This is a genomic window from Kitasatospora dryopteridis (genome assembly GCF_050749075.1).
In the GTDB taxonomy this organism is placed as follows: Bacteria; Actinomycetota; Actinomycetes; order Streptomycetales; family Streptomycetaceae; genus Kitasatospora.
In genome coordinates this window covers 7,845,811-7,900,287 of the sequence record NZ_CP192749.1, presented here as the reverse complement: position 1 = coordinate 7,900,287, position 54,477 = coordinate 7,845,811, and the positions used below count along the sequence as shown (strand labels likewise).

The window sequence follows — 54,477 nt, the reverse complement described above, 5'->3', positions numbered from 1 at the left end:
GTGCCGGTGAGCGAGAGGTCCTCGTACAGGTGCTTGACGATCCCGAAGTCGAGGATCTTGACGGTGCCGCCCGGCAGCAGCAGGGTGTTCGCCGGTTTGATGTCGCGGTGGACGAGGCCGGCGCGGTGGGCGGCGGCCAGGCCGGTGCAGACCTGCCGGGTCCAGTCGAGGGCGTCCGGCACCGGCGGCAGCGGTCCCTCGGTGAGGACGTCCTCCAGGGCCCGCCCGTCGAGGTACTCCATGACCAGGAACGGCGCACCGGCGTGCTCGGGCCCGGCCCGGCCGAAGTCGTGCACGGTGACGATGTGCGGGCTGCTGAGGTTGCCCGCGGCCCGGGCCTCGGCGGCGAACCGCTCCACCCCCGAGGAGGCCGTGCCGGCGCCCGTCAGCAGCTTCACCGCGACCGGCCGGCCGACCCGCTCGTCGAAGGCCCGCCACACCTGGCCCATGCCCCCGGAGCCCAGCACCGCCTCCAGCCGGTACCGGCCGTCCAACCGCTCGCTCTGCATGCCCGCCCCCGTCATGTCCCCCGGAAGGGCGCCCCGTCCGGACACGCCCCACCGCCCCCGGGGGCACTCTACCGGCCGGTCACCACGGCCCGTGCGTATCCACCGGCTCCCGCCGACGCCCGGCTGCCGGTCCGTCAACACGCCGGCCGGCGTCCGCCGACACCGCCCGGCCGGGTTCATGCCGAGAGAGAACGCCGACCTCGCCTCGCCCCGGGTCGGCAAGCCGCGCAATCCCGACCTCACGCACATCCCGGTCTCGGTCGTGGAGCCCGGCGCCGACGAGGTGCCGGCGGAGCCGGCTACGGTCGCGCTCGAGGTCGCCTCCCCGTCGAACCCGGAGAACGGCCCGGCGGTCCGGTCCCGCTGTCCCGGTCGGCCGGCGGTCCGTCAGACGGCGGCGGCGCGTTCGATGTGGACGGGGACGCCGTTGAGGACGGCGGTGCCGGAGAGCGGGTCGACGGCTCCGGGGTCGGTGAGCTGGTTGACGTTGACGCCGGGGACGGCGGCGGCGACCTGCATGCGGGTGCCGGGGCGGTCGTGGCCCCAGCCGTGCGGGAGGCTGACGACGCCGGGCATGACGTCCTCGGTGAGCTCGACCGGGGCGGTGACCTCGCCGGTGCGGCTGCGCACCCGGGCGGTGTCGCCGTCGGCGAGACCGAGGGCGGTGGCGTCCTCGGGGTGGAGGTGCAGGGTGCACCGGTTGCTGCCGCGGGTGAGGGCGGGCAGGTTGTGCAGCCAGCTGTTGTTGGAGCGCAGGTGGCGGCGGCCGACCAGGACGAGGCCTTCGCGCCGTTCGGGGAGGGCCGCGCGGAGGCGGTCCAGGTCGGCCGCGAGCGGTTCGGGGCAGAGTTCGATCCGCCCGGAGGGGGTGCGCAGCACCTCGGGCAGGCGGGGCCGGAGCGGGCCGAGGTCGATGCCGTGCGGTGCGTCGAGGAGGCGGGCGAGGGTGAGGCCTTCGGGGTCGGCGCCGAAGCCTTCGCCGTAGGCGCCGAGGCGGAGCATCAGGTCGATCTGTCGTTCGCTGCCGGTGGTGCCGTGCAGGGCGGCGGCGAGTTCGGCGGGGTCGCGGCCGTGGACGGGCGAGGCCGGGTCGGCGACGGCCTTGGCGAGGACGCCGGCGATCACGGTGTTGTCGAGGGCGTCGGGGTCGGCGGCGGCTGCGGCGGCCTGTCCGGCGGCGATGAGGACGAGCCGGGAGAGGATGCGGCACTCGTCGAGTTCGCCGTCCTCGAGCGGGAGCGGCGGCGGGGAGTAGCGGGCGGTGTTGCGGACGGCGAGGTCGCCGAAGGCGAGGTCGAAGTGGGCGGAGCGGCCGGGCGGCGGGGGCGGCAGGACGACGTGGGCGTGCCGGGTGGTCTCGTTGAGGTACGGGTCGACGCTGACCATGAAGTCCAGGCCGGCCAGGGCGGTGTCCAGCCGGTCGCCGCCGGGGACGGAGAGCACGGGGTTCCCGGCGACGGTGATCAGGGCGCGGACCTGTCCCTCGCCGGGGGTGGCGATCTCGTCGGCGAGGGTGACGGCGGGGAGTTCGCCCCTGACCTCGGGCAGCTTGCGCACCCGGCTGTGCCAGCGTCCGGTGGTGAAGCCGCGTCCGGTGCCGGTGCCGCGGCGGCGCCGGGCGGCGAGCGGGAACATGGCGCCGCCGGGCCGGTCGAGGTTGCCGGTGAGGGCGTTGAGGACGTCGACGAGCCAGCTGGCCAGGGTGCCGAACTCGACGGTGCTGGTGCCGATCCGGGCGTAGACGGCGGCGGTCCGGGCGGCGGCCAGCTCCCTGGCGAGCGCCCGGATGTCCTCGGCGGCGATGCCGCAGGCGGCGGCCACGGTCTCGGGCGGGAAGGGCTCGGTCAGCCGCTGCACCGTGTCGATGCCGGTGAGGTGGTCGACGGGGGTGGTGAGCTTCTCCGCGAAGAGGGTGTGGACGATGCCGGCGAGCAGGTAGGCGTCCGAGCCGGGGCGGATCCGCAGGTGGCGGTCGGCGAGGTCGGTGGTGCGGGTGCGGCGCGGGTCGACCACGACCAGCCGGCCGCCGCGGCGGCGCAGCGCCTTCAGCTTGCCGGGGAAGTCGGCGGCGGTGCAGAGGCTGCCGTTGGACTCCAGCGGGTTGGCGCCGAGCATCAGCAGGTAGTCGGTGCGGTCGAGGTCGGGTACGGGGATGGCCAGCGGGTCGCCGAAGAGCAGTCCCGAGGAGACGTGCTTGGGCATCTGGTCGACGGTGCTGGCGGAGTAGACCTGGGTGCTGCCGACGGCCCTGGCGAGGGCGCCGGCGTAGAGGCCGCCGGCGACGGTGTGCACGTTGGGGTTGCCGAGGTAGGTGGCGACGGCCTGCCGGCCGTGCCGGGCGACGACCGCTGCGAGTCCCTGTTCGACGGCGGCGAAGGCCTCCTCCCAGTCGACCTCCCGCCACTGGGTGCCGGTGCGGACGAGGGGGCGGCGCAGCCGGTCGGGGTCGTTGTCGAGCTGGCCGACGGCGGCGCCCTTGGGGCAGACGAAGCCCGCGCTGAACACGTCGGCCCGGTCGCCGCGGGCGGCGGTGATCCTGCCCCCGTCCAGGGTGAGCTCCAGGCCGCAGGTCGCCTCGCACAGCGGGCAGACGCGGTACGCCTTCTCGGTCACGCCGACTCCCATCGCCACGGTCACCGCCGGCTCGCCGCCAGGGTTTAGCGGAACGATAAACCACGACCGGTCCGCTGTCGCCCGTCCTCGCGAAGATCGCCATCCGATCTGCACACCGGAGCAGCCGGCAGTATGGCCGAGGTCACACTGCGCACCCCCTGGTCAGAAGCCGACCGGCGAGTAATTTAGCGTTTCGCTAGAACGGCGGGCCGGCGGTCGGAAGCGATCCCCGCGGGCCCCGAACAGGAAAGAGGGCGCACCGTGCGGCGTTCCGTGTACACCGAGGACCACGAGGCCTTCCGCGAGGTCGTCCGGGATTTCATCGCCCAGGAGGTCGTGCCCGTCTACGAGCAGTGGGAGCAGGACGGCCACGCGCCGCGCGACTTCTACTACCGGCTCGGCGAGCTGGGCGTGTTCGGCATCGAGGTGCCGGAGGAGTACGGCGGCGCGGGCCAGAGCGGGTTCAAGTACCAGGCGGTGGTCACCGAGGAGCTGATGCGGGCAGGCGTGTCCTTCGGCGGCTCCTCGGTGCACACCGGCCTCTGCCTGCCCTACCTGCTGGAGTACGCCGACGAGGAGCAGAAGAAGCGCTGGCTGCCCGGCTTCGTCTCCGGCGAGATCATGACGGCCATCGCGATGACCGAACCCGGCGCGGGCTCCGACCTCGCCGGCATCGCCACCACCGCGAAGCTCTCCGAGGACGGCACCCACTACGTCCTCAACGGCGCCAAGACCTTCATCACCGGCGGCGCGCTGGCCGACCTCGTCCTGGTGGTCTGCCGCACCTCGCCGGCCACCGCGGAGAACCGCCGCCACGGCCTGTCGATCCTCTGCGTGGACACCAAGTCCGAGGGCTACCGGGTGGGCCGCAAGCTGGAGAAGGTCGGCCTGCGCAGCTCCGACACCGCCGAACTCTCCTTCACCGACGTCAAGGTGCCGGTCGAGAACCTGCTCGGCGAGGAGGGCAAGGCCTTCGGCTACCTCACCCACAACCTCGTCCAGGAGCGGCTGGCCATCGCGGTGGGCGCGACCGCGGCGGCCCGCGCGGCGGTCGACTTCGCGGTGCAGTACGTGAAGGACCGCAAGGTCTTCGGGCGGGCCGTCGCCGAGTTCCAGAACACCAAGTTCGTGCTCGCCGAGTGCGAGGCCGAGGCCCAGGCCTGCCAGGCGTTCACCGACCGGGCGCTGGACCTCTTCGAGACCGGCTCCCTCACCGTCGCGGACGCCGCCGCGGCCAAGCTGTTCAGCACCGAGACGGCCGGCCGGGTCATCGACAAGTGCCTCCAACTGCACGGCGGTTACGGCTACATCCTGGAGTACCCGATCGCCCGCCTCTACACCGACAACCGGGTCTTCCGGATCTACGGAGGCACCAGCGAGGTCATGAAGACGGTCGTCGCCAAGTCCCTCGGCCTGTAGCGGCGGTCCGTCGCAGAGCAGCCCCGTCGTAGCACAGAAAGGGAGTCACCCGTGAACGTCTTCCCCTCCCCCGCCGACCTGGCCGGGGCCGTCGGCACCGAGATCGGCACCGGCGACTGGCTGACGATCGAACAGGACCGGATCAACCTGTTCGCCGACGCCACCGGCGACCACCAGTGGATCCACACCGACCCCGAGCGGGCGGCGGCCGGCCCGTTCGGCGCCACCGTCGCGCACGGCTACCTCACCCTCTCGCTGCTGCCCCACCTCGCCCAGCAGGCGTACCGGGTGGAGGGCGTCCGGATGGGCGTCAACTACGGCCTGAACAAGGTCCGTTTCCCCGCCCCCGTCCGGGTGGGCTCCCGGGTCCGCGCCCGGGTCGCGCTCACCGGCGCCGACGAGATCCCCGGCGGCCTGCAGATCACCACCCGGGTCACCGTGGAGATCGAGGGCGGCGAGAAGCCCGCGTGCGTCGCCGAGGCCGTCTCCCGCATCCACCCCTGACCCCCGATCAGCCCCTCTCCCCAGGAGTCACCATGCCCGAGAACAGCCGCAAGGTCGCCGTCGTCACCGGCGCCGCCCGCGGGATCGGCGCGGCCACCGCGCTGCGCCTGGCCCGCGACGGCCACGCCGTCGCCGTCTGCGACCTGGACGAGCCGGCCTGCGCCGGCACCGTCGAGGCGATCGAGAAGGAGGGCGGCCGCGCCCTCGCGGTCGGCGTCGACGTCACCGATGCGGCCCAGGTGGCGGCCGCGGTCGCCCGGACGGCCGAGGAGCTCGGCGCCCCCACGATCCTGGTGAACAACGCCGGCATCACCCGGGACAACCTGCTGTTCAAGCTCACCGAGGACGACTGGGACGCCGTCGTCGCCGTGCACCTGCGCGGCGCCTTCCTGATGTCCCGCGCGGTGCAGTCCCACATGACCGAGGCCCGCTGGGGACGGATCGTCAACCTCTCCTCCACCTCGGCCCTCGGCAACCGCGGCCAGGCCAACTACTCGGCCGCCAAGGCCGGCCTGCAGGGCTTCACCAAGACCCTGGCCATCGAGCTCGGCCCGTTCGGCGTGACGGTCAACGCCGTCGCCCCGGGCTTCATCGCCACCGACATGACGGCCGCCACCGCGGCCCGGATGGGCCTGGACTTCGAGGACCTCAAGGCGGGCGCGGCGCAGCAGATCCCCGTCCGCCGGGTCGGCACCCCGGACGACATCGCCGGTGCGGTCTCCTACCTGGCCGGCGAGGACGCGGGCTTCGTCTCCGGCCAGGTGCTGTACGTCGCGGGCGGCCCCCAGGGCTGACCCCGCACCCGGCCCGCCGGCGTCAGGACGGCCCTGGAGCCTCGTCCCGGCGCCGGTGGGTCACCATCGCGTCCAGGCAGCGCGCCACCCGCCCGTCGAGCTCCTCGACGGGCACGTCGATCTCCCGGGCCATGTGCTCACGGAGCAGCACGTAGCCGTACACGGCGGAGGCCATCGTCGCGTGCAGCGCATCGGGGTCGTCCACCGGCAGCCCGCCCTGCTCGGCCTCGGCCGCCAGCAGCCGGTGCTCCGCCGCCCGCTGGGGCAGCGGGCGGGGCCGCTCGTCGCCGTCCAGCACGAGGAGCGCCATCAGCCGGATCGGGCCGGGCCGGCGCAGCGACGTCCAGAAGAACCGGGAGAGCCGCTTGCGCAGCGGCAGCGCCTCGGAGACGGCCGCCGCGGCGTCCTGGACGCTCTCCTGGCCCTGCGCCCAGAGCGCGGAGCGCAGCAGGTCGCGGCGGGAGCCGAAGTACTGGTAGACGAGGCCGCGGTTGACGCCCGCCTCGTCGGCCACCTCGCGCAGGTTGAGGCCGGCGAGGACGCCCTGCCGCTCCAGCAGCTCGAGTGCGGCGGCCCGCAGCGCCTCCTCGGTCGCCGCCCGGTCGTGGGACGAACGGGCCCGCTGGGGCGTCCGTGGGGTGCTCACCGGGTGACCCTCCGCGTCTGATCTCGGCCTGACCTGCACCGAAGACTCTACGGTGTCCCGGCCCCATCGATCACATGCGGAGGGAAACCCCGGGGTACGGGGCCGGCCCGTACCCCAGTGGCTTCCCGCAAAAGGGCAAGGCCCCGCGGTGGGCGTCCCTGGGTGGGGCGGCCGGCCGCGGGGCCTTGGGGGTGGGTCAGGCGAGGGTCGCGAGGGCCTCGTTGAAAGTCGCCGACGGGCGCATCACGGCCGCGGCCTTGGTGGTGTCCGGCTGGTAGTAGCCGCCGATGTCGGCCGGCGAGCCCTGGACGGCGATCAGCTCGTCGACGATCGTCTGCTCCTGCTCGGACAGCGTCTTGGCGAGACCGGCGAACGCCTGGGCGAGCTCGGTGTCGGCGGTCTGCTGCGCCAGCTCCTGGGCCCAGTACAGGGCCAGGTAGAAGTGGCTGCCGCGGTTGTCGATGCCACCGAGGCGGCGGCTCGGCGACTTGTCCTCGTTGAGGAAGGTGCCGGTGGCGCGGTCCAGGGTGTCGGCGAGCACCTGGGCGCGGGCGTTGCCGGTGGTGGTGGCGAGGTGCTCGAAGCTGACGGCCAGGGCGAGGAACTCGCCGAGGCTGTCCCAGCGCAGGTAGTTCTCCTTGACCAGCTGCTGGACGTGCTTCGGGGCGGAGCCGCCGGCGCCGGTCTCGAAGAGGCCGCCGCCGTTCATCAGCGGGACGACCGACAGCATCTTGGCGCTGGTGCCCAGCTCCAGGATCGGGAAGAGGTCGGTCAGGTAGTCGCGGAGCACGTTGCCGGTGACCGAGATGGTGTCCTCGCCGCGGCGGATGCGCTCGAGCGAGAACTTGGTGGCCTCGACCGGCGACTTGATCTCGATCTGCAGGCCCTCGGTGTCGTGCTCGGCCAGGTACGCCTTGACCTTGGCGATCAGCTGGGCGTCGTGGGCGCGGCCCTCGTCCAGCCAGAAGACGGCCGGGTCGCCGGTGGCGCGGGCGCGGGTGACGGCGAGCTTGACCCAGTCGCGGATCGGCAGGTCCTTGGTCTGGCACATGCGGAAGATGTCGCCGGCACCAACGACCTGCTCGAGCACCACGGCGCCGGAGGCGTCGACCACGCGGACGGTGCCGGTGGTGGGGATCTCGAAGGTCTTGTCGTGGCTGCCGTACTCCTCGGCCTTCTGCGCCATCAGGCCGACGTTCGGGACGGAGCCCATGGTGGCCGGGTCGAAGGCGCCGTGGGCGCGGCAGTCCTCGATGACGGCCTGGTAGACACCGGCGTAGCTGCTGTCCGGGAGGACGGCGAGGGTGTCGGCCTCCTGGCCGTCCGGGCCCCACATGTGGCCGGAGGTGCGGATCATGGCCGGCATGGAGGCGTCGACGATGACGTCGCTCGGGACGTGCAGGTTGGTGATGCCGCGGTCGGAGTCGACCATCGCCAGGGCGGGGCCGGAGGCGATCTCGGCGTCGAAGGAGGCCTTGATCTCGGCACCGTTGGCCAGCGACTCCAGGCCCTTGAAGATGCCGCCGAGGCCGTCGTTCGGGCTCAGGCCGGCCGCCGCGAGGTCGGCGCCGTAGGTGGCGAAGGTCTCCGGGAAGAAGGCGCGCACGACGTGGCCGAAGACGATCGGGTCGGAGACCTTCATCATCGTCGCCTTGAGGTGCACCGAGAACAGCACGTCCTCGGCCTTGGCGCGGGCGACCTGGGCGGTGAGGAACTCGCGCAGGGCGGCGACGCGCATCACGGAGGCGTCGACGACCTCGCCGGCGAGCACCGGCACCTTCTCGCGCAGGACGGCGGTGGAGCCGTCGTCGCCGTGCAGCTCGATGCGGAGGTTGCCGGCCTCGGCGACGACCGCGGACTTCTCGGTGGAGCGGAAGTCGTCGACGCCCATGGTGGCGACGTTGGTCTTGGAGTCGGCGCTCCAGGCACCCATGCGGTGCGGGTGGGCCTTGGCGTAGTTCTTCACCGAGGCGGGGGCGCGGCGGTCCGAGTTGCCCTCGCGCAGGACGGGGTTGACGGCGCTGCCCTTGACCTTGTCGTAGCGGGCGCGAGTCTCGCGCTCCTCGTCGGTCTTCGGGTCGTCCGGGTAGTCCGGCAGGGCGTAGCCCTGGGCCTGCAGCTCGGCGACGGCCGCCTTGAGCTGCGGGATGGAGGCCGAGATGTTCGGCAGCTTGATGATGTTGGCACCGGGGGTCTTGGCCAGCTCGCCGAGCTCGGCGAGGGCGTCGTCGATGCGCTGGCCCTCCTCGAGACGCTCCGGGAAGCTCGCGATGATGCGCCCGGCGAGGGAGATGTCGCGCGTCTCCACCTTGACGCCCGCCGTCGAGGCATACGCCTGGACCACGGGCAGGAAGGAATACGTTGCCAGGGCGGGGGCCTCGTCAGTGTGCGTGTAGATGATGGTCGAGTCAGTCACCGGGTACTCCGCTTCACGTGTACAACGTCTCGACGTCAAGATATCTCGTGACGGGCCCTTTCCGACACCGGCCCCCGCATCGAGTTGTCCGCAGGCCGGGATCGGCCGCCGGGGCCACCTCTCTCTGCAGGTCCGCCGCCTGTCGCGGGTCCGCCGGGGGCCGCCCGCGCGAGGAGCGCGCGTCACGAGAAGTCCGCCGCCACCCTATGACCGTTCGGCGCCCGGCGCGCCGCGACGACCCTGCGAGGGCGCACCGCGTGGCACCGCCGCGGCGGCGCGCAGCGCCTTCTTGCCGGAGTGCGCCCCGTCCGGCGCGCGCGGTGCCATCATCGGGTCATGACGGGATCACGGGACGCAGCCGGACTCCAGGACGAAGCCCGGCGGCGCTGGTCGGCGCGCCTCGCCCTCGCCGCCGCGGCCGTGGCGATGGTCCTGCTGCTCGTCGTCGGCGGGCTGAAGTCGATCGCCCTGCTGGTCGCCGGAATGGCCGCACTCGCCCTCGCGATTGCCGGGCTGTGGTGGGCGCTGACCCACCGCGGCGCCCGGCGGCTGCTCGCGCTGGGCCTGGCGGCGGGCGCGGTGGTCGCGGTGTTCACCGGCTACGCACTGGTCGACCTGCTGTGGGTGGTGCTGACCGCGCTCGGGCTGTGGGCGGTGGCCGTCTCTGCGGGCCGGGCCGCGCTGGCGGGCGGCCGGAGCGGCCCGACCGAGTACCCGGCCGGGCCGGTCGCGCGGCCTTTCCTGATCATGAACCCCCGGTCGGGCGGCGGGAAGGTCGAACGGTTCCGCCTCGCCGAGCGGGCCCGGGCGCTGGGCGCGGAGGTCGCCCTGCTCGACCCCGACCACCACCAGGACGTCGCAGCGCTGGCCCGGCAGGCGGTGGCCGACGGTGCCGACCTGCTCGGGGTCGCCGGCGGCGACGGCACCCAGGCGCTGGTGGCGGGCGTGGCCGCCGAGCACGGCCTGCCCTTCCTGGTGATCTCCGCCGGGACGCGCAACCACTTCGCCATGGACCTCGGCCTCGACCGCACCGACCCGTCCACCTGCCTGGACGCCCTCACCGACGGCGTGGAGCTGCGCATCGACCTCGGCCTCATCGGCGACCGGGTCTTCGTCAACAACGCGTCCTTCGGCACCTACGCGGCCGTCGTGCAGAGCCCGGCGTACCGGGACGACAAGGTCCGCACCGTCCTGGAGATGCTGCCCGACCTGCTCACCCACCAGCGCGGGCCGCGGCTGACCCTGCGCGCCGCGGGCACCGTCGTGGAGGCGCCGCAGGCCGTCCTGGTCAGCAACAACCCGTACGCCCCCGGGGATCCGAGCGGGCTCGGCCGGCGGCCGCGGATGGACACCGGTGCGCTGGGCGTGCTCGGGGTGAAGGTCGACACCGCCGCCGAGGCCGTCGGGCTGCTGATGGGCGGCGCCCAGGCGGCAGGGCTGACGGCCGTCGCCGCCCGCGAGGTCACGGTGGACGCGGACGCCGCGGAGGTCCCGGTCGGCGTGGACGGCGAGGCGCTCACCCTGCCCACCCCCGTCGTCTGCCGCATCCGGCCGGGCGCCCTGCGGGTGCGGGTGCCGCGGCACCGCCCCGGAGTACCGCAGGCCAGGCCGCCGATGGACTGGCGCCGGCTGCGGCGGATCGCCTTCCCTCCGCACGGCACCACGGGCTGAGCGGCCGGGCGCAGCGGCGCTGCTCAGTGCCCGAGGGCCGCCTTGGCGGCGACGATGACCAGGCCGAGCAGCAGGTTGGCCAGGCCCTCCCCGGCCGCCATCCGGCGGGAGGCACCCGCCCTGATCGCACCGACGGTCGCCCAGGTGACCTGCTGGGCCACCGCGACGGAGAGTGCGAGCCAGGCCGTTCCGGCCAGGTCCAGCCTCAGCAGCGGGCTGATCGCCACGGAAGCGGCGGGCAGCAGGGCCGCCTCCACGATCGACCACTCGTGCCCGGCGACCCGCCGCACCTCGCGCCGGTCGATCGGCTGCCCGACGATCCGCTCGCCGGCCACCTGGGCGTACACGTGCGCGGCCCAGAACACCAGGCCGGTGACGATCAGCAGCATCATCAGTTCGAGCCGCGGGAAGTTGCCCGCGGTACCGGCCGTGGCCACCACCGAGGCGGCCAGCAGCGAGCCGTACACCGCCCCCGCGTAGTCCGTCCGGGCCGGGCGGGACCGTTCCTTGGGCACGGGCTTGCCGGTGGGCGCCGAAGAACTCGTCACCCACCCAACATATGGGCCGGAACCGGACATATTGCTGAGCGACGCCGCATTACCGGAGAGTCGGCGCCGCTCGGTCCGGTCCGCCTCAGGAGCCGAGGATCGCCAGTACGACCAGTCCGATGATCGCCAGCGCCCAGGCCCACCAGGTGTCCTTCAGGTCCATCACAGTCCTCCCGTCGGTGTTGCCGCCGATCAGAGCATTCCCATGACGGGCGGTCAACACCACCGGCAGAACGTCGCCGCCGATCACCGGATCAGCCCCACCGGGCCGGGAACGCACCCGTGCGCCGCACGGGTGGCAGTCGACCCAGGGCCGGGCGCGGCGTGCCGTGCAGTCGGCGCAGCGCCGTTCCATGTCATTCGTGTCGAAACATCCGCAGCTGATCGCCCTCACCTTCGGGGAAACGGTCTGGGCGAACGTGATCGGAGCAGCGGTCGCAGCCCTACTGGGCCTCGCGATCGCCCTGCTGTTCACTCGCCGGCTGGAACGGGCCCAGCGCCAGCGGGATCGCGACCTGGCGACGGCAGCCGACCTCTACCGGGTTTACGGCGAGTTCTTCGCCGCCTGGAAGGCCTGGGACGAGCTTCTCCGCGGGGCGGACCCGACAGCGGCCGCCACCGGGCAGTGCCCGCCCGACGGACAGCACCGCCTGCAGGTGCTGAATCTGGCGGCGCAGGCCGAAGGGGGAATGGAGGCACTGCTCGTCCGCCTCACACAGGAACGCAGCCTGAACCAGCGCGAACTGGCAACCCTCTGGTGCCTGCGGCAGGCCGTCAAACAGCTGAGGTACGCCATCCGCGACGACAAGTGGCTGGTCTGGTGGCGGGCGGCCGAGCCGCACCCGAAGACGGGGACTCTCGGCCACCGCAAATACCAGGCCTTCAAGGCCCTCAATGCCCAGGTCGCCGGCATGCTCGTCGACCACGGGAGGAGGCAGCGCCCACGGGGCAGCCGCGGTGTCACCGCCCTCCAGCACGTGACCGGACCCGGCAATGCTTTCAAGAAGCGGTTCGAGGACGTCCTGCTCCGGGAGACACAGGCTCAGCCGGCCCCGACGAACGAACGCGACCTGGCCTGGCTCGTTGTCACCGAGTGTCTCTACCCGGACGTGCTGTAGGCACGCCGAACGGCCCGGCCGGCTCGACGGGCGCACGAACCCGGGCCGGTCGAGGATGCACAGCCGGCTGCCGCCGGGGCGGCCGGGCAGCCCGGCCCTCGAGGTCATGCCCGGGGGCAGACAGCCGGGCGGGCGGCCTGTACGATCCCGTTCACCATAGTTACCGGCGAGTAGCTTTCTGTCCGGCGCCCGGCCGGACGTCCGGGCCGCCCCCGCGAAGGAGAAGCCATGCCCGAGCTCGAGCGCCAGGACGACGTCTTCGTCCTCGACATCGGAGACACCGAGAACCGCTTCCACCCCGACTGGGTCGCCTCGGTGAACGCCCTGCTGGACGAGGTGGAGAAGGCCGAGGGGGCGCGGGCCCTGGTGACCGCCGCGCGCGGCAAGTTCTACTCCAACGGACTGGACCTGGACTGGCTGTTCGCCAACACCGACCGGGCCCTCGAGTACGTCTCCTCGGTGCAGGAGCTCCTCGCCCGGATGCTGACGCTGCCGGTGGTCACGGTGGCCGCCCTGCAGGGGCACACCTTCGCGGCCGGCGCGATGTTCTCGCTGGCCCACGACTTCCGGGTGATGCGCGGCGACCGGGGCTACTGGTGCCTGCCCGAGGCCGAGATCAACATCCCGTTCACCGCCGGCATGTCCGCCCTCATCCAGGCCCGGCTGGCCCCGCAGACCGCACACGAGGCCATGGTCACCGCCCGCCGCTACGGCGGCGGCGACGCCCTCGCCACCGGCATCGTCGACCGCACCGCCGACGAGGGCGCCGTCCTCCGGGCCGCCGTCGAGCTCGCCGCCGGACACGCCGCGAAGGCCGGCCCCACCGTCGGCACCATCAAGACCCGGATGTACGGGCCGGCCCTGGCCGCCCTCCGCGAGAAGGACATCCCGCTCGGCTGAACCCCGCACCCCTGCCGCGCCCGAGCCCCCCAACGCCCCGGGCGCGGCAGGGGCTGCCGTTCGGGGCGATCACACGCCTCGGACCGACCGCCCGGCCGCCGCGACCCGGGCGGCGATCGCGTCGAGGAGGAGTTCGAGCGCCGTGGCGTAGCCGCTGCGCCGCATGTCGACGGCGAGCAGGCGCGCGGTGGCCGCGATGTTGGGGTGGGTGTCCGCCGACAGGGTGCCGTAGTTGGCGTGCCAGACCGCGAGGTCGGCGGCCTGCGCCGCCGCGGGGAGGGCGAGTGCGGCCGCGTCCAGGGCGGCGAAGCCGAGGGCCTGGTCGACGAAGGCGTGGTAGATCCGCACCGCCTCGCCGTCCGGCAGCCCGGCCGCCCGCAGGACGCCGAGGATCTCCTCCACCACCCGGACCTCGTGCTCGCGGCCGGTCGTGCGGTGGGCGGCGAGCAGGGCGGCCTGCGGGTGCGCCTGGTAGCAGGCGTGGATGCGCAGCCCGATCTCCTGCAGGTCGGCGCGCCAGTCGCCGGTGGCCCGGAAACCCTGCTGGGCGCGGCCGATCATCTCGTCGGTGAGGGCGAGCAGCAGGTCGTCGGTGCTGTGGAAGTACCGGTAGACCGCACTGGGGTCGGCGCCGAGGGCGGCGCCGAGCTTGCGCACGGTGAGGGCCTGCGCGCCCTGCTGGGCGACGAGGTGCAGCGCCGTCTCGACGATCGTCCGCTCGGACAGCACGGTGCCCTGCCTGGTCGGGCGCCTGCGCCGCCGGCGCTCCTCCGGAACCACGCGTTCGGTCATGGCCGGTGAGCTTATGACAACAGCATTGACGTGTGAAGTGGCCGAACGGTTTCATTCCCAGCCACCGGCGCCCTCCCTCCCCGCCGGCCACTCCCCCACAGCGAGGCGGTACTCCCTTGGCATCACCGCTCAAGCCCCCCGGCCGCACCGCGGACTCCCCCACCGCGGCCGCCCCCCGTACGACGATGCGCAAGTCGGTCGGCATCGAGGGCGGCGTCGTCATCGCCGCGTCGACCACCGCGGCCACCACCAGCATCGGCATCGGCCTCGGCCTGATGGCGGGCGTGGTCGGCCTGCACCTGCCGGCCCTGATGCTGCTGGCCTTCCTGCCCGTGCTCGCCATCGCGGGCGGCTACGGCCGGCTCAACCGGGTCGAGCCCAGCGCGGGCAACAGCTACAGCTGGGTCGGCCGCACGCTCAACCCGTGGCTGGGCTTCCTGTCCGGCTGGGTGAACATCGTCGGCACGGTCGTCTTCCTCGCCTACACCACCGCCGTGACCGGGTCGGCGGTGCTGCAACTGCTCGGCCTGGCGGGCCTGCACCGGCTCGGCGGCCTCGCCCTCGACCCGGACTCCACGCTGCAGACCACGGCCATCGGGCTGACCGTGCTCGCCGCCGCGACCGCCGTCGCGGTCCGCGGGCTGGACCTCTCCGCCCGGCTGCAGAAGTACCTGCTGCTCTTCGAGTACGCGGTGCTGATCGTCTTCTGCGGCTACGGCCTGTTCGCCGGCGACCAGCCGTTCTCGCTGGACTGGTACAACCCGTTCGCCATCCCCTCGCTCTCCGCGCTGGCCCAGGGCATGGTGCTCGCGGTCTTCTGCTACTGGGGCTTCGAGTCGGTGTTCAGCATCGGCGAGGAGGTCCGCGACCCGCGGGACGCCTCGCGCGGCGGCTTCATCGCGCTGACCGTCATCATGCTGCTCTTCCTGCTCGCCGGCACGGCCTTCCAGCGTGTGCTGCCACCGGCCGAGCTGGCCGACAACGGGGCCCAGGGGCTGACGTACTTCGGCGCGAAGCTCGCCGACCAGCCGCTGGCCGCGCTGCCGCTGGTGGCGCTGCTGTTCTCCGCCGCGGCCTCGCTGCAGGCCGGCATCATCCCCACCGCCCGCGGCATGTTCGCGATGGGACGCGACGGCACCCTCGGCCCGGTGTGGATGCGGCTGCACCCCCGGCACGGCACCCCGGCCGTCGGCACCGTGCTGATCGCCGCCGCCGCGACCGTGCTCGCCCTGCTCTCGCCGGCCGTCCCCACCGTCTCCGACCTGATCTCGGCCGCGGTCAACGCCAGCGGCATCCTCGTCGCCGGCTACTACGCGCTCACCGCGATCGCCGCCGCGGTGCGCTTCCGCGGCCTGCTGCGCACCGCGCCGTGGGAGGGCCTGCGGGCCGTGGTGGCGCCCCTGCTCGGCGCGCTCGTCCTGCTCTCCGTCGGCGGGTACCTGGTGTGGACCTTCTGGACCTCCGCCGACCACTTCGAACTCAGCGCCGACAACGGCTGGTTCCAGCTGCTGGTGCCCGCGCTGATGGCAGGCTCCGGTCTGCTGGCCGCGGCCTGGGCCCGCTGGGTGCGCCGCTCACCGTACTTCGACCGCCGGGCGCAGGCCCCGGCCGCCGAGCCGGCCCTCGAACCGACCGCCTGACTCCGGGCCCGGGCCCGTGCACCGCAGGCCCGGGCCCGGTACCGACCCTCACCTCCCGCGGCACCGCGCCGCCCGAGCACTGGAGCACCACCCATGGCCCAGGCCGACCTGGTCTTCACGAACGGCCCCGTCCACACCAACGACCCCGCCCGCACCCGGGCGACCGGCCTCGCCGTCACCGCCGGACGGATCACCGCCGTCGGCCACGACGAGGTCCGCGAACTGATCGGGCCCCGCACCGAAGTCGTCGACCTGCACGGCAAGTTGCTCATCCCCGGCTTCCAGGACGCGCACGTCCACGCGGTGTACGGCGGTACCGAACTCGCCGAGTGCGACCTGTCCGGCACCACCGGCGTCGACGAATACCTGAGCCGCGTCCGCGAGTTCGGGGCGGCCCATCCCGACCGCGAGTGGATCACCGGCAGCGGCTGGTCGATGGAGAGCTTCGAGGGCGGCCTGCCCAGCCGGCAGCTGCTCGACACCGCCTGCGCCGACCGCCCGGTGTTCCTGCTGAACCGCGACCACCACGGCGCCTGGGCCAACACCCGCGCCCTGGAGCTCGCCGGGCTCACCGCCGACACACCTGACCCGGCCGACGGCCGGATCGAGCGCGAACCCGACGGCACCCCCGGCGGCGTGCTGCAGGAGGGCGCCACCGGCCTGGTCTCCCGGCTCGTCCCGCCGAGCACCCCGGCCGACCGGCTGGCCGGCCTGCTGCGCGCCCAGCGGCTGCTGCACTCGCTCGGCATCACCGGCTGGCAGGACGCCCTGCTCGGCGTCTTCAACGGGCAGCCCGACGTCTCCGACGCCTACCGGACGGCCGCCCTCGACGGCACGCTCACCGCCCGGGTCACCGGCGCCCTCTGGTGGGACCGCGAGCGCGGCGCCGAGCAGATCCACGAACTGGTGGTGCGGCGCAAGGAGTTGAGCCACGGCCGGTTCCGCGCCGGCGCGGTGAAGATCATGCAGGACGGCATCGCGGAGAACTTCACCGCCGCCATGACCAGCCCCTACCTCGACGGGTGCGGCTGCGCCACCGCCAACAGCGGCATCAGCTTCGTCGACCCGCTGAAGCTGCGCGAGCACGTCACCGCACTGGACGCCCTCGACTTCCAGGTGCACTTCCACGCCCTCGGCGACCGTGCCGTGCGCGAGGCGCTGGACGCGCTCGAGGCGGCCGTCGCCGCCAACGGGCGGCGCGGCAACCGGCACCACCTCGCCCACCTCCAGGTCGTCCACCCCGACGACGTCCCGCGCTTCGCCGGGCTCGGCGCGATCGCCAACATCCAGCCGCTCTGGGCCGCCCACGAGCCGCAGATGGACGAGCTCACCATCCCCTTCCTCGGCCCCGAACGCGCCGCCTGGCAGTACCCGTTCGGCTCGCTGCTGCGCGCCGGCGCCACCCTCGCCGCGGGCAGCGACTGGCCGGTCAGCAGCCCCGACCCGATCGCCGGCCTGCACGTCGCCGTCAACCGCACCGAGCCCGGCGCCGGCGACGGCCGGATCTTCCTGCCCGAGCAGCGCCTCGACCCGGCCACCGCCCTCGCCGCGTACACCGCCGGCTCGGCCCATGTGAACGGCCACGACGACGCCGGCAGCCTGCTCCCCGGCCACCTCGCCGACCTGGTCGTCCTGGACCGCGACATCCTCACCGCACCGCCCGCCGAGATCGCCGACGCCAGGGTCGAGCGCACCTACGTCGGCGGCGAACTCGTCCACCTGGCCGGCTGACCGCACGCAGCCGCCCTCTCGCCGCCCGGGCGCGGGGACCGCCGGACCACCGGTCCCGGTCCCCGCGCCCGGGCTCGTACGGCCGGCGCCACCCGCCGCCCGGGCTGTCAGTGATCACCACTAGGTTCATGCGCATCCCGCCGGACCGGCGCGGAGTCCCCTCGGCATGAAGGAGATGGTGTTTTGTCGGCTTGGGAGGAGTCGAGCACGGCGCGCGTGATACCGCCCGCGCGGCCGCGCAAGCTCGCCAAGGTCCCGTTCGTCGAGCTGGCCGACGGACGCCTGCAGGGTGTGGTGTCCAGCGGCTCGGACATCGAGCGGGTCTACGTCTCGTCCGTGGCGGCCGGCGACTTCGCGTTCGCCTGCAGCACCAACAACAACCGGCCCTGCGGCGGCGCCCGCGGCTCGTTCTGCAACCACATCGCGGCGCTGGTCACCGAGGCCGTGCTGCAGTACGGCGCCGCCCGGGTCGCCCGCTACCTGCGGGTCGAGGCCCCCGACGGCGAGCCGACCGCGCAGGGCATCAGCGCCGCGATGACCGCCACCCGCCCGCCGAAGGCGGACAGCGCGGCCGCCGCGACCGTCTTCAGCCGCTTCCTGCGCCACCTCGCCTACCTGGAACTCGCCCCGACCACCGGACCGCTGCCGGAGATGCAGTGGTTCCCGACCACCAGGGCGGTGGCGTGATGCGCGCAGACCTGTTCGCCGAGCCGGTCGCCGGCCTGGAGGAGGCGCTCGCCGCCGTCGACGCCTTCGACCGGGCCCTGATCGGCGGCCTGCTCCGGCCGCAGCCCGCCCAGGCGGCCGGCCTCGCCGAGCTCACCGACGCCGTCGCGGGCACCCCGCTCGCCGCCCGGGTCGCCGAGGCGGCCGAGAAGGCGGCGGCCGGCGCCGCGGGCGAGGAGCACTTCACCGCCCTCGCCGCCGCCCGCACCGCGTTGCTGGGCTCCGTCCACGACGCGCTGACCGCCGTCGCCGACGAGGCCGCCGGACGCACCCGCACCGAGGCCCCGGCCGCGGAGCCGGCCGCGGAGCCGGCCGAGCCGCACGCGCCCAACCTGCAGGCCGCCGCCCGCTCCTGGCTCGCCGACCTGGCGCGCGCCGGCTGGCAGGGCATCGACCACGACCTGGTGTCCGGCTCCGCGCAGCTCGTCTCCGCGATGCTCCCGGACCCTGCCCTGCGCCGCCTCGCGACCCTGCTGGACGGCTTCGCCGCCGAGCTCGCCGCCTCCTGCCCCGGCGCCACCCTGGACACCTTCCCCGTCCGCCGCTGGGCCGACCTGTGGTCGCGGGCCCTGCTGCTGGCCCAGCCCGGCGCCGCGTCCACCCCGCCCGCGGGGACGGCCACCGGCCGCCTGCTGCCGCTCGGCATCGACCTGCAGGAGCACGCCACCGCCGCCCTGGCCCAGGTCCACGCGGTGTTCGAGCCCGCCGACGGCGGCACGCCCCGCCTGGTGCGGGCGGCCGTCGCGGTGCCCAAGCCGGACACCGTCGTCGGCGCCGGCGTGTGGCAGCTGCTCCGCCCGCACATGTCGCTGCTGGCGGCCGTCGGCGAAGGCCGCTCGATGGACCTTGAAGACATGCCGATCACCCCCGAGGGCGACCTGGTCTGGAACGACGCGCACGCCCGCCCCGGCGAGCCCGCCGACGCCTTCTCCACCGCCCGCGTCGTCCTCTCCGCCGCGGAGGCCACGGCCACCGCCCCGCTGGACCGGCACCCGGCCGGCATCGCGCTGCCGGTGCTCCTGGAGGGCTACACCGTCCAGCAGGACGGGGACGCACTGGCGCTGGTCCTCGCAGGGCACCCGGTCGCGGTCGACACCGACCGCATCCCGGCGGCCGGCCCGCTCACCCCCGAGGCCGTCGCGGCCTCCGGTGCCTGCATCGCCCTGCTCCGCTGGGACGCGGGCGCGTACCTGCTGCAGCCGCTCGCCGTCGAGACCACCGTGCGGAAGAAGACCGTCGCCCTGCACGCCGGGGCCTGGGCCGGCGGCACCGCCGACAAGCTCGGCGTCAAGGCCGAGAAGGCCGCCACCGACGCCGTCGCGGTGCTGCGCGAGCGGGCCGGAAGGCTGCTGCGGAAATGACCGAGCCGACGACCGAACAGATCCCCGCGGCCGACGCCGACGAGAACCGCCGTCAGGTCCTCTACTGGCGGCTGCTCGCCCGCCTCTTCGACCAGGAGGAGCAGCCTGCCCTGGAGTCGGCGAGCCTCGCCGTCGTCGAGGACATCGGCCTGCCGCCCGCCCTGCTCGACCCGCAGACCTCCGTCGACGCCGTCGTCCAGCGCCACCCGGAGCTGGCCGCCGAGATCGAGGGCCTGATGGTGCCGGGCGAGGACGGCGGCGAGCGGGACGGGGCCGCCGAGGTACGGCGCGCCGCCCTGGTGTCGAAGGTGCTGCTCAACGTCTACGCCACCGGCTCCGGCACGGTCACCGCCGGGCAGCTGTCCCGCTGGCAGTCCGACGCCGGCTGGCTGGAGCGCGCCCTCGGCTGCAACCCCGGCGAGCTGCGCAGCAGCCGCGGCCGGTCCGGCGGCGGCGGCGCCCAGGGGATCGGCCCGGAGCTGGGCTCCATCGAGGCCGACCTGGTCAAGCGGATGCACCTGCGCGAGGTGCTCGCCGACCCGAAGCTCGCCGCGCAGCTGACCCCGAGCATGTCGCTCATCGAGCAGCTGCTGCGCGACAAGCACAACCTCTCCGGCGTCGCCCTGGCCAACGCCAAGGCGCTGATCCGCCGCTTCGTCGACGAGGTCGCCGAGGTGCTGCACACCCAGGTCGCCAAGGCCACCGCCGGCACCCTGGACAGGTCCGTCCCGCCGAAGCGGGTCTTCCGCAACCTGGACCTCGACCGCACCATCTGGAAGAACCTCACCAACTGGAGCCCCGAGGAGGAGCGGCTCTACGTCGACCGCCTCTTCTACCGGCACACCGCCCGGAAGACCACGCCGCAGCGGCTGATCGTGGTCGTCGACCAGTCCGGCTCGATGGTCGACTCGATGGTCAACTGCACCATCCTGGCGTCGATCTTCGCCGGGCTGCCCAAGGTCGACGTGCACCTCATCGCGTACGACACCCGGGCCATCGACCTCACCCCGTGGGTGAGCGACCCGTTCGAGATGCTGCTGCGCACCAACCTGGGCGGCGGCAACGACGGCCCGGTCGCCATGGCCATGGCCCGCCCGAAGATCACCGACCCGGCCGACACCGTGATGGTCTGGATCTCGGACTTCTACGAGTTCGACCGCTCCCAGCCGCTGTTCGAGGCCATCGAGGCGGTGCACCGCTCCGGGGTGAAGTTCATCCCGGTCGGCTCGGTGACCAGCTCCGGCCGCCAGGAGGTCAACCCCTGGTTCCGGGAGCGCTTCAAGGCCCTCGGCACGCCGGTGATCTCCGGCCACATCCGCAAGCTCGTCCACGAGCTCAAGACCTTCCTCGCCTAGGGGGTGTCCGGCGGATCGTGCCGGGCTCGCGAGCCCCGGCACGCACGTCTGCGTCGTTGCGCTCGTCGCACGCAGCGCCGCTGCGCTCTCCTCGCACGCCTGGCAGCCGCACGCACCGGACCCCGCTCGCTGGTCCGGCCCAATCCACCAGACACGCCCTTGCCCAGAAAGGCCCCCTCATGTCCGACCTGCTGCGCGCCCCCGCCGAGATCAAGTACGCCGAGGAGCTGGACTGGCTGGAGTCGATCGACGACGGCCCCAAGCCCTTCTCCTGGCGGCTGTCCCCGAAGATGATCCGCCTCTTCGTCCTCGGCTCGGAGCGCTCCGACGGCCTCGACCGCGAGGTCTCCCAGAAGTGGTTCGGCGACCGCAGCATCGTCGAGCGCGCCATCGTCACCCTCGCCTCCGACCGCGGTCTGCTGCTCATCGGCGACCCCGGCACCGGCAAGAGCTGGCTCGCCGAACTGCTGGCCGCCGCGATCTGCCGCAACTCCACCCTGGTCGTCCAGGGCACCGCAGGCACCACCGAGGACCACATCAAGTACTCCTGGAACGTGTCCATGGTGATCGCCAAGGGCCAGTCCCGGGAGTCGATGATCCCCTCGCCGATCATGACCGCGATGGAGGGCGGCGCGATCGGCCGCTTCGAGGAGCTCACCCGCTCCACCAGCGACGTCCAGGACGCGCTGATCTCGATCCTCTCCGAGAAGTACATCTCGGTGCCGGAACTCGAGAGCGACAACATCGTCTTCGCCAAGCCCGGCTTCTCGATCATCGCCACCGCCAACAGCCGCGACCGGGGCGTCAACGACCTCTCCTCGGCCCTCAAGCGCCGCTTCAACTTCGTGCGCATCCCGGTGGTCACCAACAGGAAGAGCGAGGCGGAGATCGTCCGCTTCCGCACCGAGGAGCTGCTGCGCCGCCACCAGATCGACCTGGACGTGCCGCCCACCCTGCTGGACGTGCTGCTGCAGTCCTTCGCCGACCTGCGCGCCTCCGCCGCCGCGGCCGGCAGCGACGACGAGAAGCTGGAGTCGGCGCTGTCCACCGCCGAGCAGATCGGCGTGCTCGAGGACGCCGTCCTGCACAGCAACTTCTTCGGCGAGCGGGCCCTCACCGCCCGCACCCTCGCCTCCTCGCTGGTCGGCTCGCTGGCCCGCCGCGAGCCGGAGGACCTGGCCATCCTCAACAAGTACCTGCACGGCGTCGTCGAGCCGCGCAGCAAGGACGAGGGCGGCGCCTGGCCGGAGTTCCTCGAGGGCGGCCGCGACACGATCGCCACCCTCTCGTGACCGCCGCACAGCCCGCGACCGCCGCACAGTCCGTGGCCCCCGTGCAGGAGGGCACGTTCACCGCACTGCGCTCCCAACTGCAGGAGGCCGCAGCGACGTTCGCCGACGGGCCGGACGCCCTGGAGGGCATCCTGCTCGGCATCGTCGACGACGTCGACCGGGCGGTGCGCGAACCGCTGGAGATCTTCCCGGTCTGCCACCACTCCCCCGCGTCGGCGACCGCGATGGCCCGCCGGCTGCGCGAGAAGCAGCCCAGGGTGGTCTACCTGGAGCTGTGCGAGGACATGGCCCCGCTGCTCCCCGAACTCCGCAACTGCCGCCTCCCGGTGGCCGTCCAGGCGTTCGCCAGCGAGGTCGACGGCTTCCCCGCCGACTGGTCCCCGCTGTCCGTGGTCGCCCCGATCACCGAGGCCTCCGCCGAGTACCAGGCCATCGCGTACGCGCTGGACACCCCGGGCGTCGAACTCGTCCTGGTCGACCGCTCCTCGGACCACGTCTTCCAGTGGCAGCCGCAGGAGGCCCCGCCCGCCGAGCCGGCCGACCCGGACACCCCGCCCGCCGAACCGGAGGCCGCCCTGCACGGCGACGCCGTCGGCGTGGAACTCGGCGACCTGCGGCCGCGGTTCGCCGAACTGGAGGAGCACCTGCTGCGCCACGGCAAGGTGCGGCACTGGTCCGAGTGGTGGCACCAGTACGTCGAACTCCCCCTCGGCGACGCCGACCACGACACCTATCGGCAGGTCATGCTGCTGATCGGCAGCCTGTTCCGCCGCCTGGCCCCCGGAGACCTGCACCGGGTGCGGGTCGACGAGGACCGCGAGCGGTACATGTGGACGCGGATGCGCGAGCACCTCGCGGCCACCGGCACCGACCCCGCGGACTGCCTCTACGTCTGCGGCGCGTTCCACGCGGCCAGCCGCGTCGAGGAGTTCGGCGTGCACGGCACCGACGACTACACCGTCTCGCCGCGCACCGCCACCAAGTGGCGGCACGGCCTGATCCCGTCCAGCCACGCGGCGATCGAGGCGCAGTTCGGCCTCGCCGCGGGCTCGGTGTCGATCGCCGCGACGGTGTGGGCGAAGAACCTGAAGCGGACCGGCGTGAAGCCGTTCCGGCTGGAGGGCCAGGCGGGCGCGAAGAAGACCGCCGCGAAGAAGACCGTTGCGGCTGCGCCGGTGGCGGCGGTGGAGGCATCGGACCGGCTCTCCGGCTTCCTGCAGCGGCCGCCGGTGCTCGACCGGCTGGACGAGGCCGAACTGCTCGGCTGGTCGGTGGAGATCGTCCGGGCCGCCCGCCGCAACGGCTACCTGGCCTCCACCGCCGATGCCATCGCGGTCTTCGAGACCTCGATCCTGCTCGCCGGCATGCGCGACCGGGCCAGGCCCACGCCGTACGACTTCCAGGACGCGGCGGTCACCTGCATCGAGAAGGACAGCGTGCCCGGCCGGCGCGACGTCCGACGGCTCGTCGAGATCATGATGGGCGGCGACCGGATCGGCCAGGTCGGCTACGACGCCCTGCCGCCGCTCGCCCGCGACGTCCACGACCGGCTCGCCCCGCTCGGCCTCCGGCTCGAACAGCGCGGCGTCCAGCGGGCGCTGCTCGACATCGCCTCCCGGCCCGAACTCGGGCACTGCTCCGACGTGCTGTGGATGCTGCGGTACCTGCTCCCGCACGGTGCGGCGCGGCCCATCATGGGCGAGCGCACCCTCGGCGAGCGGCCGATCCAGGAGTCCTGGGACCTGGCGCTCGGCACCCACCAGCGCGCGCTGATCGAGCTCGGCTACGAGGGCGTCAGCATCGAACAGGTGCTGGAGCAGCGGCTGCGGCGCACCGCGTACGGCCCGCGGGCCACCGCGGCGGCGGTGCTGGAGGCGGTCGAGGACGCGACGCTGTACCTCGGCAGCCGGCGCCTCTCCGAGGAGCTCGGCAACCGGGCGCTGGAGGTGCTGGCGACCGAACGCAGCGTCGACGGCGCACCGGAGGTGCTGCGGCGGGTGCGGCGGCTGCTCGCCCACTACCGGACGAGCGAGCCGGTCCTGCCCGCGTGGATCGAGTCCTTCGTCAAGACCGGGTACGCGCACTACTGCACGCTGCTGCCGACGGCGTTCACCGACGAGGACGCCACCGTCCGGCAGGTCGCGGCGATGCTGGGCTTCCTGTTCAGCATGGAGAGCCTGGCACTGTCACTGGGCTGCGACCGCACCCAGCTGGAGCTGGCGGTGGCGCAGGCGCACCCCGAGGAGCCGTCGAAGGTCGCCCTGCTGTGGGCGGCCCAGGTGCATCTCGGACGGCTGTCGCGGGCCGAACTCCGCTCGCGCTGCGACGAGTTGCTCGGCAACCCGCTGGTGCTGCCGGCCTACCCGCGCTACCTCAGCGGCTTCGTGCACGCGCTGGAGCCGGTGCCCGGGCTGACCGACTTCGTCGTGGAGGCCGTGTCGAACGCCTTCGGACGGCTGCCGGACCCGGTGCTGCTGCCGTGGCTGCCGACGCTGATCAGCACCCTGCGGGCCGACGGAGCCGAGTTCGCGCCGCTGCTGATCCGCGAGGCCGGCCGGATCTTCCCCGGGAGGCTCGCCGCGCTGGACACCTGGGTGCCGCCGTGGCGGGCCCCCGCGGCGGAGCCGCTCCGCCCGGCCCGCGGCGCACGGGCCGCCCGCGGCTCGGCCCTGCTCCGGGCGCACCCCGCCACCTGCGACGCCCTGGCGGGTCTGCTCGGCTGCGACGACGCATGGGAGAGCGCGGACGGCGGCGCCACGGGCGCAGCACTCCTCACCCGCCACCCGGCCACCGCAGAGGCCCTGGCGGCGCTGCTGGCCGGCTGACGCGAGGCCGTCCGGGGGCCAAAGGGCCACCCGGGGGTGCGAGGATCTGCGCGAGGCGGAGGTGCGGCGCCGTCCCTTCCGATTCGCGCAGTTTCCCGCCCTCCGGGCGGCCGCCCTCGGGTCCAGGTCGTGCTCCTCCGGCAGCACAGGCCGGTGACCGCAGGAGCGGCCGGGTAGGGGTCTGCGCGGCCGGGCTGACAAGGCACGGACTTCGGCCGCGCCCGGCCGCTGCACCCGGCTTCGCCGGCGGGAATGTCCGACCCGGAGATCAGGGGGTGCTCGCCCGCATGGCCGTGGGGAGGCGGCCGGTGGAGAACCGGGCAGCCAGGGTCTCGGCCTGTGCGTGGTCGAAGCCGCCCGTGATCTGCGTTGCGCCGGTGGTGACCGCGGAGGCCACCCGCGGATGGGAGATGACCGTGCCATCCGGTACGACCGCGAGCTGGGCCAGGCGGTCGACGTTGTGGGCAAGGCGCGCCGGGCGGACTCTGGGACGTGCCCGGGCCACCCGCCGACCGGTCAGTGGCCCGAGGTCGGGCTGTCGGGCTCCTGGGGGTCGATGCCGGTGTGGGCCTTCTCGGTGCGTCCGCCGCTGGGGCGGCCGGAGGGGCCCTGCGGGCCCGTGTCGTAGGTGTGCTTCGCGGGTCCCTGGTCCTCGCCGCGGCGGCTCACGCTCTCGACGGTGTCGCCGGGGACGTCCCGCTCCTCCTCGGCGGCCTTCTCACGGCCCGGTCCGGGCTTGGGGGCGTAGGTCTCGGGGTGGAACGAGCGGTGGGCGCTGTCGTTCGGCTCCTGGTGCTCGGCGTCGATGTCGGGGGACCAGCCGTGCTGGTCCTCTCCGTCGAACCGGCCGGCCCGGCCCTCTTCCATCGTCGGGTGGGAATTCCTCGCGGTCATGGTCATCACCTGCTGGGTTGTGTCGGCCGCCGGAGGGCGGTCGGCGTTCACGCGTCGGCGGGCTCTTCGCACGGAGCGAACGATCACCGACGCCGGGGGGAGAACCGGGGGTGGGAATGGTGGGCCAGGTGCGGACACCTCGGCGGCGGTGCCGTCGGGAATGCCGCGCACCCGGCCCGGTGGCGGACCGCTGTACGGCCCGGTGGCCGGGCGGTCAGTGTTTGAAGACGTCCTTCGCCTTGGCGCCGGCCTGCTTGGCGTCGCCCTTCATCTGCTCGGCGCGCCCCTCGGCCTCCAGGCTGCGGTTGCCCGTGGCGGCGCCGGCGGCCTTCTTCGCCCTGCCCTTGACTTCCTCGGCCTTGTGGGCGGCTTTCTTGCCGATACCCATGGCTGGTCTCCTTCTCGTGTGTCGTGACGTGGCGGCAGTCGCCGCCTGCCTCAGCGGGAGGCGGAACTGTGCCCGAACAGGTGCAGCCCGCGCTGTCCGTCGGGCTCCGGCTCGTCGTCCGCACGCGCGTTGCCGCCGCCCTCCAGGGGCATCGGGGCCACGCGGGTGCCGGCCGTCTGCTCGCGGAAGGCACGGCGCTGATCGCTCATCAACTCGTCCCGCTGCCGGGCGAGGGCATCGCGCTGTTCGGCGAGGGCGTCGCGCTGCGCGGCGACGTCGTCGCGTTCGTCGGCGATGCCGTGCCGGTCCCGGCCGGCCGAGGTCGCCTCCGCGCGGGCGGTGTCGCGCTGGTCGACCAGGTCGTCGCGGCCCTCGGCAACGGCCGCCGTCTCACGGCGGGAGTCACGCAGTCCGTGGCGTGCTTCACTGCCGCGACGTGAGGAACGGCGCGCACCGGTCAACAGGAGTCCGAGTCCGAGCATGCCCGCCGCCCCGACGATGACGCCGAAGAGGAAGAGCGTGCCGGTGGAGCCGGTCATGTGGTGTCCGAACACCGAGAACGAATTCGTGAGTTCGTGTGCGGCGCCGGTGTTGGTGAATATTCCGGCGACTGCGACAACGGCCGCGGCCACCAGGACAAGAAGTCCGAGAAGGGCAAGGATCATGACGACTCCAGAAGGTCTACTTTGTATACCTACAGCTAACTCCGGGCGTAGACTTATAGCTACACCGTAGGCATACGAACTTTGAGTTCGTTAGCGGTGACCACGAGCGACAGGAGGACCGACATGCCCCAGACCCCGGCCGACCCGGCCGTCCGGGAACACGCTCGACAAACGGACGGAAAGCTGAGCCGCGAGCGGATGCTCGCCTGCGCGCTGGAGATCATCGACCGCGAGGGCGTCGAGAAACTGTCCATGCGCCGCCTGGCCCGCGCCCTCGACCACGACCCGATGAGCCTCTACCGCTACGCCGCCAGCAAGGCCGCCCTGCTCGACGGCGTCGCCGAGACGGTCCTCGGCCAACTCACGGTCGATTCCACCGACCCCGACTGGGCGGCCCAACTGCGCGCAGTCGCCCGCGACTACCGCCGGCTCGCCCTCGAGCACCCCAACGTCGTGCCGCTCCTGGTCACCCGTCCCCTGGCAACCCCGCTGGCCCTGCGCCCCCGCGGCACCCTGCGACCGCTCGAAGCCGTCCTCACCCTGCTCACCCGCGCCGGCTTCGACGGCCCCGACGCACTGCACATCTACCGCGCCCTGTTCGGGTTCCTGAACGGCCACGTCCTCGACGAACTCCAGGAACTCGTCGACAACCCCGAGGAGACCGACGACCTGCTGCGCCTGGGACTCCACCGCCTGCCGCTCGGCGAATTCCCCCTCCTGCGCTCCCTCGCCACAGCCCTCGCCACCTACGACGGCGCCGCCGAACTCGAGCGCGGCCTCGACATCCTCCTCACCGGCCTGACCACCACCCCGACCCCCGGGCCCGAAGCAGCGACGGGCGCCGGACACGGACGCCGAACCCCACCGACCACGACCGGGGCCGGCGCACCCAGAACCCCCAGAACCGCCAACGGAAGCAGGAAGCGCACATCGGCGCCCACGCACTGACGGAGCACCGCACCAAGGGGGGAAACCGCAACGGAGACATCGTGATCATTCTCGGAGCCATCCTCCTCGTCATCGGACTCGTCGCCGGCATCGGCTTCCTGTGGACCATCGGCGCCGTCCTGGTCGTCATCGGCCTGATCCTGTGGATCATGGGCGCGGTCGGCCACCAGGTCGGCAGCCGCCCCCACTACTACTGAGACGCACCCCGTCTCATCCCAAGGCCCGGCGCCACGGCCGCGAATCGGCACAGCCGATTCCGACCGCGGCGCCGGGCCGTCAGATCCGAGACCGCGGCGCTCCCCGCAAGCCACCGGGCGCCGCCAACGCACCTGACCGGGCGCCACGTCCTGCGCCCGGCAGTGCTGCGGGACCGGTCGACCAGCCGGTGAGGGCGATGCTCCCGCTGTATCGGAAGGTCGTTCGAGAGCCACGGGGACAGCGGCGGTGAGAGCCACCGGGCCTGGCACCGTGGTCGAGAGCCGACTCGCCCGACGTCGCGGCACACCGCGTTCGGAGCGATGCCATCGGCCGGTCCGATCGGACACGACACGGCGCGCCGCACTTCTTGATCACGGTCAAGAGCGGCCGGCCGGCTGCCACGCTTCGACACAGGCACGGGCGCGGGTGCCCCTCCCACAACGGCCGTGCCGCCGAGTCGGGTCTCACTTCCGCCGTTTCAGCGCGCGTGTCGCGCGTGGGAGTTCTTCGTGGATCAGGCGGCCGACCAGTGCGCCGCCGAAGACGACGAATCCCACGCCGACCAGCCAGGACTGGATGACCAGCACGGTCCCGAACGGGCCGTAGGTGACCGTGTTGGAGGCGATCAGCGGTGAGAAGACGAGCCGGGAGAAGAGCCGCAGGCCGAGCAGTCCGACCACGGTCACCACGGCCCCCGGCAGCAGGGCACGCCAGCGCACCCGGCCGCCGAGCAGCAGCCACTGCGACCACCAGACGAACACCACCGCGCTCAGCGCCGCCGCGAGACCTCCGGCCGCGGACCGGCGCCCGAGCGTGCTGGTGGCGGACAGGAAGAGGAACCCGATGAGGACCGCGAGCCACAGCACGTGCCGCCACCGGGCCCACCAGCGGGCCGGCGGCAGGTTCCAGGCCTTCTCGTACCCGCTCTGCACCGCGGCCCCGAACGACAGGCCGAACACCGCCAGGGCGGCGAGGCCGAAGGCCGTCGTCGTCCGGAACGCCTGGCCGGGACGCCCGAAGAGCTGCTCGACCTCCTGCCTGGAAGCCAGCGACACGCCGAGCCCGTCCCCCAGCCACTGCGCGAACCCCCGCCCGCGGTCCGGATCGGCTGCGGAGACCACGATCAGCAGCGGAACCAGGGTGAGGAACCCGAGCGCCGCGAAGCCCAGCGCCCGCTGAGACAGCTGCAGATCGCCGCCCCGCATCCAGCCGCGCCCGGCCGGCGACCGGCGAACCCTCCGGCGCAGCCGTCGAAACGGAGTCGGACGGCCTCCAGCGCTGGGGGGCTCCATCGGCATGCATGTTGACTACCACACTCGGTGCGCCGCTGCTGGAGGGCGCGGCCCTGGAACCGAGCCCGGTCGCTTCAGATCGGGACTGCCGGCGACACAGCCCGCAGCAGCCCGGTTCGGCCGACCCGGCCGTCTGAGCCCGGCCCCGATGACGGACCAGGCCTGGTCGCAGTGCGACGGCCGGCCAACCACCTGCGGGTCGAAGGGGCCGACGCCGTGGCTGCCGGCAATCAGCAACAGGACGGCTGCGCGGATACCGGCCAAAAGGTGGCCCGGCTCCGGGCGAGGCTCGTGCGTACGTCGGCCTCACCCGGGCCGTCAGCGGGCGCGCCTGCCGACGGCAGGAACCCGGAACCGTTCACCGCCTCTGCCGCACCATCGTCCGCACCCGGACGGCGAGCAGAGCGCTCGCGGTCCGGGTGTTCGCGGCCTGCAACATCAGCCGGGCGCCGGCCAACCGGCCGGCCCCCGCATGCCCTCGGGCGCCGTGGAGAGCCGCACGGCGTGTACGGAGGTGGCCGGCGCCGTCGCGCGATCGAGGATCGCGGTCATGATCAAAGACCTGTCTCCGGGGCCGGCGGCGCCGTGCCTGGCCAGGGGGAAGGCTGTCAGCCGGACCGCGCCGGGGCCGTCGACGGTCAGCGGCGGGCGCGGTCATCCTCCTCCTCCTCATCCGGTTCGAAGTCCTCGGCCTCGCCGTCGTCCTCGTACTCGTCCTCCGGAGCGTCCTCTTCGTACTCCTCCTCGTCGTCGTACTCGTCCTCGGCGTCACCCTCCGCGGGCTCTTCCTCGTCGTCGTACTCGTCCTCGGCGTCACCCTCCACGGGCTCTTCCTCGTCCTCGTACTCGTCCTCGCCCTCGGTGCCCTCGTACTCCTCGCCCTCGCCTTCCTGGTCCTCCCGCTCCCGGGCAGCCTCCTCCTCTTCCATGGCCTCGTCATGGGTCTTGACGACCTCGCCGTCGCGGATCTCGCCGCGCCAGCCCTCGGCCTCGTCGTTGGTGAGGGAGACGTAGCGCTGGAAGTTCTTGAAGTCCAGCCGCAGGCGGCGGCCCTGGGCGCGCCAGATGTTTCCGGTCTTCTCGAAGAAGCCCGCGGGGTAGTACTCGACGACGAGGACGATGCGGGTCAGCGTGGGAGTGATCTCGTGGAAGCTCACAGCGCCGCGGGTGCTGCCCTTGGCACCCTGCGAAGTCCACACGATGCGCTCGTCCGGCACCTGCTCCTGGACGGTCGCCTTGAAACTCCGCTTGGACGGACCGACCTTGACCTTCCAGTCGGTGGTGACCTCGTCGCCCTGGGAGACGCTCTGCACTCCCTTGGCAAAACCACTGAAGTCCTCGTACTTGGTCCAGTGGTCGTACGCGGTGCGCACGGGCACGCCGACGTCGAGGGCCTCGATCATGTTCATCGGCTTCTTGCCGGACTTCCGCCCGGGCTTGCCGCCCCCGCCGAACGCCCCCTTGACCTTGTCGACGACGTTGTCCTTGATGCTCTTCGCCTTCTCACCGAGGAAGGCCTTGATCGGCGACTCGCCCTGCAGGACACGGGCGCCGACCTTCGGCAGCATTCCCCCGTTCTCGGCGACCTCCCCGAGTTGACCCGTAAGATCGGAGACCTTGTCGCCGGCCTTCTCGACCAGGTGCTCCATCTGGGCCCCGAGATAGTGAACGGCCTCCTCGCGCAGCTTGTCGAAACCCGACTTTTCGGGCGCCTCACGGTCCGTCGTGGCCATGGCCTACCTCCTGCGGGTGGAGCGTGTGGAGGACGTGCCGGATGCGGTCTTCTTGGCCGCGGTCTTCTTGGCCGCGGCCTTCTTCGCTGGGGCCTTCTTCGCCGCGGCCTTCTTCGCCGGGGCGGGCGCGCCTGCCGTCTTCTTGGCCGCCGGCTTGGCCGGCGCCGCGCGACCCGTTGAACGTTTGGCGGGGGAGGCACTCTTCGCCGGGGGCTTCTTGGCGGCCGTGGCCGACTTCCTGGCCGGGGTCTTCCTGGCGGGCTTGCGTTCGGGCGAGGGCTCGGGCTCGGCCCTGGGGGCCGACCGCGAGGCACGCCCGGCGCGGTCGCCGCTCGTGGCGGCACGGCGCCGCGCAGCGCGCTTCTGCGCCGGCTTCTTCTGGTCCTCCTCCTCGGGCTCCTCCTCGGGCTCCTCCTCGGGCTCTTCCTCGTCCTCCGGCTCCTCGGGCTCCTCCTCGGGCTCCTCTTCGTCCTCCGGCTCCTCGGGCTCCTCCTCCTCCTCGGGCTCCTCCTCCGGCTCCTCGGGCTCCTCTTCGTCCTCCGGCTCCTCGGGCTCCTCGGGCTCCTCTTCCTTCTCCTTCGGCTTGCCGATGTTGAGCGTGCGCTCGTGCAGGGAGTCGGCGAACTCGCCGACGCGTCGGTTGGCCGCAGCGACCAATGCCTTCTTGCCCGTCTCCAGGAACTCCCCCTTGACCTGCTCGCCGAGCTCCGCGACCTGCGGGACCTCACCCAGCTTCCTGAGCCCTTCGGTGGCGAGCTGACGCGGATCGAGCCCGAACCGCCTTCCGGCGATGTACGTCGCGACGGCGAAGGCGAGCCGCCCCTTCTTCGCGCGTCCGAGTACATATCCGCCGGCGACCGCGGCGCCCAGAGCGACCTTGGTGGTGTTGTTCATGAAGTCATCCCTTCGGCTCGTGCCCCCTTCCCGACCGGGCACCGCGTCAAGGGGGCACACACGACGGTGCGAGGGCCCGTACCCGCGACGGGAGCGTTGCTCCGGGCTCGCTACCAAGCTCCCGGCGAACGCCGGGGCACACGCGATGCGGCCGGAGGCCCGACCCACCTCGGCGCGCGGGGCGTCATGACGTCCCGTCACTCACGCGCACCCGGTCAACCGCGGTGCAGCTCCGCAAGGGACAGGCCCTCTCGGCGCGCGGGGCCGCGGCGATCCGTATCTCCAGTCTGGTCAGTCGGCCCGGTGAGCGCACGCGGGGTACGGGGCTTCTGCACGGCGATGCCGTGTCGCAAACCATGTCGTCACGGTGGGCCCGGGGCCGACCTCACCGGTCGTCCCGTGCATCGGACGTGCGCGGCTGCGCCGCCGATCCGGGCAGGAGACAATGGGAGGCAGGATGGAAGTAGCGCTCATGAGCGCAACCGACACGCCTCCGATTCCGGAGCAGGCAGATGGCCACAGGCAATGAGGAAGGCGCAGCGGCTCGTAGACCTGCCCGTGAAGGCCCCCACGAGCCGCGAACAGCCCCTCGCCGCCGCGCGTCCAAGCCCGCGCGGCGGATCTCGGCCCCCCGTGCCATGCGCTACGCAGCCGAACAACTCGCTGAACTGCTCGGCCGGGCACCGGATTCCGTGTCGGCGCTGAAGCCGACCGAGGAGGGCTGGCAGGCCGACGTGGAGGTGGTGGAACTGGAACGGATCCCGGACACGACCAGCGTGATGGCCAGTTACCGCGTCACGCTCGACGAGGAGGGCGAACTGCTCGCCTACCAGCGGATCCGCCGCTACAGCAGGGGGCAGATCGACCGGCCGACGTGACACCCACCCGGCCGCGGTGGGGGCACACACCCGCCGGACGCACCGGCGGCCGGCGAAGGGAGGCACCCGTGACCGTGGTGCCGCAAGGCCAAGCCGGCGTTTCCCGTGGCGGGAGCACCGGCAGTCTCTACGACATTCTCGAGTTGATCCTGGACCGCGGGCTGGTGATCGACGTCTTCATCCGGGTCTCCCTGGTCGGTATCGAGATCCTGAAGATCGACATCCGGATCGTCGTCGCCAGCGTCGACACGTATCTGCGGTTCGCCGAGGCCTGCAACCGCCTCGACCTGGAGACCGGGCGGAAGGCACCGACCCAGCTCACCGACATCGTCGGCGAGGTCACCGAGGGCGGTGCACACGGCAAGAGCAAGGGCGCGCTGTCCGGCGCCGTGGAGGCCGTGTCCGACGCACTCCACCTCGGCCGCGACAGCGACGAGGAGGAGGAAGAGGAGAAGCCCGCGCCCAAGCGTGAACGGCCGGCCCGCAGGCCCGCCCGGCGCCGGGAGGAATGACGTGTCCGTCTACGTGTACTCCATCACCGCCGCCGGCCACCCCCGGGACCTGGCCGGCCTCGTCGGCGTGGGCGAGCCTCCCTCGACACTCCGCAGCGTGTGCGCCGGGCCGCTCTGTGCGGTCGTCAGCGACGCCCCGGACGGACTGCGACCCAAACGCCGTGACCTCACCGCACACCAGAGCGTCCAGGAACGTCTGATGTCCGACGGCACCGTTCTGCCGCTGCAGTTCGGCCTCACCGCCCCGGACGACGACACGGTACGGGCGGCGCTCGCCGAACGCCACGACGAGTACCTGAGCCGGCTCACCGCACTGGAGGGCTGCGCCGAGTACCACCTGAAGGCATCCATCGACGAGAACGCCCTGCTGCGCCAGATCCTGCTGGAGTCGCCCGAGGCCAGGCAGCTCAACGACGAGATCATCGGCGGCAACACCAGCCCGGAGCTGCCGCCGGCCCTCGGCGAACTGGTCGCCCACGAGGTCCGTGCCCGCCACTACGCGCTGGCCACCGGCATCACGGAGGCCCTGCGGCCCCACGCCCGCCAGGAGGTCAACTCCGAGCCGACGGGAGAGGACTTCCTGAACGTCTCGTTCCTGGTGGACCGGGAGCACGAGCAGCTGTTCCTCGCGGCCGAGAAGGGCCTCACCGCCGAACTCGGCGACGACTTCGACTTCCGGCTGCACGGCCCGCTGCCCGCCTACAGCTTCGTGTGAGAAAGGAGGAAGTCGCCATGGGCCTGCTCACCCAGATCCTCACCCTCCCGCTCGCACCGCTGCGCGGCACCGTCTGGGTGCTGGAACGCGTGGTGGAGACCGCCGAGAACGAGTACTACGACCCCGGACCCGTCCAGCAGGAGCTCGCCGCTCTGGAGCAGGCACTCCTGGCCGGTGAGATCGACGACGAGACGTTCGACCGGCGTGAGGACGAGCTCCTCGACCGCCTGGACGAGATCAGCGCCCACAGGCAGCAGACCGGCACCTGACAGTGCACCCGCGCAACCCCCGGCCGGAGAAGGAGACGGCACGACCGTGACATCGAACTGCTCACCATCAAACTGCGTCTGCTGATCGCCTCCGTGGACAAGGCCACGGAGATGGGCATCGACTGGTGTGAGCACGACCCCTCGTTGTCCTCCCGGCCGGGAGTCGGGAGCCGCTGGAGGAGGAGAACCGGCGCCTGCGCCGCCTCGCGGGCCCGCCTCGTGCAGCCCACGCACGGCCGTGACCCGGTGGCCGCCGTGACCCGGTGGCCGCCGAGGACTTCGACGAGACCGCACTCCGACGCCACCTGGAGGAACTCGCGTGGCTGGAGGAGGTCGCCCGGACCCGCCACGGCGTGATCGAGGCGATCGCGGCGCACACCACCGTGCTGCCGCTGCGGCCGGCCACCGTCCACCTCGACGACGGCCGCGTACGTGCCGTGCTCGACGCCCGGCAGGATGCCTTCCTCGACCGCCTCACCCGGCTGGCCGACCGGCCGGAGTGGGGCGTCAAGCTCTATCTCGACGCCCCTGCCACCCCGCCCCCACCCACACCCCCGCCGGCGGACCTCGGCCCACTCGGCACCCTCCTCCCGCCACCGGACTGACACCCGCAGCGCGCGGGCGCGGCACGGGCCGCAACGGAAGCCGACTGCTGGCCTGCAGTCCGCTCGTCCCCGCCGGTCGGGCCCGGTACTTCGACCGAACGCTCCGGTCGAAAGTGATGTCCGCACTTGCGCTTCGTTCCGGCCCGCTTGTGCCGAGCGTATCTGAAAGATCGTGTAAGTCCGTGATGTGACAGGCTGGCCGAGGCTCGGCCTCGGGTCTTGGCCGGCCCTCTCTCTCTCTCTCTCTCTCTCTCTCTCTCTCTCTCTCTCTCTCTCTCTCTCTCTCTCTCTCTCTCTCTCTCTCTCTCTCTCTCTCTCTCTCTCTCTCTCTCTCTCTCTCTCTCTCTCTCTCTCTCTCTCTCTCTCTCTCTCTCTCTCTCTCTCTCTCTCTCTCTCTCTCTCTCTCTCTCTCTCTCTCTCTCTCTCTCTCTCTCTCTCTCTCTCTCTCTCTCTCTCTCTCTCTCTCTCTCTCTCTCTCTCTCTCTCTCTCTCTCTCTCTCTCTCTCTCTCTCTCTCTCTCTCTCTCTCTCTCTCTCTCTCTCTCTCTCTCTCTCTCTCTCTCTCTCTCTCTCTCTCTCTCTCTCTCTCTCTCTCTCTCTCTCTCTCTCTCTCTCTCTCTCTCTCTCTCTCTCTCTCTCTCTCTCTCTCTCTCTCTCTCTCTCTCTCTCTCTCTCTCTCTCTCTCTCTCTCTCTCTCTCTCTCTCTCTCTCTCTCTCTCTCTCTCTCTCTCTCTCTCTCTCTCTCTCTCTCTCTCTCTCTCTCTCTCTCTCTCTCTCTCTCTCTCTCTCTCTCTCTCTCTCTCTCTCTCTCTCTCTCTCTCTCTCTCTCTCTCTCTCTCTCTCTCTCTCTCTCTCTCTCTCTCTCTCTCTCTCTCTCTCTCTCTCTCTCTCTCTCTCTCTCTCTCTCTCTCTCTCTCTCTCTCTCTCTCTCTCTCTCTCTCTCTCTCTCTCTCTCTCTCTCTCTCTCTCTCTCTCTCTCTCTCTCTCTCTCTCTCTCTCTCTCTCTCTCTCTCTCTCTCTCTCTCTCTCTCTCTCTCTCTCTCTCTCTCTCTCTCTCTCTCTCTCTCTCTCTCTCTCTCTCTCTCTCTCTCTCTCTCTCTCTCTCTCTCTCTCTCTCTCTCTCTCTCTCTCTCTCTCTCTCTCTCTCTCTCTCTCTCTCTCTCTCTCTCTCTCTCTCTCTCTCTCTCTCTCTCTCTCTCTCTCTCTCTCTCTCTCTCTCTCTCTCTCTCTCTCTCTCTCTCTCTCTCTCTCTCTCTCTCTCTCTCTCTCTCTCTCTCTCTCTCTCTCTCTCTCTCTCTCTCTCTCTCTCTCTCTCTCTCTCTCTCTCTCTCTCTCTCTCTCTCTCTCTCTCTCTCTCTCTCTCTCTCTCTCTCTCTCTCTCTCTCTCTCTCTCTCTCTCTCTCTCTCTCTCTCTCTCTCTCTCTCTCTCTCTCTCTCTCTCTCTCTCTCTCTCTCTCTCTCTCTCTCTCTCTCTCTCTCTCTCTCTCTCTCTCTCTCTCTCTCTCTCTCTCTCTCTCTCTCTCTCTCTCTCTCTCTCTCTCTCTCTCTCTCTCTCTCTCTCTCTCTCTCTCTCTCTCTCTCTCTCTCTCTCTCTCTCTCTCTCTCTCTCTCTCTCTCTCTCTCTCTCTCTCTCTCTCTCTCTCTCTCTCTCTCTCTCTCTCTCTCTCTCTCTCTGAACGGACGGACATGACTACTGACAGCGAGAACCCGGCCGTCGAGCAGGTCGGGGACGAGTTGGTGGACGAGGTCGTCGAGCGGCTGATGGACCGCGCCGATGCCTCCGGGGCGGCCCTGCTGGGCGAGGGCGGGCTGCTGACCCAGATCACCCGGGCCGTGCTGGAACGGGCGCTGGAGGCCGAGATGACCGAGCACCTGGGCTACGAGAAGCACGACCCCGCGGGCCGGGGCTCGGGCAACAGCCGCAACGGCACCTCGCCGAAGACGGTGCTGACCGACGTCGGAGCGGTGACGGTGGCGGTGCCCAGGGACCGCAACGGAGAGTTCGAGCCGCTGCTGGTGCCGAAGAACGCGCGGCGGCTGGCGGGGTTCAACGAGCGGATCCTGTCGCTGTACGCCCGCGGCATGAGCGTGCGGGACATCCGCTCCCACCTGGCCGCCATCTACGGCGTCGAGGTCAGCCCGGACCTGATCAGCAGGGTCACCGACGCCGTCACCGACGAACTCACCGTCTGGCAGAACAGGCCGCTGGACCCGGTCTGGCCGATCATCTACATCGACGCGCTGTGGGTGAAGATCCGCTCCGGTGCGGTGAGTTCGAAGCCGGTCTACCTTGCGGTCGGGGTCGACATGGACGGCCGCAAGGACGTCCTGGGGCTGTGGGTCGGCGCGGAGGGCGAGGGCGCGACCACATGGATGGCGGTGCTGTCCGAACTGCGCAACCGCGGCGTCGAGGACGTCTGTATCGTCGCCTGCGACGGGCTCAAGGGCCTGCCCGACGCGGTGACCGCGACCTGGCCCCGCGCCACGGTCCAGACGTGTGTGATCCACCTGATCCGGGCGTCTCTCAGGCTGGCGTCCAAGCGGGACCACCCCAAGCTGGTGCCGGCACTGAAGGCCGTCTACACGGCCGCGACCGAGCAGGCCGCCGAACAGGCGCTGGAGGAGTTCGCCGCTTCCGATCTCGGAACCCGCTATCCGGCGGTCGTCCAGACCTGGCAACGGGCCTGGCCCGAGTTCACGCCCTACCTGGCCTTCCCGCCCGCGATAAGGAAGGTCGTTTACTCCACGAACATGGTCGAGTCGATCAACTCCCGGCTGCGGAAGGCCACCCGCAACCGCGGCCATTTCCCCTCCGAACAGGCCGCGTTGAAGGTGCTCTACCTCGCCGTCCGGGAGCTCATCAACCCGAAGGCGCGCGACGTCAACCACGTCGCCGCACACTGGAAGGAGGCGCTGAACCAGTTCTCGCTGTTCTTCGAGGACCGGCTCAGCATCCAATGACCACAGGTGACTTACACGAGGTCGCTGACACGCCCCTTGTGCCGGCCGTGGCCTGGTCGTCGCGGGTCACTCGGCGCGGTGGGGCCGGTGGGAGGCGACGCGCAGCGTGGCCCGGGTGGGGAGTTGCTCCCATCCGGTGCTGCGGCGGGCGCGGTGCAGGGTGCTTTCCAGGGCGGGGAGGATGTCGCGGGGGCGGGCGTCCGGATCGAGGGTGAGGTCGAGGGTGGCGTGGGGGTGGTGGGCGTGACCGGTCAGGTGGGCCTGCGCCTTGTGGACGCCGGGGAGTCGGGCGGCGTCGGCGGCCAGGGCGTCGTTGAGTGCGGCGTCGTGCAGTTCGACGCCGTCGCAGGGCGGGTTGCCGACCGGCAGGCGTCCGGGGTGCCGGTGGCGGAGTTGTGCCAGGAGCCACCACAGGGCCAGGGCGGTGAGGATGGTCAGGGCGGCGATGACGGTGGGCCACCACCAGGCCTCGTCCGTCCAGCGGGTGCGGTCCTGGACCGGCAGGAGGGTGTCGTGCGGGCCGGTGAGGGGCCAGTCGGCGGGCGGGTCGAGGCTCCAGCGCCGGTAGAGGTCCAGGGCGCCGACCAGCACGAGCAGGCCACCGCCCAGCATGACCAGGCCCGCGACGGCCAGCAGGGTCCGGTTGAGGACGGAGTGAGAGTTCATCAGGTCGTCTCCTGTGGCGATGGGGCCCGCGGTCTGTGTCGCTGCGGTGGCACGGTCACGGGCCGCGCCGGCGGGCTCGGACCGTGAGCCGGGGTACCCGGGCCAGGGCGAGGGCGTCGAGCTGCGCTGTCAGCGCATCGGTGACCTCGGTTCGCACCGTGTCCAGGTCGCGGAAGGAGACCTGCGCACGGGCGTTGATCCGGCGCCGGCGCACCCTGATGTCGGCGTGGGATACGCCCGGCACGCGCAGGGCGGCATCGCGCAGCAGTCGTGCGGCACCGTCGCGGTCGAGGGCGGCCTGCGGTGCGTCCGGGTCGTCGGGGGCCGCCATGGGCAGGAGGTGCCGGCGACCGGGGGTGAGCGCCAGGATGATCAGCCACAGGCCGAGGACGGCTGCCACTGCCGCGCCGGTGATGACCCACGGGTCGTCGATCGGCCGGGCGGCGAGTTCGTCGGCGAGGGTCTTGCGCCAGGCCGCGGCGGTGTGGCCGGTGCGCACCCGGACGACGTCGAACAGCGTGAACGCGCAGGCCGCCAGGACGACGAGGGCCACGATCGCGGCGGGAACCCTCCGCTCGGACCACCAGCGCGGGGCTGCACGCCCGTGCCGGGCACGGCCGCGGTCGGTGTCGCCCGTGGGCTTGCCGGGTGGTGTCCTGTCGGGCGGACCACCTTGCACGGTGGCGGATTCGGGGTCCGGGTCGGAGACGGCCGGGTGCTGGTGTGTCATGCCGGCTCTCCCTGAGGTCTGGTGGCGGTGGACGGGGCGGCTCCTCGTGGCGGTGGTCCGCGGGGAGGGGCTCGGTGCCGGGGCGTGCGCTGCGGGTCAGCTGACGCGGCCGCCGCTGCCCTCGGGGCGGAGGCGGCGGATCGCGAGGGCGACCTCGGTGACCTCGAGTCCGGTCAGGCGACCCACGCGAAGGGCCACCTGGCGTTGCAGTTCGCGGGCGGCTGCGGCGAGGTCGATCGGGTAGGGCAGTTCGACGGCCAGCCTGATGCGGGTGGAGCTGCCGTGGACGCGTGCCGACGCGTCGGGGGTCGGCGGTGCGGGCCGCGCGGGGCCGTACGGCTGTGTGAGGAGGGCCTCCCGGCCGGCCCGGGCGGCGATCCTGGCCACCACGCGGTCCGGGATGACGGTGGCGCCGCGCTCGTGTGCCGCGACGGGTTGCGGGGTCATCGGCGCCGGTCCTCGGATCGGGGCCGGCGCCAGTCCCTGACGTCCACGTCGCCCTCCAGGAGGCGCCCGACGACGAGGCCGACCACGCCGAGGACGAGAACCAGGAGGAAGGCCCAGAAGCCGCCGAAGTATCCGGCGAATCCCAGGGCCATTCCCGCGAGCAGACCGAGTGCGGTTGTGCTCATCTCACATGCTCCTTGTTCGGTGCCGCCCCGGGTCGCCCGAAGCACGCAGCAGCGTCCGGACAGCGTCGGCGAGGGGTCGGGCGGCTGCCGGTCAGGCGACGCGGCTCTCGGTGTCGTCGTCCTCGTCGGGGAGGTGGACGTCGTCGACGGCGATGTTCACCTCCACGACCTCCAGGCCGGTCATGCGTTCCACAGCCGAGATGACACTGACGCGCACGTCGCCCGCCAGCTCGGTGATGGGTACGCCGTACTCGACGACGACGACGAGGTCGACGGCGGCCTGGCGCTCGCCCACCTCGACCTTCACTCCGCCCCTGACGCTGGCCCGTCCGCCGCCCGGAACGCGCTCGCGTACCGCGCCCAGGGTGCGGGACATCCCGGCTCCCAGGGCGTGGATACCGGGGACGTCCCGCGCGGCCGTGCCCGCGATCTTCTCCACGACGCCGTCCGCGATGGTCGTCCTCCCCCTGTCCTCGGGCGTCCGCTCGGCGCCGGCGCGGCCGTGCAGGCCGTCGTCTGCCGAGCGTGCCTCGCCCTGCGGGAAACTGCCGGCCGTGTCCGTCATGGCAGGCCTCCTTGACCTCGCCCCGGCGCGGACCCGGACGGGCCCGCCGAACTGTTGGACGCCGCCCGCGGGAAATCCTCACGTCCTCGGCATGATTGTTCGTATCCGGGACAGGCGGAGGGGCGAGGGGGGATGCACGGCACCGGCAACCGGACAGCATGATGAGCACAGCGCAGACCCACACCACCGCCGGCCTCCGCGGGCGGCCTCCGCCGCCCCGGCCCTCCGCCCGACGCGACCGCGCGGCGGTGCCGTGGCGCCTGCCGTCCCCGTCCACCGCAGTCCGCCCGGACCGCGCCGGCCCGGCCGGCGACCGGCTCCTCGCGGTCCGAGCCGCAGAGGGCGACGACGACGCCTTCGCCGTCCTGGTCGGCCGCCACAGCGCCGTCCTCCTCACCCTCGCCCGACACCTGACCGGCAACCGGCAGGACGCCGAGGACGTCGTCCAGGAGTCCCTCCTCAGCGCGTGGAGACGACTGCCGGAATTCCGGGGCGACGCCGCGTTCCGCACCTGGCTCTACCGCATCGTCACCAACCGCTGCCTCAGTCTCCTGCGCAGCCGTCCCCTGCCTGCCGTCCCCCTCGACATCCGGCCCGAACTCCCGGCACTCCAGGCCCGGGGAGCGCCGGAGCAGATCGCCGAGTCCCGCGCCGCCACACGCGCACTCTCCCGCGCACTGGCCGGCATCGACCCCGACCAGCGGGCCTGCTGGATCCTGCGCGAACTGCACGGCATGCACTACGGCGAGATCGCACGAACCCTCGGCGTCAGCGAACAGACGGTGCGCGGCAGGCTGTTCCGTGCACGCCGGTCCCTGGCGGAGGCGATGGACCCATGGCGCTAGAACACCGCCCGCCCCGCACAGCCGACCAGACACCGACAGGGCCTGGCACCGGCCTGAACCCGGGCAGTCCCGATGACCCCGCCGACGCCCAGAAGCAGCGCCTCCTGCGTCAGGCCACCGAGGCCCTGCGCGCACAGGGACCCGACAGCTGGAGCACGGCCCTGGCAGAGCGGGTCATGCGCGCGGTACGGGCCGAACACCGACGGGGACGACAGCTTTCCCGTGGCGACCCCGCCCGGAGACATCGCATCGACGAGAACACCGCAGCCATAGCGCTGCGCCGCGCCGCCGACAACGCCGGCACGGCCCGGGCGGGCAGCTGCCGCCTCACACCCGTCGCCGGCGGTAGAACCATTCACGCAACCATGACCCTCACCGCCGACCCGTCCCGCCCACTGCTCCCCCAGGCCGACCAGGTCCGCCGGGCCGTCCTGCGCAACGCCCGGCACACCCTCGGACTAGCCGTCACACGCGTCGACATCACCATCGACGACCTCCACACCCCGAAGCCCGATCGCAGGCCGATCCTGCCCTGACCATGACGCCGCACGCCACGACGGGTCAGCAACGGGTCCAGGTCTCGGGGCACGGCGTAGTTGCGGGCGAAGACCGAACCGGCTCAGGCGACAGCAGAACCCTCACCACGGCGGCCGAGCCCCGAAACCGCGCCCGCCCGGCAGTTGTTCAGACGCGGACGGCACGGGATCGGCGGGCACGGACGTGTGAGTTCGGGCCCGGTGGGCAGACGCGAAGCCACGCCTCGTCCTACGGAGGAACCAACCCATGTCCACTGACGCCATTGTTCTGCTGAAGGAGGACCACAAGGAGGTGCGCCGCCTCTTCCGGGCCTTCGAAGCCGCCGACGAGAACGCCTCGGAGGTCAAGGCAGACCTCGTGAGCAGGATCGTGGAAGCACTGACGGTCCACACCTTCATCGAGAACGAGGTCATGTACCCCGCGGTCCGCGAACTCGTTCCCGCCCTCGAACACGACATCCTGGAGTCCTTCGAGGAGCACCACGTCGCCGACCTGCTGTGCACCGAACTCGACGCGATGGACCCCGGCGACGAGCGGTTCGACGCGAAGACCACCGTCCTCGTCGAAGCCGTCGGCCACCACATCCAGGAGGAGGAGGACGACTGGTTCCCCAAGGTCCGCGACGCCCTGGGCCGCAAGGAACTCCAGGAGATCGGGGCCCGCATGCTGGAGGCCCGCGCCACGGCACCCCGCCGGCCCGAGCAGCCCGGCTCGCTCAAGAAGGCCGCCGACGCGATCTTCCGCTGACCACAAAGGAACGCCGGGCAGCCGCACACCGCTCCCGACCCCGTTGCGGCAGACCCTACCCGGGATCCGCCCTCGCTCCGCATTCGCGCAGCACCAGACAAGGCCATTCAAGGGGGGCGTCACGCCGGAGGTCCCAATGATCATCCTCGGAGTCATCCTTCTCGTCATCGGCTTGGTCGCCGGCATCGGCTTCCTGTGGACGATCGGCATCGTCCTGGTCGTCATCGGACTGATCCTCTGGATCCTCGGCGCCGTCGGTCACGAGGTCGGAGGCCGTCGCCACTACTGGTGAACCGTCAAACGGTCTCTGGGACTGGAGTCCTCACCCGACAGGCAGGCATGCCCCCACCGGCCGCGAGCACCAGCAAGCGCCGAAGTTTCGCGTTTGCCGGTGCTCGCGGCCGGTGACGACGGGCGAGGGCACGCCGTACGTCTTCGGCGCAGGTCCGGCCTGCCCGGAAGGCCTGGCAAGGGGCATCGTGGCCGCTCGGCCGGCCGGACGATGGGCGAGCCCGCGATCGGATTCTTGGCGGGGCGACACGATGGGCGTACCGTCGAAGAAGACCCGAACGAACGCCCGGCCCATTCTCCGGGCGGGAGAGTCATCGGGTCCTATCCGCCGCCCCAGACCCCGGCTGCGCCGCACCAACGGCGAAGGAGCCGGGATGGCCATCACAGACCGCCGCACCTCATCACTGTCCGACGGCGGCACCGACGCGACGCGGGGCAGCACCGTCCCGGTGCTCTACGACGGAGTCTCCCCGTTCCCGCGTGACGAATCCGAAGGCCGGAACCGTGTCCCCCGATGGCAGATGGCTGTCACCGCCGTCGTGGTGGCGTTCCCCTTCATCGCCCTCGCGGCCGCGCTCTGGCTGCTGTGGGGCAGCGTCGTGGGTCCCACCGATGTGGTCCTCGCCGTCGTGCTGTACTGCCTCACGGGGCTGGGCGTGACAGTGGGCTTCCACCGCGGCCTCACCCACGGCAGCTTCACCCCCAACCGCCCCGTGAAGATCGCGATGGCGATCGCCGGATCGATGAGCTTCCAGGGAGACGTGATCACCTGGGTCGCCACCCACCGCCGCCACCACGCCTACACCGACCGCCCCGGGGACCCGCACTCCCCGTTCCGTTTCGGCACCAGCCTCACCGGCGAACTCCGGGGCCTGGTCCACGCCCACGTCGGCTGGCTGTTCACCGCCGACATCACCCCGCCCGCCCGCTACGCACCCGACCTGCTCGCGGACTCGGACCTGCGAGCCGTGTCCAGGGCGTTCCCCTGGCTGTGCGTCCTGTCCCTGGCAGTGCCCTTCGGCGCGGGATGGGCCGTGGGAGGTACCTGGAGCGCCGCACTCACCGCCCTGATCTGGGCCGGCCTCGTCCGCGTCGCCCTGCTTCAGCACGTGACCTGGAGCGTCAACTCCCTGTGCCACATGATCGGCAGACGCCCCTTCCGTACCCGCCGCCACGACCGCGCCACCAACCTGTGGCCCCTCGCACTGCTGTCCTTCGGCGAGAGCTGGCACAACCTCCACCACGCCGATCCCACCTGCGCCCGCCACGGCGTCGACCGCGGACAGATCGACCCCACGGCCGCCGTCATCCGCCTGCTGGAGCGAACGGGCTGGGTGCACGATGTCCGGTGGCCCGTGGCCGGCCGGCTCGAAACCCGACGCCAAGCCTGACACCACGGAGCCGCACCATGCCCGTCCACACCCCCGCTCCGGCACTGATGGTCGTCGTCGACCGTCCGGTGCACGGCGAGCGCGCCGTCGTCCTCGTCGCCGGCGAGATCGACCTCGACTCCGCGCCGGCCCTGCGCGCGGCACTCGACCGCTGCCTGCGAGCAGGCATCCGCAGCATCGACATCGACACCCGCGCCGTCACGTTCTGCGACGCGAGCGGCCTCAACGTCCTGCTCGCCGCAGCCCACCGGGCGGCCGCCGCCGGCGGAGTGCTGACGTTGCTGCGCCCCTCCTGGCAGGTGAGCCGACTGCTGGACGTCACCGCCACCACCACGTACCTCGCGCCGGCACACGGCCCGCCCCTCACCGATCCCGGCCGCACGCTGAACGCCGCGGCCGCGCACGCCTCGTGAAACGTCATGATCAGCGACCTCATGGCCCGAACCCTGCCCCTGCTCCGCAGGCAGGCCGACACCCTGGACCTCCACGCCCTCCCCGAAGCGGGACGGCGCGCCCTCGGCGTGGACTCCCTGGCGGTCTCGCTCCTGACCGACACCGGCCAGTGCGAACTCCTCTGGTGCTCCGGAACGCTCGGCCACCGCTTCGAGGACCTCGAACTCGTCCTCGGCGAAGGCCCCGGGAACGAGGCCGCCACCGGCGGCCGGCCCGTCCTCGTCCCCGACCTGGACCGGACCCGCTCGGACCGCTGGCCCGTGCTGGCCGCCGAGTCGGCGGCGCTCCCCGTCCTCGCGGTCTTCAGCTTCCCCCTCGGCGTCGGCGCCGTCCAAGTCGGAGCCCTCACCACGGTGCGCCGCACCCGCGGCCCACTCACCGGAGCCCAGGCCGGCGACGCCCGCATCCTCGCCGCGGCCCTCACCTCGCTCTGCCTCACAGAACCGGACCGCGAGGCCCTGGCGCAGGAGGAGGATCCGCCGGCCCTCCTGCGGGCCGTGGTCCACCAGGCGACGGGAATGCTCAGCGTCCAGCTCGACGTCCCGCTGCCCGAGGCGCTGGCCCGGCTCCGCGCCCACGCCTACGCGTCCGGACACGCCGTCGGCGCCGTCTCCCGGAGCATCGTCGACCACCGCCTCCGTCTGGGCGAGAATGAGCCGTGAGTACAGCTTCAGGTGCGGGTGAGGTTCGAGTTCCATGACACGCGTGCAACGACTGACGGAAGTATTCGTGGAGGTCGCCAACTCGCTGACCGGTGACTTCGGTGTCATCGAGTTCCTGCAGCAGTTGTGTGAGCGCTGCGTGGAACTCCTCGACGTGGCGGCGGCGGGAATCCTGCTCGCCGACCCGCAGGACCGGCTCATGACCGTGGCCGCCTCGGACGAGCGCACGCACATGCTGGAACTCTTCGCCCTCCAGCACGAGCAGGGCCCGTGCGTCGACTGCCACCGCACCGGCAACCCGCGGGTCGCCATCGACCTCACCGACGAGAACGTCGTGTCGCAGTGGCGGTCCTTCGCCTCGCAGGCCCGGCAGATCGGATTCGTGACCGCCAACGCCATCCCGATGCGCCTGCGCGGACGGGTGATCGGAACCCTGGGACTGTTCCAGAGCACGCCCGGACGGCTGAGTGCAGACAACGTCATGCTCGCCCAGGCACTCGCGGACGTCGCCACCGTCGCCATCCTCCAGCAGCGCACCCTCGACGACAGCGAAACCGAACGCGGCCAGCTCCAGTACGCGCTGACCAGCCGCATCGCCGTCGAACAGGCCAAAGGCATCCTCGCCGAACGCTGGCAACTCCCCCTCGACGACGCGTTCACCGCACTCCGGGCCTACGCCCGCGCACAGCACATCCAACTCGCCGAGCTGGCCGCGGAGATCACACGAGGCGGCTTCGACACCGACCGGATCCCCCACCCCGACGCCACATAGCCCGCCGCAGGGACGAAGGTCGGCGGGCGCCCGGCATCCCCGGAACGAACCTGCGCGTCCCGTCACCGGTACCACCCACGCCCGACAGCCCCGGCGATCCCCGACGGCGGCCCTCACACGATGTCGACGGCGGCGACGCCCTGCAGGACTCCCCCGCCGTCCCGGGCGGCTGCGAGGCAGTCCTCGAAAACGGCCGCCCGGCAGTCCGGCCGGGCGGCCGTGCCGCGCACCACGGCGTCCGGCTGCCGTGGCCTGGCAGTTCTCCGTGCCAGAGCCGTCCGACCTCGATGTACGCGTCCGCGGCGGCAGGGCCCGTGAGCTGTTCCTGCACGGTCAGCGCCCACACGGTGGGCTCCGAGCCGACGTCCTCGCTCATGTGAGACTTCCCGGCGCCTCCCCAGCCGTGCCCACACCACCTGCCGCCCGGCGTGCTCGGCGCCAGGGCTCGGGGCAGCCGCGACGGCAGCCCGGTCGGCTGACCGCCGGGAGGACGATGGCTCGGATCGCGTGACTGCGGCGGCCGTAGCGCCGGTGGTGACCCGCCTGCCCGGTATTGGCGCAGGAGTGTGCGCCCGCGGGCCACGGGTAGGCGCGCGGCAGACCGACCGGTGGCAGCGGACGCCACCCGGCCACGAGTCGACCCGGGAGCCCCCACCATGACTGCTTCGCCCCACCGCGAACCCCGCCGCAGGCGGTACCTGCTGTGCCCACCCGCGCACTTCGCCGTCAGCTACGCGATCAACCCGTGGATGGACCCCGGCCGCCCGGTCGACCGGGCGGCCGCCGACCGGCAGTGGCGCCGGCTGCGCGCGGTGCTGCGCGGCCTGGGGCACGAGGTACTGACGCTCGACCCGTTGCCGGGGCTGCCCGACATGGTGTTCACCGCCAACGGCGCCACCGTGGTGGACGGGCGGGTGCTGGTGGCACGGTTCAAGTACGCCGAACGCGCGGGCGAGGCCGCCGCCCACCGTCGCTGGTTCGCCCGCGCGGGCTACCGGCCGGTGCACACGGCGACCCAGGTCAACGAAGGTGAGGGCGATCTACTGGTCGCCGGACGGCGGATCCTGGCCGGCTCGGGCCTCCGGACGACCGCCCCCGCGCACCGCGAGGCGCAGCACCTGCTCGGCCTGCCGGTCGTCACCCTGCGGCTGGTCGACCCGCGCTTCTACCATCTGGACACCGCGCTCACCGTCCTGAGCGACGATCAGATCATGTACTGGCCTCCCGCCCTCGCTCCCACCAGCCGGCGGCTGCTCGCCGCGCTGTACCCGAACGCCATCCTCGCGGACGAGGCGGACGCGGCCGCCTTCGGCCTCAACGCCATCAGCGACGGCCGGCACGTCGTGCTGCCCCGGGCCGCCGCCGGTCTGGCCGCACAGCTGCACGCGCACGGCTACCGGCCGGTGCCGGTGGAGATGCCCGAACTCCTCAAGGCCGGCGGCGGCCCCAAGTGCTGCACGCTCGAACTCCGCGGCGCGTGAAACCGCGCCAGGCTCTGCTCCCCTTCGCGAGAGAGGTGCCCGCATGACGACCGCCCGTCGTCCCGCCGCCCGGACCACGCCCGTCCTCCCCTCGGCACGCGGGCCGGTGTCCGCCAGGCTCCTGGACGTGCTCACCGCCTCGCCGGGCACAGCCCCCGGCCGCCCGGCGGACATCCCGGACCCGTGGGGCGAGGACCTGCAGCTGGCCCTCTACGTCTGTTACGAACTCCACTACCAGGGCTTCGACCGGGTGGACCCGGCCTGGGAGTGGGACGTCGGTCTCCTGGCACTGCGGGCCCGGCTGGAGCAAGCCTTCCTGGCGGCACTGCGCGAGGCCGTCGGCGACCCCGGCACGCTGGAGCAGCTGGTCGCCGACCTGCTCGTCGAGCCGGCGAACGGCACCGGCCCCTCGTACCACCTGCTGGAGCGCGGCGAGCGGTGGCAGGTGCGGGAGTACCTGGTCCACCGGTCGCTCTACCACCTCAAGGAGGCCGACCCGCAGCTGTGGGTCGTCCCGCGGCTGCCCCACCCGGCCAAGGCCGCCCTGATCACCGTCCAGTACGACGAGTACGGGTCGGGGCGGCCCGAGCAGGCCCACGCGCTGCTGTTCGCACGGATGATGGCCGACCTGGGCCTCGACACCCGCTACGGCCACTACCTCGACGCCGTCCCCGCCCCCGCGCTCGCCGTCGTCAACCTGATGTCGCTGTTCGGGCTGCACCGGGCACTGCGCGGCGCGGCGGTCGGCCAGTTCGCCGCGATCGAGATCACCTCCCCGCCGGGCGCCGCCCGGCTGGCTTGCGCGCTGGAACGCCTCGGCGCCTCACCTGCGGGCACCCTCTTCTACCGGGAGCACGTGGTTGCCGACGCCGTCCACGAACAGCTGGTGCGCCGCACCGTCCTGCAGCCGCTCGTCGCGCAGGACCCGGCACTCGCTGCGGACATCGCCTTCGGCATCGCCGCCACCGGCGCGGTGGAGGACCGGATGGCCGACCGCCTGCTCACCGCCTGGGGCCGGGGCCGGAGCTCGCTGCGGGCACCGCTCGACGACTGCCCGCGGGCCTGAGGCCTCAGCCATGCCCGACCGCCCCTCCCGCGGCAGCCGCCCGGACCGGCCGCGCGGCTCGCCCGGCAGACCGCCATGGCACGGACCGCGGCCGACCGCACCGTCGCCGCGGCCGGGTCCCTGACGGCCGGCGCCCGCTGCCAAGTGCTCGCGGAAGCACCCCGCGACCGATCTGAAGCAGGGACTGCCCGGTGTCGACCTGGCGCTGCTGCGCGAGCACGGGCCGGTGCACGCCCAGGTGGCATCTCAAATGTCCGGCAGCCTGACCGGCGCCCGGTACGCCCCGGCCACCACCGGGGTCGCCGGCCCCGCCCCGCAGGACGGACGGCAGGTCGGTACGGTCTTCGTCGCCCTGGCCTTCCCGCCCAGCATGGCCACCGTGGAGCCGCGTCACGACGCCACCGCCCCGTCGGCATCCGCCGACGCGGCCGTCCTCGCGCGCCGGAGTTTTCCGCGCCGTCGTCACGCGACGCGATGGTTGGGGCCGGGCCGGACGGGCAGGCGCGGACCATGCTTCTGTTCACCCCGCCGGGTGTGTATCCGGCCCAGGGGGACACCCGGCTGCTCACCGACGCGCTGGAGCGGGAGAACCTCGCCGGCAGCCGGGTCCTCGATCTGTGCACCGGCAGCGGAGCGGTGGCGTTGGCCGCCGCCGCGCGGGGCGCCCGTGTCACAGCGGTAGACGTCTCCCTGCGCGCTCTGGCGGCGGCCGCGGCGAATCTGCTGCTCAACCGCCGCCGGGTGCGGCTGCGCCACGGCGACCTGCTCGAACCGGTCGCCGGCGGCCGGTTCGACCTCATCACGGCGAACCCGCCGTACGTCCCCAGCCGGTCGGCGCCGCCGCGCCACGGCATCGCCCGGAGCTGGGACGCCGGCCGCGACGGACGCGACCTGCTGGACCGGATCTGCGCCGAGGCCCCGGCGCTGCTCGCCCCCGGCGGGGTGCTGCTCGTCGTGCAGTCGGCCCTCGCGGGCGTCCCGGCGACCTGTGCCGCGCTCGCCCGGGCCGGACTGCGGGTCGGGATCGCCGCCCGCCGGCGCCAGCCGTTCGGGCCGGTGATGACCGCCCGGGCCGGCTGGTTCGAGGAACGCGGCCTCATCGCACCGGGGCAGCGCGAGGAGGAACTGGTGGTGGTCCGCGGTGTCCGGCCCGCCTGACCGCACGCCCCGGCGGATCACCGTCGCCGCGGACGGCCCGTACCTGGTGGAGGGCCCGGTCGAAATCGTCCTCCCGGACGGCACCCGGCAGATCAGTGAACGGCCGGTGGTCGCCCTGTGCGCGTGCCGGCGCAGCAGGTGCTACCCGTTCTGCGACACGAGCCATCGCCGCCGTGCCCGGCCCCCGGACGCCCAGGTGTGAGAACCCGCCTGGTACGAAGGCACGCCGGCTCAGAGCAGCGTGCCCGCTGTCTCGTCGGCGATCATCCGGACGAGGCCCCTGCGCCTGGTCTGCCGGAGCCGCCGTCGTCGGCGCGCGGCGCCGTTCCCGCCCACCAGCAGGCGGTGCAGGGCCTCGTCGACGCGGTTCAGGTCCCCGCCCGCCCACAGCTCCGGGCTCCGCGGAGGCCGGTAGGACGGCAGCCACCGCGGGGGCAGGGCCGAGGATGCCGGCGGCCGGGTCCGGCCCGGCCGGGAGGGGGACGAGCATGGCGTCGGCGAAGGGGACGCGGACCAGGTCGGAGAACAGACCCCCCCCAGGTGCCGCCGAGCGGCGCCCCGTACGTCACCGTGTAGGGCACGGCGGTGCGGTGCGCCTGCAGGCCGGTCCGGCAGCGCTCGCGCTGTCCGCAGGAGATCGCCCAGGGGACCACGACCAGGTCGCCGGGTGCGATGCGGGTGACGGCGTCGCCGACCTCGACCACCCGGGCCACGCACTCGTGGCCGATCGCGAACGGCGGCTCGACGAAGCCGTGGCCGGCGAGGATCATCGAGTCCACGTCGCAGGTGGTGGCCGCGACCGGGGCGACGACGGCGTCGGTGCCGGCTGATCCACGGCGCGCATCGCCCGGGGCGCACGGACCCTAAACCCGTTGGCGGCCGCCTCCCGCACTGCGAGCATCTCGGGATGAGCGATCACCGGGACGCCGTTCTCCGCCTGTGGGGACGGCAGCTGTTCGAGCGTCAGAGCGACCCGGTCGGCTGGGCCGAAGCGGTCCTCCGTGCGGCCGGGCGCCCGCCGACCGCCGTCGCGGCGGCCATGGCGGGCCGGCCCGCAGGGGGCACTGCGTCCGTGTCAGATGTGGTCGAGCAGCTCCGGGAGGCGTTCGATCAGGCCGGTGGCACCGGCGGCGGTGAGGCGGTGGGCTGGGGTCAGTGCGGTGTAGCCGAGGACGTCCATTCCGGCGGCGCGGGCGGCGAGGACGCCGTTGGGGCTGTCCTCCACCACCAGGCATTCGTGCGGGGCCACGCCGAGCGAGGCCGCCGCGTGCAGGAAGAGGTCGGGGGCGGGCTTGCCCACGCCCTGAACGTCCTGGGCACTGAAGACGAGTTCCTTCGGCAGGTGCGGCCGCAGGCCGGCACGGTCGAGGGTGAGGTCGATCCAGGCGTGGTCGGAGGAGGAGGCCAGGCAGTAGGGGATGCCGCGTCCGCGCAGTTCGTCCAGGACGGTGTCCGCGCCGGTCGTCGCGGCCAGCCCTTCGCGGAATGCGGCGAAGACGCGGTCGTGGCAGCGCGCCGTGAAGTCCTCGGGCAGGGTGCCCCGGTAGCGGTCGGCGATCACCTGGTGGACGTTGCGCCCGGCGTTGCCCAGGAAGTAGTGGAAGGACTCCTCGAGGGTCGTCGGATAGCCGAGTTCGGTCAGGTATCCGGAGAGGATGCGGTACGCGGTCGGCTCGCTGTCGACGAGCACCCCGTCGTTGTCGAAGATCACCAACTGGTAGGCCATCCGGGCAGGCTACCCGTCGGCGCACGATCGGTGACGGGCCGTCGGGCCCGGAGGGCACAGCCCCGCCCGGCTGAAGACTCCGCCGACCGGTGGCAGGATGCTTGCGGCAGCCGCCGTCCCGGCCACGGGGCGAACGGGTCCGCGGGAGTGTGAGGGAGGCCCGATGGGCGCAGGGAAGCACCGGGTCGCGGTGCTGGTGCTCGAGGGTGCGAAGCCGCTCGACGTGGGCATCCCGGCGCAGGTGTTCTCGAGCCGGCCGAGCATGCCGTACGAGGTGCGGGTCTGCGGTGCGGCGCCGGGGCTGGTGGCCGGCGGCGACGGGCTCTCGTACCACGTGGCGGACGGCCTGGAGGCCTTCGAGCAGGCCGACACCGTCTTCATCCCGGGCTACCGGGAGCCGGCGACCACGGAGCCGCCTGCCGCGGTCGTCGCGGCGCTGACGGCCGCCCACGAGCGGGGGACGCGGCTCGCCGCGATCTCCACGGGGGCGTTCGCGCTGGCGGCGACGGGGCTGCTCGACGGCAAGCGGGCGACGACGCACTGGCACTACACCAAGGCCCTCGCCGAGCGGCATCCGCTGGTGCGGGTGGACGAGAACGTGCTCTTCGTGGACGAGGGCGACGTGCTGACCTCGGCGGGCGCGGCCTCCGGCATCGACCTGTGTCTGCACCTGGTGCGGCGCGACCACGGCGTCGGGCTCTCCAACCACGTGGCGCGGCGGCTGGTGGCGGCGCCCTACCGCAGCGGCGGCCAGGCGCAGTACGTCCCGCGGAGCGTGCCCGAGCCGCTCGGCGACGTGTTCGCCGACACGCGCGAGTGGGCGCTGGCGCACCTCGCGGAACCGCTGACCCTGGAGGCGCTGGCCCGCAATGCGCGGGTGTCGGCGCGCACCTTCTCCCGGCGGTTCGCGGAGGACACCGGCTACACGCCCATGCAGTGGGTGCTGCGGGCCCGGGTGGACCTGGCGCGCGAGCTGCTGGAGCGCACCGATCTGGGTGTGGAGCAGATCGCCGACCGGGTCGGGCTCGGCACCGGCGCCAACCTGCGGATGCACTTCCAGCGGATTCTCGGCACCTCGCCGACGGAGTACCGGCACACCTTCTCCGCCTGAGGGCTGCGTGATCCGCGCAGCCGGGCGGCGGGCCGGCGCGGGCTGGCGAGATCCTTGCGACCGGTGGCGACATGTCTGGCGGGATACTTGCGCATGCTGTCGATCAGGCCACTGTCTGCGGGCGCCCGGGACGCCGAACATGGACGGCGGGACGAAACGAAAGGAACCTCCATGACCCGCATCGCCGTCAACGGATTCGGCCGCATCGGACGCAACACCCTCCGCGCCCTGCTCGAGCGCGACAGCAAGCTGGAGGTCGTCGCCGTCAACGACCTGACCGCCCCGGACGCCCTCGCGCACCTGCTGAAGTTCGACAGTGCGCTCGGCCGCCTCGGCCGCCCGGTCGAGGTCGACGGGACCGATCTGGTGGTCGACGGCCGCCGGATCAAGGTGCTCGCCGAGCGGGAGCCCGCCCGGCTGCCGTGGGCCGAGCTCGGTGTCGACATCGTCCTGGAGGCCACCGGCCGTTTCACCTCGGCGGAGGCCGCCCGCGCGCACATCACGGCCGGCGCCCGGCGTGTGCTGGTGAGCGCCCCCTCCGACGGCGCGGACGTCACCCTCGCCTACGGCGTGAACACCGAGGCCTACGACCCGGCCGAGCACGTGATCGTCTCCAACGCCTCCTGCACCACGAATGCGCTGGCCCCGCTGGCGTCCGTGCTGGACGACCTGGCCGGCATCGAGCACGGCTTCATGACCACGGTGCACGCCTACACCCAGGAGCAGAACCTCCAGGACGGCCCGCACCGCGACATGCGCCGCGCCCGCGCCGCCGGCGTGAACATCGTGCCCACCACCACCGGCGCCGCCAAGGCGATCGGCCTGGTGCTGCCGGGCCTGGACGGCAAGCTGTCGGGCGACTCCATCCGGGTGCCCGTCCCGGTCGGCTCGATCGTGGAGCTGAACACCACGGTCTCCCGCGAGGTCACCCTCGACGAGGTGCTCGCGGCCTACCGCACCGCCGCCGACGGCCGGCTCAAGGGCATCCTCGACTACTCCGACGAACCGCTGGTCTCCGGCGACATCACCGGCCAGCCCGCCTCGTCGATCTTCGACGCCGCGCTCACCCGGGTCGACGGCCGGCACGTCAAGGTGGTCGCCTGGTACGACAACGAGTGGGGCTTCTCGAACCGCGTCATCGACACCCTCGAGCTGCTCGCGCAGGACTGAGCGCCTTCGACCCGTCGTCGGGGGCCGGCCGCCGGGCCGGCCCCCGGCCGTTTCCCGGCACCGGCCCGGAGCGGATTTCGGGTGCGGCGGGTCCGGATGCAGCGTCCTCCCCCATCTACGCTCTTCCACATCGGCGAACTGCCCGAGGACACCGAGGTCGCCGTCTACTGCCGCGGCGAGTACTGCGTGCTCGCCTACGACGCCGTCCGTCTGCTCACCGAACGGGGACGGCAGGCCGTCCGCCTCAACGACGGCATGCTGGAGTGGCGCCTCGCCGACCTCCCGTCACCGAGGGCGTTTAGGGGGTGCCCGTCAGGGGCGCCGGGGTGGTCGTTCAGGGGCGCGGGGAACTGTGCAGCGCGGGGAACCGCGCAATTGGGATGCGGCCCGTCGTACAGATCACGGCTTGGCCCATACCGTTGTGAGGCCCGCACTCGGACTGCGCAGTTCCCCGCGCCCCTGGTGGGCACCCTGAAGAGCACCGAGAACCCCGAACGGACCCACGACGTGATCCCTGCACCGCGCCCCCTGCTCCTGCCGGACGGCCGGCCCGCCGCCGAGGCGTGGACCCTGGACCCGGCGATGAAGCACCTCAACCACGGCTCGTTCGGCGCGGTGCCGCTGGCCGCCCAGCAGGAGCAGCAGCGGCTGCGCGAGCAGATG

The 54,477-nt window shown here is 72.4% G+C and carries 57 protein-coding genes and 3 pseudogenes (2 of these 60 cut by a window edge); 39 read left to right on the top strand and 21 right to left on the bottom strand.

Going from position 1 to position 54,477, the window contains the following annotated elements; genetic code table 11:
* Together ACQ614_RS36100 and ACQ614_RS36095 are read right to left on the bottom strand one after the other, a co-directional pair.
* A protein-coding gene (locus ACQ614_RS36100; RefSeq protein ID WP_431683342.1) for a serine/threonine-protein kinase crosses the window boundary here: on the bottom strand, positions 1-509 show its beginning. Its footprint begins 1,132 nt before the window's first position; only the first 509 of its 1,641 coding nucleotides appear in the window; the start codon lies at positions 507-509; the stop codon falls past the left edge of the window.
* 387 nt (positions 510-896) lie between these two features.
* Positions 897-3,122 (bottom strand): molybdopterin oxidoreductase family protein, encoded by a 2,226-nt coding sequence (locus tag ACQ614_RS36095; protein ID WP_431683341.1) that lies wholly within the window; start codon positions 3,120-3,122, stop codon positions 897-899.
* Between the two features lie 261 nt (positions 3,123-3,383).
* Here ACQ614_RS36095 and ACQ614_RS36090 point away from each other — a divergent pair, with 261 nt between their 5' ends.
* Genes ACQ614_RS36090 through fabG form a run of 3 tightly spaced genes read left to right on the top strand, consistent with a single transcriptional unit; the run spans position 3,384 to position 5,839 of the window.
* Positions 3,384-4,541: an acyl-CoA dehydrogenase family protein gene (locus ACQ614_RS36090; protein WP_431683340.1), complete on the top strand. Its 1,158-nt coding sequence runs from the start codon at positions 3,384-3,386 to the stop codon at positions 4,539-4,541.
* Between the two features lie 51 nt (positions 4,542-4,592).
* Positions 4,593-5,045 (top strand): MaoC family dehydratase, encoded by a 453-nt coding sequence (locus ACQ614_RS36085; RefSeq protein ID WP_431683339.1) that lies wholly within the window; start codon positions 4,593-4,595, stop codon positions 5,043-5,045.
* Between the two features lie 32 nt (positions 5,046-5,077).
* Entirely contained in the window at positions 5,078-5,839 is a 762-nt protein-coding gene (gene fabG / locus ACQ614_RS36080) for a 3-oxoacyl-ACP reductase FabG (RefSeq protein ID WP_431683338.1), read from the top strand.
* Positions 5,840-5,861: 22 nt separating this feature from the next.
* Here fabG and ACQ614_RS36075 read toward each other — a convergent pair whose 3' ends face one another.
* Positions 5,862-6,485, bottom strand: coding sequence for a TetR/AcrR family transcriptional regulator (locus ACQ614_RS36075; protein ID WP_363487841.1), 624 nt, complete (start codon positions 6,483-6,485; stop codon positions 5,862-5,864).
* A 196-nt stretch (positions 6,486-6,681) separates the two neighbouring features.
* On the bottom strand, positions 6,682-8,901 hold the full coding sequence (locus ACQ614_RS36070; RefSeq protein ID WP_431683337.1) for an NADP-dependent isocitrate dehydrogenase: 2,220 nt from the start codon (positions 8,899-8,901) through the stop codon (positions 6,682-6,684).
* Positions 8,902-9,237: 336 nt separating this feature from the next.
* Between ACQ614_RS36070 and ACQ614_RS36065 the strand changes: the two genes are divergently transcribed.
* Positions 9,238-10,572 carry a diacylglycerol/lipid kinase family protein gene (locus tag ACQ614_RS36065; protein WP_431683336.1) on the top strand — a complete coding sequence of 445 codons (1,335 nt, stop codon included), beginning with the start codon at positions 9,238-9,240 and terminating at the stop codon, positions 10,570-10,572.
* A 23-nt stretch (positions 10,573-10,595) separates the two neighbouring features.
* Here the strand turns inward: ACQ614_RS36065 and ACQ614_RS36060 are convergent, their stop codons facing one another.
* Positions 10,596-11,120, bottom strand: coding sequence for a hypothetical protein (locus ACQ614_RS36060; protein WP_431683335.1), 525 nt, complete (start codon positions 11,118-11,120; stop codon positions 10,596-10,598).
* Positions 11,121-11,205: 85 nt separating this feature from the next.
* Positions 11,206-11,370 (bottom strand): hypothetical protein, encoded by a 165-nt coding sequence (locus tag ACQ614_RS36055; RefSeq protein WP_431683334.1) that lies wholly within the window; start codon positions 11,368-11,370, stop codon positions 11,206-11,208.
* A 79-nt stretch (positions 11,371-11,449) separates the two neighbouring features.
* Here ACQ614_RS36055 and ACQ614_RS36050 point away from each other — a divergent pair, with 79 nt between their 5' ends.
* Positions 11,450-12,238, top strand: coding sequence for a hypothetical protein (locus tag ACQ614_RS36050; protein WP_431683333.1), 789 nt, complete (start codon positions 11,450-11,452; stop codon positions 12,236-12,238).
* Positions 12,239-12,466: 228 nt separating this feature from the next.
* Positions 12,467-13,138 (top strand): enoyl-CoA hydratase-related protein, encoded by a 672-nt coding sequence (locus tag ACQ614_RS36045; RefSeq protein ID WP_431683332.1) that lies wholly within the window; start codon positions 12,467-12,469, stop codon positions 13,136-13,138.
* A 69-nt stretch (positions 13,139-13,207) separates the two neighbouring features.
* Here the strand turns inward: ACQ614_RS36045 and ACQ614_RS36040 are convergent, their stop codons facing one another.
* Positions 13,208-13,930, bottom strand: a complete 723-nt coding sequence (locus tag ACQ614_RS36040; RefSeq protein WP_431683331.1) for a TetR/AcrR family transcriptional regulator — start codon at positions 13,928-13,930, stop codon at positions 13,208-13,210.
* Between the two features lie 185 nt (positions 13,931-14,115).
* Between ACQ614_RS36040 and ACQ614_RS36035 the strand changes: the two genes are divergently transcribed.
* The 7 genes from ACQ614_RS36035 (at position 14,116) to ACQ614_RS36005 (ending at position 24,860) form a co-directional block, all read left to right on the top strand.
* Positions 14,116-15,570, top strand: coding sequence for an APC family permease (locus ACQ614_RS36035; protein ID WP_431684111.1), 1,455 nt, complete (start codon positions 14,116-14,118; stop codon positions 15,568-15,570).
* Between the two features lie 93 nt (positions 15,571-15,663).
* Positions 15,664-17,301 (top strand): amidohydrolase, encoded by a 1,638-nt coding sequence (locus ACQ614_RS36030; RefSeq protein ID WP_431683330.1) that lies wholly within the window; start codon positions 15,664-15,666, stop codon positions 17,299-17,301.
* A gap of 183 nt (positions 17,302-17,484) precedes the next feature.
* On the top strand, positions 17,485-17,988 hold the full coding sequence (locus ACQ614_RS36025) for a hypothetical protein (RefSeq protein WP_431683329.1): 504 nt from the start codon (positions 17,485-17,487) through the stop codon (positions 17,986-17,988).
* Positions 17,958-19,388 (top strand): hypothetical protein, encoded by a 1,431-nt coding sequence (locus ACQ614_RS36020; protein WP_431683328.1) that lies wholly within the window; start codon positions 17,958-17,960, stop codon positions 19,386-19,388. Before ACQ614_RS36025 ends, ACQ614_RS36020 begins: the two co-directional genes overlap by 31 nt.
* Entirely contained in the window at positions 19,385-20,743 is a 1,359-nt protein-coding gene (locus ACQ614_RS36015; RefSeq protein ID WP_431683327.1) for a VWA domain-containing protein, read from the top strand. Before ACQ614_RS36020 ends, ACQ614_RS36015 begins: the two co-directional genes overlap by 4 nt.
* A 179-nt stretch (positions 20,744-20,922) precedes the next feature.
* Positions 20,923-22,035, top strand: a complete 1,113-nt coding sequence (locus tag ACQ614_RS36010; protein WP_431683326.1) for an ATP-binding protein — start codon at positions 20,923-20,925, stop codon at positions 22,033-22,035.
* Complete coding sequence (locus ACQ614_RS36005) at positions 22,032-24,860, top strand: hypothetical protein (RefSeq protein ID WP_431683325.1); 2,829 nt, start codon at positions 22,032-22,034, stop codon at positions 24,858-24,860. Before ACQ614_RS36010 ends, ACQ614_RS36005 begins: the two co-directional genes overlap by 4 nt.
* Positions 24,861-25,128: 268 nt before the next feature.
* Here the strand turns inward: ACQ614_RS36005 and ACQ614_RS36000 are convergent, their stop codons facing one another.
* The 4 genes from ACQ614_RS36000 to ACQ614_RS35985 form a co-directional block, all read right to left on the bottom strand.
* A complete protein-coding gene (locus ACQ614_RS36000) occupies positions 25,129-25,365 on the bottom strand; it encodes a SecDF P1 head subdomain-containing protein (protein ID WP_431683324.1) in 237 nt (78 codons plus the stop codon).
* 11 nt (positions 25,366-25,376) lie between these two features.
* Positions 25,377-25,754, bottom strand: coding sequence for a hypothetical protein (locus ACQ614_RS35995; protein ID WP_431683323.1), 378 nt, complete (start codon positions 25,752-25,754; stop codon positions 25,377-25,379).
* A gap of 214 nt (positions 25,755-25,968) precedes the next feature.
* Positions 25,969-26,142, bottom strand: coding sequence for a CsbD family protein (locus tag ACQ614_RS35990; protein WP_431683322.1), 174 nt, complete (start codon positions 26,140-26,142; stop codon positions 25,969-25,971).
* 50 nt (positions 26,143-26,192) lie between these two features.
* Complete coding sequence (locus ACQ614_RS35985; RefSeq protein WP_431683321.1) at positions 26,193-26,807, bottom strand: hypothetical protein; 615 nt, start codon at positions 26,805-26,807, stop codon at positions 26,193-26,195.
* A 123-nt stretch (positions 26,808-26,930) separates the two neighbouring features.
* On the opposite strand from ACQ614_RS35985, the gene ACQ614_RS35980 reads away from it, so the two are divergent.
* Both ACQ614_RS35980 and ACQ614_RS35975 read left to right on the top strand, forming a co-directional pair.
* A complete protein-coding gene (locus ACQ614_RS35980; protein WP_431683320.1) occupies positions 26,931-27,755 on the top strand; it encodes a TetR/AcrR family transcriptional regulator in 825 nt (274 codons plus the stop codon).
* Positions 27,756-27,796: 41 nt separating this feature from the next.
* Positions 27,797-27,952 (top strand): DUF6131 family protein, encoded by a 156-nt coding sequence (locus ACQ614_RS35975; protein ID WP_199922906.1) that lies wholly within the window; start codon positions 27,797-27,799, stop codon positions 27,950-27,952.
* 465 nt (positions 27,953-28,417) lie between these two features.
* On the opposite strand, the gene ACQ614_RS35970 is transcribed toward ACQ614_RS35975, so the two are convergent.
* The 3 genes from ACQ614_RS35970 to ACQ614_RS35960 form a co-directional block, all read right to left on the bottom strand.
* Positions 28,418-29,251 carry a YhjD/YihY/BrkB family envelope integrity protein gene (locus ACQ614_RS35970; RefSeq protein WP_431683319.1) on the bottom strand — a complete coding sequence of 278 codons (834 nt, stop codon included), beginning with the start codon at positions 29,249-29,251 and terminating at the stop codon, positions 28,418-28,420.
* Positions 29,252-29,883: 632 nt separating this feature from the next.
* Positions 29,884-30,978 carry an SRPBCC family protein gene (locus ACQ614_RS35965; protein WP_431683318.1) on the bottom strand — a complete coding sequence of 365 codons (1,095 nt, stop codon included), beginning with the start codon at positions 30,976-30,978 and terminating at the stop codon, positions 29,884-29,886.
* A gap of 3 nt (positions 30,979-30,981) precedes the next feature.
* The gene (locus ACQ614_RS35960; RefSeq protein ID WP_431683317.1) at positions 30,982-31,872 is read right to left on the bottom strand and encodes a histone protein; all 891 of its coding nucleotides are present in this window, start codon (positions 31,870-31,872) and stop codon (positions 30,982-30,984) included.
* 512 nt (positions 31,873-32,384) lie between these two features.
* Here ACQ614_RS35960 and ACQ614_RS35955 point away from each other — a divergent pair.
* The 8 genes and pseudogenes from ACQ614_RS35955 to ACQ614_RS35920 all read left to right on the top strand — a co-directional run bounded on the left by ACQ614_RS35955 (position 32,385) and on the right by ACQ614_RS35920 (position 37,811).
* Positions 32,385-32,750 (top strand): gas vesicle protein, encoded by a 366-nt coding sequence (locus ACQ614_RS35955; RefSeq protein WP_431683316.1) that lies wholly within the window; start codon positions 32,385-32,387, stop codon positions 32,748-32,750.
* Between the two features lie 68 nt (positions 32,751-32,818).
* A complete protein-coding gene (locus tag ACQ614_RS35950; RefSeq protein ID WP_431683315.1) occupies positions 32,819-33,262 on the top strand; it encodes a gas vesicle structural protein GvpA in 444 nt (147 codons plus the stop codon).
* 1 nt (position 33,263) lies between these two features.
* Complete coding sequence (locus ACQ614_RS35945) at positions 33,264-33,977, top strand: GvpL/GvpF family gas vesicle protein (RefSeq protein WP_431683314.1); 714 nt, start codon at positions 33,264-33,266, stop codon at positions 33,975-33,977.
* A gap of 17 nt (positions 33,978-33,994) precedes the next feature.
* Positions 33,995-34,246 carry a gas vesicle protein GvpG gene (locus tag ACQ614_RS35940; protein WP_431683313.1) on the top strand — a complete coding sequence of 84 codons (252 nt, stop codon included), beginning with the start codon at positions 33,995-33,997 and terminating at the stop codon, positions 34,244-34,246.
* A gap of 48 nt (positions 34,247-34,294) precedes the next feature.
* A pseudogene (locus ACQ614_RS35935) lies at positions 34,295-34,603 on the top strand (gas vesicle protein); the annotation flags it as partial.
* Positions 34,510-34,851 carry a GvpL/GvpF family gas vesicle protein gene (locus ACQ614_RS35930; RefSeq protein ID WP_431683312.1) on the top strand — a complete coding sequence of 114 codons (342 nt, stop codon included), beginning with the start codon at positions 34,510-34,512 and terminating at the stop codon, positions 34,849-34,851. The pseudogene ACQ614_RS35935 and the gene ACQ614_RS35930, both read left to right, overlap by 94 nt.
* Before the next feature lie 187 nt (positions 34,852-35,038).
* On the top strand, positions 35,039-36,526 hold the full coding sequence (locus tag ACQ614_RS35925) for a hypothetical protein (protein WP_431683311.1): 1,488 nt from the start codon (positions 35,039-35,041) through the stop codon (positions 36,524-36,526).
* 10 nt (positions 36,527-36,536) lie between these two features.
* Positions 36,537-37,811 carry an IS256 family transposase gene (locus ACQ614_RS35920; RefSeq protein WP_431683310.1) on the top strand — a complete coding sequence of 425 codons (1,275 nt, stop codon included), beginning with the start codon at positions 36,537-36,539 and terminating at the stop codon, positions 37,809-37,811.
* A 66-nt stretch (positions 37,812-37,877) separates the two neighbouring features.
* Here the strand turns inward: ACQ614_RS35920 and ACQ614_RS35915 are convergent, their stop codons facing one another.
* The 5 genes from ACQ614_RS35915 to ACQ614_RS35895 all read right to left on the bottom strand — a co-directional run bounded on the left by ACQ614_RS35915 (position 37,878) and on the right by ACQ614_RS35895 (position 40,404).
* A complete protein-coding gene (locus tag ACQ614_RS35915; RefSeq protein WP_431683309.1) occupies positions 37,878-38,477 on the bottom strand; it encodes an alkaline shock response membrane anchor protein AmaP in 600 nt (199 codons plus the stop codon).
* A gap of 55 nt (positions 38,478-38,532) precedes the next feature.
* The gene (locus ACQ614_RS35910) at positions 38,533-39,207 is read right to left on the bottom strand and encodes a DUF6286 domain-containing protein (protein WP_431683308.1); all 675 of its coding nucleotides are present in this window, start codon (positions 39,205-39,207) and stop codon (positions 38,533-38,535) included.
* A gap of 96 nt (positions 39,208-39,303) precedes the next feature.
* On the bottom strand, positions 39,304-39,654 hold the full coding sequence (locus ACQ614_RS35905) for a hypothetical protein (RefSeq protein WP_431683307.1): 351 nt from the start codon (positions 39,652-39,654) through the stop codon (positions 39,304-39,306).
* The gene (locus ACQ614_RS35900; protein ID WP_431683306.1) at positions 39,651-39,839 is read right to left on the bottom strand and encodes a hypothetical protein; all 189 of its coding nucleotides are present in this window, start codon (positions 39,837-39,839) and stop codon (positions 39,651-39,653) included. The genes ACQ614_RS35905 and ACQ614_RS35900 overlap by 4 nt, the downstream gene beginning before the upstream one ends.
* 91 nt (positions 39,840-39,930) lie before the next feature.
* Positions 39,931-40,404, bottom strand: a complete 474-nt coding sequence (locus ACQ614_RS35895) for an Asp23/Gls24 family envelope stress response protein (protein ID WP_431683305.1) — start codon at positions 40,402-40,404, stop codon at positions 39,931-39,933.
* Between the two features lie 161 nt (positions 40,405-40,565).
* Here ACQ614_RS35895 and ACQ614_RS35890 point away from each other — a divergent pair, with 161 nt between their 5' ends.
* The 13 genes and pseudogenes from ACQ614_RS35890 (at position 40,566) to ACQ614_RS35830 (ending at position 50,009) form a co-directional block, all read left to right on the top strand.
* Positions 40,566-41,249 (top strand): RNA polymerase sigma factor, encoded by a 684-nt coding sequence (locus ACQ614_RS35890; protein ID WP_431683304.1) that lies wholly within the window; start codon positions 40,566-40,568, stop codon positions 41,247-41,249.
* Positions 41,250-41,614: 365 nt separating this feature from the next.
* Complete coding sequence (locus ACQ614_RS35885) at positions 41,615-41,785, top strand: hypothetical protein (RefSeq protein WP_431683303.1); 171 nt, start codon at positions 41,615-41,617, stop codon at positions 41,783-41,785.
* Between the two features lie 247 nt (positions 41,786-42,032).
* Entirely contained in the window at positions 42,033-42,533 is a 501-nt protein-coding gene (locus tag ACQ614_RS35880) for a hemerythrin domain-containing protein (protein ID WP_431683302.1), read from the top strand.
* A 136-nt stretch (positions 42,534-42,669) separates the two neighbouring features.
* Positions 42,670-42,825 carry a DUF6131 family protein gene (locus ACQ614_RS35875; RefSeq protein ID WP_363519825.1) on the top strand — a complete coding sequence of 52 codons (156 nt, stop codon included), beginning with the start codon at positions 42,670-42,672 and terminating at the stop codon, positions 42,823-42,825.
* A 373-nt stretch (positions 42,826-43,198) separates the two neighbouring features.
* Positions 43,199-44,215, top strand: coding sequence for an acyl-CoA desaturase (locus tag ACQ614_RS35870; RefSeq protein ID WP_431683301.1), 1,017 nt, complete (start codon positions 43,199-43,201; stop codon positions 44,213-44,215).
* A 17-nt stretch (positions 44,216-44,232) separates the two neighbouring features.
* Complete coding sequence (locus ACQ614_RS35865) at positions 44,233-44,628, top strand: STAS domain-containing protein (RefSeq protein WP_431683300.1); 396 nt, start codon at positions 44,233-44,235, stop codon at positions 44,626-44,628.
* A 6-nt stretch (positions 44,629-44,634) separates the two neighbouring features.
* A complete protein-coding gene (locus ACQ614_RS35860; protein ID WP_431683299.1) occupies positions 44,635-45,330 on the top strand; it encodes an ANTAR domain-containing protein in 696 nt (231 codons plus the stop codon).
* Positions 45,331-45,364: 34 nt separating this feature from the next.
* Complete coding sequence (locus ACQ614_RS35855) at positions 45,365-46,102, top strand: GAF domain-containing protein (RefSeq protein WP_431683298.1); 738 nt, start codon at positions 45,365-45,367, stop codon at positions 46,100-46,102.
* Positions 46,103-46,758: 656 nt separating this feature from the next.
* Positions 46,759-47,583, top strand: a complete 825-nt coding sequence (gene ddaH, locus ACQ614_RS35850) for a dimethylargininase (RefSeq protein ID WP_431683297.1) — start codon at positions 46,759-46,761, stop codon at positions 47,581-47,583.
* A gap of 43 nt (positions 47,584-47,626) precedes the next feature.
* On the top strand, positions 47,627-48,649 hold the full coding sequence (locus ACQ614_RS35845) for an iron-containing redox enzyme family protein (protein WP_431683296.1): 1,023 nt from the start codon (positions 47,627-47,629) through the stop codon (positions 48,647-48,649).
* Between the two features lie 172 nt (positions 48,650-48,821).
* A pseudogene (locus tag ACQ614_RS35840) lies at positions 48,822-49,019 on the top strand (CinA family protein); the annotation flags it as partial.
* A gap of 140 nt (positions 49,020-49,159) precedes the next feature.
* Positions 49,160-49,807, top strand: a complete 648-nt coding sequence (locus tag ACQ614_RS35835; RefSeq protein ID WP_431683295.1) for a HemK2/MTQ2 family protein methyltransferase — start codon at positions 49,160-49,162, stop codon at positions 49,805-49,807.
* On the top strand, positions 49,791-50,009 hold the full coding sequence (locus tag ACQ614_RS35830; RefSeq protein ID WP_431683294.1) for a CDGSH iron-sulfur domain-containing protein: 219 nt from the start codon (positions 49,791-49,793) through the stop codon (positions 50,007-50,009). Before ACQ614_RS35835 ends, ACQ614_RS35830 begins: the two co-directional genes overlap by 17 nt.
* 249 nt (positions 50,010-50,258) lie before the next feature.
* Here ACQ614_RS35830 and ACQ614_RS35825 read toward each other — a convergent pair.
* Positions 50,259-50,625, bottom strand: a pseudogene (locus tag ACQ614_RS35825) (alcohol dehydrogenase catalytic domain-containing protein); the annotation flags it as partial.
* A 257-nt stretch (positions 50,626-50,882) separates the two neighbouring features.
* Positions 50,883-51,533: an HAD family hydrolase gene (locus tag ACQ614_RS35820; protein ID WP_431683293.1), complete on the bottom strand. Its 651-nt coding sequence runs from the start codon at positions 51,531-51,533 to the stop codon at positions 50,883-50,885.
* Positions 51,534-51,696: 163 nt separating this feature from the next.
* Here ACQ614_RS35820 and ACQ614_RS35815 point away from each other — a divergent pair, with 163 nt between their 5' ends.
* The 3 genes from ACQ614_RS35815 to ACQ614_RS35805 form a co-directional block, all read left to right on the top strand.
* Entirely contained in the window at positions 51,697-52,644 is a 948-nt protein-coding gene (locus tag ACQ614_RS35815; protein ID WP_431683292.1) for a GlxA family transcriptional regulator, read from the top strand.
* Between the two features lie 171 nt (positions 52,645-52,815).
* The gene (gene gap / locus ACQ614_RS35810; RefSeq protein WP_431683291.1) at positions 52,816-53,814 is read left to right on the top strand and encodes a type I glyceraldehyde-3-phosphate dehydrogenase; all 999 of its coding nucleotides are present in this window, start codon (positions 52,816-52,818) and stop codon (positions 53,812-53,814) included.
* 507 nt (positions 53,815-54,321) lie between these two features.
* Positions 54,322-54,477, top strand: the beginning of a protein-coding gene (locus ACQ614_RS35805; protein WP_431683290.1) for an aminotransferase class V-fold PLP-dependent enzyme. It continues 1,062 nt past the right edge of the window; only the first 156 of its 1,218 coding nucleotides appear in the window; its start codon is at positions 54,322-54,324; the stop codon falls past the right edge of the window.

What these genes read in the sequence shown, in the direction of transcription:
- fabG (WP_431683338.1), top strand. Translation starts at nt 5,078, where the DNA reads ATGCCCGAGAACAGCCGCAAGGTCGCCGTCGTCACCGGCGCCGCCCGC.
- ACQ614_RS36065 (WP_431683336.1), top strand. Translation starts at nt 9,238, where the DNA reads ATGACGGGATCACGGGACGCAGCCGGACTCCAGGACGAAGCCCGGCGG.
- ACQ614_RS36045 (WP_431683332.1), top strand. Translation starts at nt 12,467, where the DNA reads ATGCCCGAGCTCGAGCGCCAGGACGACGTCTTCGTCCTCGACATCGGA.
- ACQ614_RS36040 (WP_431683331.1), bottom strand. Translation starts at nt 13,930, where the DNA reads ATGACCGAACGCGTGGTTCCGGAGGAGCGCCGGCGGCGCAGGCGCCCG.
- ACQ614_RS36035 (WP_431684111.1), top strand. Translation starts at nt 14,116, where the DNA reads ATGCGCAAGTCGGTCGGCATCGAGGGCGGCGTCGTCATCGCCGCGTCG.
- ACQ614_RS36030 (WP_431683330.1), top strand. Translation starts at nt 15,664, where the DNA reads ATGGCCCAGGCCGACCTGGTCTTCACGAACGGCCCCGTCCACACCAAC.
- ACQ614_RS36015 (WP_431683327.1), top strand. Translation starts at nt 19,385, where the DNA reads ATGACCGAGCCGACGACCGAACAGATCCCCGCGGCCGACGCCGACGAG.
- ACQ614_RS36010 (WP_431683326.1), top strand. Translation starts at nt 20,923, where the DNA reads ATGTCCGACCTGCTGCGCGCCCCCGCCGAGATCAAGTACGCCGAGGAG.
- ACQ614_RS35995 (WP_431683323.1), bottom strand. Translation starts at nt 25,754, where the DNA reads ATGACCGCGAGGAATTCCCACCCGACGATGGAAGAGGGCCGGGCCGGC.
- ACQ614_RS35990 (WP_431683322.1), bottom strand. Translation starts at nt 26,142, where the DNA reads ATGGGTATCGGCAAGAAAGCCGCCCACAAGGCCGAGGAAGTCAAGGGC.
- ACQ614_RS35985 (WP_431683321.1), bottom strand. Translation starts at nt 26,807, where the DNA reads ATGATCCTTGCCCTTCTCGGACTTCTTGTCCTGGTGGCCGCGGCCGTT.
- ACQ614_RS35980 (WP_431683320.1), top strand. Translation starts at nt 26,931, where the DNA reads ATGCCCCAGACCCCGGCCGACCCGGCCGTCCGGGAACACGCTCGACAA.
- ACQ614_RS35970 (WP_431683319.1), bottom strand. Translation starts at nt 29,251, where the DNA reads ATGCCGATGGAGCCCCCCAGCGCTGGAGGCCGTCCGACTCCGTTTCGA.
- ACQ614_RS35965 (WP_431683318.1), bottom strand. Translation starts at nt 30,978, where the DNA reads ATGGCCACGACGGACCGTGAGGCGCCCGAAAAGTCGGGTTTCGACAAG.
- ACQ614_RS35960 (WP_431683317.1), bottom strand. Translation starts at nt 31,872, where the DNA reads ATGAACAACACCACCAAGGTCGCTCTGGGCGCCGCGGTCGCCGGCGGA.
- ACQ614_RS35955 (WP_431683316.1), top strand. Translation starts at nt 32,385, where the DNA reads ATGGCCACAGGCAATGAGGAAGGCGCAGCGGCTCGTAGACCTGCCCGT.
- ACQ614_RS35940 (WP_431683313.1), top strand. Translation starts at nt 33,995, where the DNA reads ATGGGCCTGCTCACCCAGATCCTCACCCTCCCGCTCGCACCGCTGCGC.
- ACQ614_RS35920 (WP_431683310.1), top strand. Translation starts at nt 36,537, where the DNA reads ATGACTACTGACAGCGAGAACCCGGCCGTCGAGCAGGTCGGGGACGAG.
- ACQ614_RS35915 (WP_431683309.1), bottom strand. Translation starts at nt 38,477, where the DNA reads ATGAACTCTCACTCCGTCCTCAACCGGACCCTGCTGGCCGTCGCGGGC.
- ACQ614_RS35910 (WP_431683308.1), bottom strand. Translation starts at nt 39,207, where the DNA reads ATGACACACCAGCACCCGGCCGTCTCCGACCCGGACCCCGAATCCGCC.
- ACQ614_RS35905 (WP_431683307.1), bottom strand. Translation starts at nt 39,654, where the DNA reads ATGACCCCGCAACCCGTCGCGGCACACGAGCGCGGCGCCACCGTCATC.
- ACQ614_RS35900 (WP_431683306.1), bottom strand. Translation starts at nt 39,839, where the DNA reads ATGAGCACAACCGCACTCGGTCTGCTCGCGGGAATGGCCCTGGGATTC.
- ACQ614_RS35895 (WP_431683305.1), bottom strand. Translation starts at nt 40,404, where the DNA reads ATGACGGACACGGCCGGCAGTTTCCCGCAGGGCGAGGCACGCTCGGCA.
- ACQ614_RS35890 (WP_431683304.1), top strand. Translation starts at nt 40,566, where the DNA reads ATGAGCACAGCGCAGACCCACACCACCGCCGGCCTCCGCGGGCGGCCT.
- ACQ614_RS35885 (WP_431683303.1), top strand. Translation starts at nt 41,615, where the DNA reads ATGACCCTCACCGCCGACCCGTCCCGCCCACTGCTCCCCCAGGCCGAC.
- ACQ614_RS35880 (WP_431683302.1), top strand. Translation starts at nt 42,033, where the DNA reads ATGTCCACTGACGCCATTGTTCTGCTGAAGGAGGACCACAAGGAGGTG.
- ACQ614_RS35875 (WP_363519825.1), top strand. Translation starts at nt 42,670, where the DNA reads ATGATCATCCTCGGAGTCATCCTTCTCGTCATCGGCTTGGTCGCCGGC.
- ACQ614_RS35870 (WP_431683301.1), top strand. Translation starts at nt 43,199, where the DNA reads ATGGCCATCACAGACCGCCGCACCTCATCACTGTCCGACGGCGGCACC.
- ACQ614_RS35865 (WP_431683300.1), top strand. Translation starts at nt 44,233, where the DNA reads ATGCCCGTCCACACCCCCGCTCCGGCACTGATGGTCGTCGTCGACCGT.
- ACQ614_RS35860 (WP_431683299.1), top strand. Translation starts at nt 44,635, where the DNA reads ATGATCAGCGACCTCATGGCCCGAACCCTGCCCCTGCTCCGCAGGCAG.
- ACQ614_RS35855 (WP_431683298.1), top strand. Translation starts at nt 45,365, where the DNA reads ATGACACGCGTGCAACGACTGACGGAAGTATTCGTGGAGGTCGCCAAC.
- ddaH (WP_431683297.1), top strand. Translation starts at nt 46,759, where the DNA reads ATGACTGCTTCGCCCCACCGCGAACCCCGCCGCAGGCGGTACCTGCTG.
- ACQ614_RS35845 (WP_431683296.1), top strand. Translation starts at nt 47,627, where the DNA reads ATGACGACCGCCCGTCGTCCCGCCGCCCGGACCACGCCCGTCCTCCCC.
- ACQ614_RS35835 (WP_431683295.1), top strand. Translation starts at nt 49,160, where the DNA reads ATGCTTCTGTTCACCCCGCCGGGTGTGTATCCGGCCCAGGGGGACACC.
- ACQ614_RS35820 (WP_431683293.1), bottom strand. Translation starts at nt 51,533, where the DNA reads ATGGCCTACCAGTTGGTGATCTTCGACAACGACGGGGTGCTCGTCGAC.
- ACQ614_RS35815 (WP_431683292.1), top strand. Translation starts at nt 51,697, where the DNA reads ATGGGCGCAGGGAAGCACCGGGTCGCGGTGCTGGTGCTCGAGGGTGCG.
- gap (WP_431683291.1), top strand. Translation starts at nt 52,816, where the DNA reads ATGACCCGCATCGCCGTCAACGGATTCGGCCGCATCGGACGCAACACC.